A 45,823-nucleotide genomic window follows, 5' to 3' on the forward strand; every position below is an offset into this window, starting at 1 on the left:
CCGCGGGTAGCGGGGTAGGCAGGATGTAGAAGTCGACTTTGGTCATGTTGGGTCCATTTGCGGCGCTTGTGACTCAGCCTTGCGGCCACTGCTACAGAAATCCCTGTAGCAGCGGCCGCCAGGCCGGGTCCGGGGCATCACGCGCCAGCGCGGTCCAGCAGGTACTGGGTCAGCAGGGGCACTGGGCGGCCACTGGCGCCCTTGTCCTTGCCGCCGCTGACCCACGCGGTGCCGGCGATGTCCAGGTGCGCCCAGGCATAGCTCTTGGCGAAGCGCGACAGGAAGCAGCCAGCGGTGATGGCGCCGCCTTTAGGGCCGCCGATGTTGGCGATGTCGGCGAACGGCGAGTCCAGTTGCTCCTGGTATTCGTCGAACAGCGGCAACTGCCAGGCGCGGTCGTCGGCCTGCTGGCCAGCTTCCAGCAGCTGCGCCACCAGTTCTTCGTTGTTGCCCATCAGGCCCGAGGTATGGGCGCCCAGGGCGACCATGCAGGCGCCGGTCAGGGTGGCGATGTCGATCACCGAGGCCGGCTTGAAGCGCTCGGCGTAGGTCAGGGTGTCACACAGCACCAGGCGGCCTTCGGCGTCGGTGTTGAGGATTTCGACGGTCTGGCCGCTCATGGTGCTGACGATGTCGCCAGGGCGGGTGGCACCGCCGCTCGGCATGTTCTCGGCGCAGGCCAGCAGGCACACCAGGTTGATCGGCAGCTTGAGCTCCAGCACGGCGCGCAGGGTGCCGAACACGCTGGCGGCGCCACACATGTCGTACTTCATCTCGTCCATGCCGGCGGCCGGCTTGATGCTGATGCCACCGGTGTCGAAGGTGATGCCCTTGCCGACCAGCACGTGCGGCTTCTCGGATTTCTTGCCGCCCTGGTAGTTGAGCACGATCAGGCGCGGTGGTTGCTCGCTGCCCTGGGCCACGGCCATGAAGGCGCCCATGCCCAATTCCTTGAGCTTCTTCTCGTCGTGGATCTCGACCTTGAGGTTCTTGTGTTCCTTGCCCAGCTCCTTCGCCTGTTCGGCCAGGTAGCTTGGGTGGCAGATGTTCGGCGGCAGGTTGCCCAGGTCGCGGGTGAAGCTCATGCCGGCGGCGATGGCGCTGGCGTGGGTCACGGCGCGCTCGACGTCGGCCTGGCTGGCCTTGTCGGTCACCAGGGTGATTTTCTTCAGGGCGCGGGGCTCGGCCTTCTTGCTCTTGAAGCGGTCGAACACGTATTCGCCGTCCAGCAGGGTCTCGGCCAGCAGGCGCGTCTTGCCGTAGGCGTCACGGCCTTTCACGCCCAGCTCGTCCAGTGCCAGCACGGCGTCGCTGCCGCCCAGGCCTTTCAGTGCGCCCAGCACGGCGGCGCCCAGCTTGCGCCAGGCACGGTCGCCCAACAGTTCGTCGGCGCCGGTGCCCACCAGCAGCACGCGCTCGGCCTTCAGGCCCGGCAGGCTGTGCAGCAGCAGGGTCTGGCCCGGCTTGCCGTTCAGGTCGCCACGCTTGAGCACGGCGGTCAGGGCGCCGCTGCTCAGCTCGTCGATTTTCTTGCCGACGGTACCCAGGGTGCGGCCTTCGCCGACGGCGACTACCAGGGTCGCGGTCTTCAGGCTTTCGGCGCTTGTGCTTTTTACAACCAGTTCCATTTCCGGGTCCCCTAATGATCTATTGGTGTGCACGGCAGCGTTGGTCGTGCGAATACAGCCCCCGGCACTGCCCTCGGCGGGCCGGGTCAAAGTCCCCAGTTTGAGCCCTGCCGGCGGAGCCTGACAACCCTTCGCGCAGGCTTTGCGTAACTGCGTGTGCACGCGAAGTGACAGGCAGCCCCAATCACAGGATAATGCGCCAACTTTTTTCCGGTTCGCGAATGCGAACCCACTCGTAGAAGTGTCAGCTATGTATCCCTTGTTCGGCCGTCTGAGCCTGACAACCCTGGAGTGTCCGGTTTGATCGTCTTCCGTTATCTGTCCCGCGAAGTCATGCTCACCCTCAGTGCCGTCAGCGCGGTGCTGCTGGTGATCATCATGAGCGGGCGCTTCGTCAAGTACCTGGCCCAGGCCGCTTCCGGCGCCCTCGACCCGGGCGTGCTGTTCCTCATCATGGGCTACCGCCTGCCAGGCTTCCTGCAGCTGATCCTGCCGCTGGGCCTGTTCCTGGGCATCCTGCTGTCGTACGGCAGGCTGTACCTGGAAAGCGAAATGACCGTGCTGGCCGCCACCGGCATGAGCCAGCAGCGCCTGCTGGCCATCACCATGGCGCCTGCCGCCCTGGTGGCCATCATCGTCGCCTGGCTGAGCCTGAGCCTGGCGCCCCTGGGTGCCCAGCAGTTCTCGCAGGTGCTGAACCAGCAGGACGCCATGACCGAGTTCGACACCCTCGAACCGGGCCGCTTCCAGGCCCTGCGCGACGAAAGTCGGGTGACCTACACCGAGAGCATGAGCGACGACCGCATCAACCTGGGCGGCGTGTTCATCTCGCAGAAGCGCCTGGGCCAGGACGCCAAGGACCGCGGCATCACCCTGCTGCTGGGCGAGAAGGGCCGCCAGGACCGCCGCCCCGACGGCAGCCGCTACCTGATCCTGACCAACGGTTTCCGCTACGACGGTATTCCCGGCCAGGCCGACTACCGCGCAATCAAATATGACACCTACGGCGTGATGCTGCCCAAGCCCGAGGTCAGTGAAGAAGTCACCGACCGCGACGCTATCCCCAGCTCCAAGCTGTTCTCCGGCGAGGTCAACGACGCCGCCGAACTGCAGTGGCGCCTGTCGCTGCCGCTGCTGGTGTTCATCGTGACCCTGATGGCCGTGCCGCTGTCGCGGGTCAACCCGCGCCAGGGCCGCTTCCTGAAACTGCTGCCGGCGATTCTTCTGTATATGGCGTATCTGACCATCCTGATCTCCGCGCGCGGGGCCATGGAAAAAGGCAAGATCCACTCCTCCCTGGGGCTGTGGTGGGTGCACGGGCTGTTCCTGGCCATTGGCCTGGGCCTGATGTACTGGGAGCCGCTGCGCCTGAAACTGGCCAGCCGTCGCGCGGCGACGGAGGTGGCCCATGGTTAAGCTCGACCGGTACATCGGCAGCAGTGTGCTGCTGGCTATCCTGGCGGTGCTGGGGGTTATCCTCGGCCTGGCCACCCTGTTCGCCTTCATCGACGAGATGGGCGACATCAGCCCTACCTACGGCCTCACCGACGTGGCCTGGTTCGTACTGCTGACCGCGCCGCGGCGGCTGTACGACATGCTGCCGATGGCGGCGCTGATCGGCTGCCTGATCGGCCTGGGTACCCTGGCCAGCAACAGCGAGCTGACCATCATGCGTGCCGCCGGCGTGTCGGTGTCGCGCATCGTCTGGGCGGTGATGAAGCCCATGCTGGTGCTGATGGTGTGCGGCCTGCTGGTGGGCGAATACGTGGCCCCGGTGACCGAGGCCAAGGCCCAGGCCGACCGTTCCCTGGCCCAGGGCATCGGCGACGCGCAAAGCGGCCGTCATGGCCTGTGGCACCGCGAAGGCGAGCAGTTCATCCACATCAACACCGTGCAGCCTGCCGGCCTGTTGTATGGCGTGACCCGCTACACCTTCGACAACGAGCGCCACATCAAGACCGCCAGCTTCGCCAAGAAGGCCCAGTACGCCGATGGCCACTGGAACCTCACCGACGTCGCCACCACGGTGTTCCACGATGACCGCACCGAGGTGATCAACAACGCCACCGAAGAGTGGGACGTGACCGTCACCCCACAACTGCTGAGCACCGTGGTGATGGCGCCCGAGTCGCTGTCCATCACCGGGCTGTGGAGCTACATCCACTACCTGTCGGACCAGGGCCTGCGCAACTCCACCTACTGGCTGGCGTTCTGGACCAAGATCCTGCAACCGCTGGTGACTGCCGCGCTGGTGCTGATGGCGATCTCGTTCATCTTCGGCCCGCTGCGTTCGGTAACCCTGGGCCAGCGTGTGTTCACCGGGGTGCTGGTAGGTTTCACCTTCCGCATCGTCCAGGACCTGCTGGGCCCGTCCAGCCTGGTGTTCGGCTTCCCGCCGCTGCTGGCGGTGGTCATCCCGTCGCTGGTGTGTGCGGTGGTGGGCTGGTGGTTGCTGCGCCGCGCTGGCTAAGCCTTGGCGCCATGAAAAAACCGACCCTTGGGTCGGTTTTTTTATGCCTGTCAGCGGGCCTTCTTGGGGATGTGCACCAGCTGCGTGCCTGAATACAGGTCATGCCAACCGCGTTTCTGCTTGTCCACCAGCGCCCACCAGAACCCCGCGCCGAAGCACAGCCACGAGCCGATGGCGACGACGAAGCGCAGCAGCGCCTGCCACAGGCTGATGGCGGTGCCGTCGGCGTTCTGCACGCGCACGCCCCACACCTGCATGCCCAGGGTCTGCCCGGCGTGCATCCAGAACTTGGCGAAGAAGGCGAACAGGGCGCAGAACAACAGGGTCGACAGGAGCGGGTCGCCATCCAGCGCACCGGCCTCTGACAGCGCCCGCAGGCGCGCCTCGCCGATGAACGCCATCATGACCAGCTTGTACACCAGCGTGGTCACCATCAGCAGGGCAATGCACAGCAGGAAGTCATACAGCACCGCGGCCATGCGCCGGCCAAAGGCGGCAGGGGCGAAGTCGCCTTGTGGGGTCAGTCGTCGGGTCATCCTTGGCTCTCCGTGGGGGTGCGAGCGAATCGCGGGCACAAAAAAGCCCCTGGCGTTCCCGGCAGGGGCTTTTTTCGCAACTGGACGAATCAGCCTTCGGCTTGAACTTCGTCAGCTTGCATGCCTTTCTGGCCTTGAACGGCGATGAAAGTCACTTTTTGGCCTTCTTTCAGGCTCTTGAAGCCGTTGCCCTGAATAGCGCGGAAGTGCACGAACAGATCCGGACCGCTTTCTGGAGTGATAAAACCAAAACCTTTCTCGTCGTTAAACCACTTGACGGTACCGCTCTGACGTTGGGACATTTTCTTATTTCCTTGGAACTTGAATTAATGACAGCTTCTTTCAGGTGAAAGAGATACTGGGCTGGTTGCAGGAAAGTAAGAGACGTCGAACGGGTTGTAGCAATACTCAGAGCTACTGCCCAGGTCACGAACCATAGCGACCCATGCAAACACAGTGAGGAAACTCTACGCTAACTTCAGCCAGAAAAACAAGCCCTGACCTACGCAGCTTTTCCACCTTTTTGACGACCGTTCGAGCCTTTTCCTACGGGGTTTTCCGACTGATTCATTCAGGTATTTTCGAATGGTCTAACGCCAGTTCGAAATCGAATAGAACACCATCCACGTGTCCGCAGAATGACAGCCCCGCGGGCTGCCATTCCAGCGGGCCTTAGCCGCGGTAGTAGCGCTGCGGCACGAACGGCATTTTGCTGACCTTCATCGCCACCTTCTTGCCGCGCACGATGGCCCACAGCGGGGTGTCCAGCGCGGCGTGCGCGGTGTCGACGTAACCCATGGCCACCGGGCCGCCCAGGGTAGGCCCGAAGCCACCGCTGCAGACCGTGCCGATGATGGCGCCGCTGTCATCGACGATCTCGGCGCCTTCGCGCACCGGGGTGCGTTCCTGGGGCAGCAGGCCAACGCGCTTGCGGGCCACGCCTTCCTGCTGCTGCGCAAATACCGTAGCAGCGCCAGGGAAGCCACCCGCACGCGCGCCGTCGGCGCGGCGGGCCTTGGAGATGGCCCACAACAGGCTGGCCTCGATGGGCGTGGTCTGCTCGTTCATGTCGTGGCCGTACAGGCACAGGCCGGCTTCCAGGCGCAGCGAATCGCGTGCGCCCAGGCCGATGGCGGCCACTTCCGGTTCGGCCAGCAGGCGGCGCGCCAGGGCCTCGGCACTGGCGGCCGGCACCGATATCTCGAAGCCGTCTTCACCGGTGTAGCCCGAACGGCTGACGTAGCAGTCCACGCCCAGCAGCTGCACCGGGGCAAATTGCATGAAGGTCATCTGCGCCACCTGCGGCGCCAGGCGGGCCAGCACGGTGACTGTGGCGGGGCCTTGCAGGGCCAGCAGGGCGCGTTCCTCGAACAGCGGCTGGATCTGGCAGCGGTCGCCGATGTGGGCGCGCAGGTGGGCCAGGTCCTGGTCCTTGCAGGCGGCGTTCACCACCAGAAACAGGGTGTCATCGCCCAGGTTGGCGACCATGAGGTCGTCGAGGATGCCGCCCTGCTGGTTGGTGAACATGGCGTAGCGCTGCATGCCCACGGGCAGGTCGACAATGTCCACCGGCACCAGGGTTTCCAGGGCCTTGGCGGCGTCGCTGCCCACCAGGCGGATCTGGCCCATGTGCGACACGTCGAACAGGCCGGCCTGTTCGCGGCTGTGCAGGTGTTCCTTCATCACGCCCAGCGGGTATTGCACCGGCATGTCATAGCCGGCGAAGGGCACCATGCGTGCACCCAGTTCCAGGTGCAGGGCGTGCAGCGGGGTATGTAGCAGTGCTTCGGACATCGTTGACTCCTGAATTCGAAGGGGTGCCTCAACACTCGATGATGTTGACGGCCAGGCCGCCACGGGCGGTCTCTTTGTATTTGCTTTTCATGTCGGCGCCGGTCTGGCGCATGGTGCGGATAACCTTGTCCAGCGACACGTAGTGCACGCCGTCGCCGCGCAACGCCATGCGCACGGCGTTGATGGCCTTCACCGAGCCCATGGCATTGCGCTCGATGCAGGGCACCTGCACCAGCCCGCCAATGGGGTCGCAGGTCAGGCCCAGGTTGTGTTCCATGCCGATCTCGGCGGCGTTTTCGACCTGCTGCACGGTGCCGCCCATCACTTCGCACAGGGCGCCCGCCGCCATGGAACAGGCAACGCCGACCTCACCCTGGCAGCCCACTTCGGCGCCGGAAATGGAGGCGTTTTCCTTGTACAGGATGCCGATGGCAGCGGCGGTGAGCAGGAAGCGCACCACGCCGTCCTCGGTGGCACCGGGCACGAAGCGCATGTAGTAATGCAGCACCGCCGGCACGATACCCGCCGCGCCGTTGGTGGGCGCAGTGACCACGCGGCCACCGAAGGCGTTTTCCTCGTTCACCGCCAGGGCGTACAGGTTGACCCAGTCCAGCACCGACAGCGCGTCACGCAGCGCCGCCTCGGGGTTCTTGCACAGCTGGCGGTACAGCGCCGCAGCCCGGCGCTTGACCTTCAGCCCGCCCGGCAGGATGCCCTCGTTGCGGCAACCCGCTTCCACGCAGTCCTGCATCACCTGCCAGATGTTCAGCAGGCCGGCGCGGGTCTCGGCTTCCGGGCGCCAGGCGCTTTCATTGGCCAGCATCAGCTGGCTGATGGTCATGCCCTGCGCCGCGCAATGGGCCAGCAGTTCCTTGCCGGTCTTGAACGGGAACGGCAGCACCGTGGTGTCTTCGACAATACGGTCGGCCCCCGCCGCGCCTTCGTCCACCACGAAGCCACCGCCCACCGAATAGTACTCGCGGCTGCGAATCTCCAGGCCATGTTCGTCCAGGGCACGGAAGATCATGCCGTTGGGGTGGAAGGGCAGGGGTTTGCGGATCATCGCCAGGTGCTGTTTTTCGACGAAGGCAATGCTGTGCTCGCCCAGCAGGTTGAGGCGGCCGCTGGCGCGGATGCCCTGCAGGCGGGCGTCCACGGTGGCGGTATCGACGGTATCGGGGTGCGAGCCTTCCAGGCCCAGCAGTACCGCCTTGTCACTGCCATGGCCCTTGCCGGTGGCGCCAAGCGAGCCGTACAGCTCGGCCTTGACGGTGGCGGTGGCCAGCAGCAGGTCGTCGCGGCGCAGGCCCTCGACGAAGCGCGCGGCGGCGCGCATGGGGCCCACCGTGTGGGAGCTGGAGGGGCCGATGCCGATCTTGAAGAGGTCGAAAACGCTTAGGGACATACAAGTTCTCCAGAGCCTTGCGGGCATTGTGGGAGCTGGCTTGCCAGCGAGCTTTTCGGCGCCGCAAAAATCTCGCTGGCAAGCCAGCTCCCACAATCGTCAATCCTTGCGATGGGGGCAGGGTGCCCCCAGGCAATTTCCTCAAACGTCCTGGTACGCCTCGATCGACGGGCAGGCGCACACCAGGTTGCGGTCGCCGAACACGTTGTCGACGCGACCTACCGGCGGCCAGTACTTGCTTTCCACCAGCGACGCCAACGGGTACACCGCCTGCTCGCGGCTGTAGGCGTGGGCCCACTCGCCCACCAGTTCGGCAGCGGTGTGCGGCGCGTTTTTCAGCGGGTTGTCGTCCTTGTCCAGGGCGCCGCTTTCCACTGCGCGAATCTCTTCGCGGATGCGGATCATGGCGTCGCAGAAACGGTCCAGTTCAGCCTTGGATTCGCTTTCGGTCGGCTCGATCATCAGCGTGCCGGCCACCGGGAACGACATGGTCGGGGCGTGGAAGCCGAAGTCGATCAGGCGCTTGGCCACGTCGTCGACGCTGATGCCGCTGCTGTCCTTCAACGGGCGCAGGTCCAGGATGCACTCGTGGGCCACCAGGCCATTGCTGCCGGTGTACAACACAGGATAGTGCTCTTCCAGGCGGCGCGAGATGTAGTTGGCGTTGAGGATGGCCAGCTGCGAGGCGCGCTTGAGGCCTTCGCCGCCCATCATGCGGATGTACATCCAGGTGATCGGCAGAATCGAGGCGCTGCCGAACGGTGCGGCGCAGACGGCGCCTTCCTTGCGGGCCATGGTGCCGTGGCCGGGCATGAACGGTGCCAGGTGCGACTTGACGCCGATCGGGCCAACGCCCGGGCCGCCACCGCCATGGGGAATGCAGAAGGTCTTGTGCAGGTTGAGGTGCGAAACGTCGCCGCCGAACTTGCCCGGGGCGCACAGGCCGACCATGGCGTTCATGTTGGCGCCGTCGATGTACACCTGGCCGCCGTTGTCGTGGACGATGGCGCAGATCTCGCGGATGCCTTCCTCGAACACGCCATGGGTGGACGGGTAGGTGATCATGATTGCGGCCAGGCGCTCGCGGTGCTCGATGGCCTTGGCGCGCAGGTCTTCGATGTCGACGTTGCCGCGCTCGTCGCAGGCGGTCACTACCACGCGCATGCCGGCCATGTGGGCGGTGGCGGGGTTGGTGCCGTGGGCCGACGAAGGAATCAGGCAGATATCGCGGCGCTCGTCGCCACGGCTGTGGTGGTAGGCGCGAATGGCCAGCAGGCCGGCGTATTCACCCTGGGAGCCGGCGTTGGGCTGCAGCGAAACGGCGTCGTAGCCGGTGGCCTTGCACAGCATGCTTTCCAGCTCGTCGGTCAGCAGTTGGTAGCCTTTGCTCTGCTCGGCCGGGGCGAAGGGGTGCAGGCTGCCGAATTCCGGCCAGGTGATGGGGATCATCTCGCTGGCAGCGTTGAGCTTCATGGTGCACGAGCCCAGCGGGATCATGGTGCGGTCCAGCGCCAGGTCCTTGTCGGCCAGCTTGCGCAGGTAGCGCATCAGCTCGGTTTCGGAGTGGTAGCGGTTGAACACTTCGTGGGCGAGGATCGGCGACTGGCGCAGCAAGCCGGCCGGCAGGGCTTCGGCAACGCTGGCAGCCAGGGCGTCGAACGCTGGTTGCTGGCCTGGGAACAGGGCCCAGATGGCTTCGACGTCGGCCTGGCGAGTGGTCTCGTCCAGCGACAGGCCCAGGCGTTGGGCGTCGATTTCACGCAGGTTCAGGCCGGCGGCGCGGGCGTTGGCGTGCAGCTCGGCGGTGGCGCTGCCGGTGGCCAGGGTCAGGGTGTCGAGGAAGTGCTGCTGCTCGACCTTGACGCCCATGGCGGCCAGGCCCTGGGCCAGGATAGCGGTCAGGGTGTGGGTGCGGCGGGCAATCTGCACCAGGCCGGCCGGGCCGTGGTACACGGCGTACATGCTGGCGATGTTGGCCAGCAGCACCTGGGCGGTGCAGATGTTGCTGGTGGCCTTCTCGCGGCGGATGTGCTGCTCGCGGGTTTGCATGGCCAGGCGCAGGGCGGTCTTGCCGTGGCGGTCGATGGACACGCCCACCAGGCGGCCGGGCATGTCGCGCTTGAACGCGTCGCGGGTGGAGAAGTAGGCCGCGTGCGGGCCGCCGAAGCCCAGTGGCACGCCGAAGCGCTGGGCGCTGCCAATGGCCACGTCGGCGCCGAACTCGCCTGGCGGGGTCAGCAGGGTCAGGGCCAGCAGGTCGGCGGCCACGGCCACCAGGGCGTTGGCGGCGTGGAAGCGTTCCACCAGCGCGCGGTAGTCGAAGATGTCACCGTTGCTGGCCGGGTACTGCAGCAGCGCGCCGAAGTACTCGCTGACGTCATCGAGCCGGGCCTCGTCGGCCACTACCACTTCAATGCCCAGGGGCTCGGCACGGGTGCGCAGCACGTCCAGGGTTTGCGGGTGGCAGTGGGCAGAGGCGAAGAAGCGGTGGCTGCCCTTGTTCTTGCTCAGGCGCTTGCAGAAGGTCATGGCTTCGGCGGCGGCGGTGGCTTCGTCCAGCAGCGAGGCGTTGGCGATGGGCAGGCCGGTGAGGTCGCTGATCAGGGTCTGGAAGTTCAGCAGTGCTTCCAGGCGGCCTTGGGAAATTTCCGGCTGGTACGGGGTGTAGGCGGTGTACCAGGCCGGGTTTTCCAGCAGGTTGCGCAGGATCGGCGCCGGGGTGTGGCAGTTGTAGTAGCCCTGGCCAATGTAGGTCTTGAACAGCTGGTTCTGCGCGGCGATGGCCTTGATGGCGGCCAGTGCCTCGGCTTCACCCTGGCCGGCCGGCAGGTCGAGCACGGCGGTGCCCTTGATGCTGTCGGGGATGACACTGGCGGTCAACGCGTCGAGGTTGTCGTAGCCCAGGGTGGCCAGCATGGCCTGCTCGTCGGCGGCGCGTGGGCCGATGTGACGGGCGATGAATTCGTTGGTGGTGTTCAGCGCTGTGGTCATCGTCGAGTCCTCAGGCCTGGGCGGCGATCAGGTTGTCGTAGGCCTGCTGGTCCAGCAGCTCGGCGACCTGGCCGGCGTCAGCCGGGATGAAGCGGAAGAACCAGCCGGCGCCCAGTGCGTCTTCGTTGACCAGCTCGGGGCTGGCGTCGAGTTCGTTGTTCACTTCGACGACTTCGCCGTCCAGCGGCATGTTGATGCTGCTGGCGGCCTTCACCGATTCCAGCACCGAGACTTCGGCATCCTTGGCGTAGGTGGTCAGTTCCGGCAATTGCACGAATACCACGTCACCCAAGGCGTTCTGGGCAAAGGGGGTAATGCCGACCGTAACGCTGCCGTCCGCTTCAACGCGCAGCCATTCGTGTTCGACAGTAAAACGCAATTCGCTCATGGAAACTCCTCGGGGCCAGATGACGGCTGGCCTACGCAATGGATGTGTCCGGGGCAGGGCACCGGACGGGGTCTGCCGGTTACATAGCAAGTTCGTTGCCAACCTTGGTTTTGGCCTTTGAAATCAGGGTTTTAGCGAATTCTGGTGGCAATCGGCAGGTTGCGTCTGTAGCGAAATCGCTACGGGGCTTTCCGAGAAAAAAAGCGTAGGAGGATCAGGCCCTTGGGAATGGGCCTCGGAAACCAGGTGGAATGATATCGCTACGGTGTAGCGATATCATTCCGGAGTTTATTTGCCGCCGATTCCGTACTTGCGCAGGCGATGGGCAATGGCTGTGTGCGAGGTCTGCAACCGCGTGGCCAACTGGCGGGTTGAGGGGAAATTGGCGTACAGCTTCTCCAGCAGGGCCTTTTCGAAGTCGCCCACGGCCTGCTCCAGGCTGGCCACTTCGCCGTCGCTGGTGTGCCGCGCCACTGCGGTACCGGCGATGTCCAGGTCGCCGATGTCCACCAGCGAGCCTTCGCAGATGGCCGCCGCGCGGAAGATCACGTTCTGCAACTGGCGCACGTTGCCCGGCCAGCGGTTGCCCAGCAGCGCCGGGTAGGTGGCCGGCGCCAGGCGGCAGATGGGGCGCTGGATCTGTGTGCAGGCCTGCTGCATGAACGAGCGCGCCAACAGCAGGATGTCCTGGCCGCGTTCGCGCAGGGGCGGCACGTCGAGGTTGAGCACGTTGAGGCGGTAGAACAGGTCTTCGCGAAACGCGCCCTCGCTGACCATCTTCTCCAGGTCGCGGTGGGTGGCGCTGAGGATGCGCACATTGACCTTCACTTCCTTGTCGCCCCCCACGCGGCGGAAGCTGCCGTCGTTGAGAAAACGCAGCAGCTTGGCCTGCAGGTATGGCGACATCTCGCCAATTTCGTCGAGAAATACGGTGCCCTGGTGCGCCAGTTCCATCAAACCCGGCTTGCCGCCACGCTGGGCGCCGGTGAAGGCGCCCGGGGCGTAGCCGAACAGTTCGCTTTCGGCGAGGTTCTCCGGTAATGCCGCGCAGTTCAGTGCCAGGAAGGGAGCGCTATGGCGCGCGCTGATGGCGTGGCAGGCGCGGGCCACCAATTCCTTGCCGGTGCCGGTCTCGCCCTGTATCAGCAACGGCGCGTCCAGCGCCGCCACGCGCTGGGCGCGCGCCTTGAGGGTGCGGATGGGCGGCGAATCGCCCAGCAACGAGTCAAAACCTTCGGCGTGGTCGTGGTGCAGCGCCGCCAACCGCTCGCCGATGCGGTTGGGCGGGTAAAGGGTCAGCAGGGCGCCGGCGTCGGTAATCGGCGTGGCGTCCAGCAGTAGGGTCTCGCCGTTGACGCTGACTTCGCGCAGCGGCAGGCGGAAGCCCTGGTCCAGCAGCGTGTCGAGCAGGTTGGGGTCGCGGAACAGCTCGGTCACCGACTCGCCGGCAGGCTCGCGGCCATACAGGCTGATCAGCGCCGGGTTGGCCAGCAGCACGTTGCCGGCACTGTCCAGGGCCAGCACCGGGTCGGTCATGGCCGCCAGCAGCGCGTCCAGCTGCAGGTGCCGGCGCTGGCCGGGAAGAATATCCACCACGCTGACATTCTGCACGCCGCGCACGCTCAGCAGCGCCTCGCGCAATTCGTCGAGCACCTTGGGGCTCAGCGTCGGCGCATCGATGTAGACGTTGGGCGGCACCATCTCCACGGCATCGAGGTTGAGATTGCGCGCCCCCAAAAGGGCCAGCACTTCCTGGGTGATACCAACTCGATCGATGAAACTGACGTGAATGCGCATGGGCGGGCAAGGGGTCTGGACAGCAGGGAGGGCGAGTATGCCTTTTCTCGACCGCATCGCGCACCCCCGTAGCAGCTGCCGAAGGCTGCGTCCTGGCGTATTCGATGGGGCGCCTGGGACGCGGCCTGTGGCCGCTGCTACAGGTTGGGGAATTCTCGAACTTCGAGTACGTGGCTGAAGGTTTGCGATCTGCCTTCCCAGCAATACCGGAAATGAGGGCCTTGCGTGGCAAGGGATAGGGCCGGTGGGCGCAAGGCCGCCACGCATTCATGTTGCGGGGAACGCACGCTGCGATAAAGCACGCCCCATGCCTGTTCATCCCTTTGCTTGCGGACGAAAGCCTGGGTCGTGGGGTAGCTTGACGCATCCGGGGCATGAAAGTCCTTGCGGTCTCTCACATCGACCAGAGGTTTGGTGACCTTGTTGATGTAAGTCCGCATGGTCACTTCGATGCTTTCTTGCGCGGTGGCGCGCCAGAACGCTTCCTGGTGATGACGAGTCTCGGCGATTGCCGCTTCAATCGCATTGGCACAGTAGTAAACGCCGAAACTTCCATCGGTGTAGCGGCTCGCCCGGCCGATGTGGGTGAAGGCAGCCATGACAGGCGTGGACCCTGGCCCGCAGATTCGGTCTTGCGGGGAGACACGCTGGATCTGGCCCGCTTCATCACACAAGCGATCGTTGGTCAGGCCCTCGATGAGGAACGCTGTTTCCAGGTCTGCAGGGTCAAGGGTGTCTTCGAAGACACTGATGGGCGGAAAGGCGCTGTTGACGATACGGAAGGCTTGATTCCAGTCGGGCCAGACAGGTGTCGTCATCAGCCGCGCACTGCGTCGAGGTAGCGCCGTACATCAGCCAGGTCCACCACGCGGCCACCGAGCATATAGTCCAATGCGGAGCGACCGTTGAACGGCGCTGCCGAATTCGCCAGCCGGGGCCATTCATGGCTGCGTTCCGGCTGGTTGCTGAACAGAATGCGCAGGGCTTTGTGAATGCCCATCAGGTAGGAAATACGCTCCAGGGTGTCATGCGGCAGCCGCACGGTTGGGCGTTTTTTCCAGTTGAAGTAGGTGGTGTTGCCGATGCTACCCAGCAGCACGCGCTGCTGGTCGGCCGTGCATTGCCAGTGCTCCATCAGGTTGAAGAAGAACGTAAGCGCCACTCGACCCATTTCAGCGTTGTCGCTGGCGGGGTGTTTCAAGGGGGCCGAGGAGTCCATGGCCTTCTCCGAATATGACTGGTGAAATAATCATACTCCCGATGCGAATGAATTAAATTAGATAATTCATATCCGGATGAAGGCAAGGTCCGACATTCCTGCCAAGCGCTTCCCACTCACGCGTGGGGGTCAAGATGCTCGGGCGACACTGCATCCCCCGACTGCGCGCCAATCTTGCTGCGAATATCTTCGAACACCGCGTCGTAATGGCTGTGCATCGACAGCGACAGCACGCTGGAGGTGGGCAGGCCGTTCTTGCGGGCGATGTGGTCGGCGGCGCTGGCGAAGTTGTACCAGTCGTCCTTGCCCAGTTCGAACTGGTCCTTGAAGGTCTTGTCGTTGATGTGGCCTTCAACGTCGAACTGTACGTATTTGCCGCGGCTGGCCTCGTGCAGCACCTGGTAATGGAGGTTGATGTCGTAGCTGAAGTCGCTGGGCTGCAGCGCGGTGCGCTGGATGTGCAGGTGACCGGGTTCGAACTGGGCCATGGCGGGGCTCCTTCACGGAAAAAGTAGAGGATAGACCCTGCGGCCCATCCTCAGGTTCGACTACTGGTAGCTGATGCCCGGGGTGGCGGTGCTGATGCGTGTGCCGGCGCTGCCCTGGACAATGGCGTCGATGTCGGCCAGTGAGCCGATCACTGCCACCTTGCCGGTGTTGCGCGCGAACTCGCAGGCCGCCTGCACCTTGGGCCCCATGGAACCGGCGGCAAAGCCGAGTTGTTCGATGGCGTCGGGGTGGGCCTGGGCGATGCCTTTCTGGGTGGGCTTGCCCCAGTCGATGAACGCAGCTTGCACGTCGGTGGCGATCACCAGCAGGTCGGCGTCCAGCTGTTCGGCCAGCAGCGCCGAGCACAGGTCCTTGTCGATCACTGCTTCCACGCCTTGCAGCTTGCGGCCTTCGCCATACAGGGTGGGGATGCCGCCGCCACCGGCGCAGATGACGATGCTGCCCTTCTCCAGCAACCATTTTATCGGGCGGATCTCGAAGATGCGCTTGGGTTTGGGGCTGGCCACCACGCGGCGGAACTTGTCGCCATCGGCGGCGATACTCCAGCCTTTTTCGGCGGCCAGGCGCTCGGCCTCTTCCCTGGAATACACCGGGCCAATGGGCTTGGTGGGGTTCTGGAAGGCCGGGTCGTCGCGGTCCACTTCCACCTGGGTAAGCAGCGTGGCGAATGGCACTTCGAAGCCCAGCAGGTTGCCCAGTTCCTGTTCGATCATGTAGCCGATCATGCCTTCGGTCTCGGCGCCCAGCACGTCCAGCGGGTAGGGCGTGACAGAGGTGTAGGCGGCCGCCTGCAGCGACAGCAGGCCTACCTGCGGGCCATTGCCGTGGGCCACCACCAGTTCGTTGCCGGGGGCTATTTTGGCGATCTGTTCGGTGGCAATGCGGATATTGGCGCGCTGGTTGTCGGCGGTCATGGGTTCACCACGGCGCAGAAGGGCGTTACCGCCCAGTGCAACGACGATACGCATGGAAAATTCCTCTCGTCAGCAAATGATCCCTCGTAGCAGCTGCCGAAGGCTGCGTCCGCAGGCACCTCGGTCGTGCGTTCGGACGCAGCCTGGCGGCAGCTGCTACGCGGGTGTCTACAGGTCCGCCAGAGTGGCCACCAGGATCGCCTTGATGGTGTGCATGCGGTTTTCCGCCTGCTCGAAGGCGATGCACGCCGGCGACTCGAACACGTCGTCGGTTACCTCGATGCCGTTGGCCAGGTGCGGGTACTGCTCGGCAATCTGCTTGCCCACCTTGGTCTCGGAGTTGTGGAACGCCGGCAGGCAGTGCATGAATTTGGCCCGCGGGTTGCCGGTGGCTTTCATCAGCTCGGCGTTCACCTGGTAGGGCAGCAGCTGCTTGATGCGCTCGCCCCAGGCATCCACCGGTTCACCCATGGACACCCAGACGTCGGTGTGCACGAAGTCCACGCCTTTCACTGCCGCTTTCGGGTCTTCGGTGAGGGTGATGCGTGCGCCGCTCTCCTCGGCGTACTGCTTGCAGCGCGCCACCAGGTCGTCATGGGGCCACAGCGCCTTGGGCGCGGCGATGCGTACGTCCATGCCCAGCTTCGCCCCGATCAGCAGCAGCGAGTTGCCCATGTTGTTGCGCGCATCGCCCAGGTAGGCGTAGCTGATGTCATGCAGCGGCTTGTCGCTGTGCTCGCGCATGGTCAGCACGTCGGCGATCATCTGCGTGGGGTGGTATTCGTCGGTCAGGCCGTTGAACACCGGCACGCCGGCGTACTTCGCCAGTTCCTCGACAATCTCCTGCTTGAAGCCGCGGTACTCGATGGCGTTGTACATGCGCCCCAGCACGCGGGCGGTGTCTTTCATGCTCTCCTTGTGGCCGATTTGCGACGAATTGGGGTCGATGTAGGTGACATTGGCGCCCTGGTCGTAGGCGGCCACCTCGAAGGCGCAGCGGGTGCGGGTCGAGGTTTTCTCGAAGATCAGCGCAATGTTCTTGCCCTTGAGGTGCTGCTGTTCGGTACCGGTGTACTTGGCGCGCTTGAGGTCACGGGACAGGTCCAGCAGGTAACGCAGCTCGCGGGTGGTGTGGTGTTCCAGGCTGAGCAGGCTGCGGTTGCGAATGTTGAAAGCCATGATGGATCTCCTTTGGCACAGGGTCGATCAGTAGTCGATTGGGTCGCGGATAATCGGGCAGGTCATGCAGTGGCCGCCGCCACGGCCGCGGCCCAGCTCGCCGGCGCTGATGGTGATGACCTCGATGCCGGCCTTGCGCAGCAGCGTGTTGGTGTAGGTGTTGCGGTCGTAGCCGATGACCACGCCAGGCTCCACGGCCACCACGTTGTTGCCGTCGTCCCATTGTTCGCGCTCGGCGGCGAAACTGTTGCCGCCGGTTTCCACCACGCGCAGGGCCTTGAGCTTGAGCGCCTCGGCCACGGCGTCGAGGAAGGATTTTTCCTCGCGGTGAATATCGATGCCGCCCGGCTTGCTGTCGTCGGGGCGCAGGGTGAAGGCGACGATCTGTTTCACCACTTCCGGGAAGATGGTCACAAGGTCGCGGTCGCAGAAGCTGAACACGGTGTCCAGGTGCATGGCGGCGCGGGACTTGGGCAGGCCGGCGACGATCACCCGCTCCACGGCCTTGTGCTTGAACAGGTTCTGCGCCAGCTGGCCGATGGCCTGGCGCGACGTACGCTCGCCCATGCCGATCAACACCACGCCGTTGCCGATGGGCATCACGTCGCCGCCCTCCAGGGTGGCGCTGCCGTGGTCCTCGTCGGGGTTGCCGTACCACACCTGGAAGTCGGCATCGGTGAACTCGGGGTGGAACTTGTAGATGGCACTGGTCAACAGGGTTTCCTGGCGGCGCGCCGGCCAGTACATGGGGTTCAGCGTCACGCCGCCGTAGATCCAGCAGGTGGTGTCACGGGTGAACTGGGTGTTGGGCAGGGGCGGCAGGATGAAGCTGGAATGGCCGAGGAAATCGCGGAACATCTGGATGGTCTTGCCACCGAAGCTGTCGGGCAGGTCGTCGGCCGACACACCGCCAATCAGGAATTCGGCGATCTTGCGCGGCTCCAGGCTGCGCAGCCAACTGCGCACCTCATCCACCAGGCCGACGCCGACCTGGTTGGGTACCACCTTGCGCGACAGTATCCAGTCCAGGGCTTCGGGTTGCCCGACAATATCGGTCAGCAGGTTATGCATTTCCAGCACGTCGATGCCACGCTCGCGCATCTTGGTCACGAAATCGAAGTGGTCGCGCTTGGCCTGGTTCACCCAGAGCACGTCGTCAAACAGCAGTTCATCGCAGTTGTTGGGGGTGAGGCGCTGGTGGGCAAGGCCTGGGGAGCAGACCATTACCTTGCGCAGCTTGCCTGCTTCGGAATGCACGCCGTATTTGATTTTTTCCGTGGACATTGCGGTGTTCCTCCAGATTCACAAACAAGGGTTAAAGCGTTAAAAACCCGTCATACAGCCCATAGGCCGCGAACAGGGCACCGACGATCACCAGGGCGAATATCAATTTCTCCACGTTGGTAAAAACGGGTTGGCCGAGCTCGCGCTTGGCCTTGGCGAACAGAATCGCGCCGGGGGCATACAGCAGCGCCGACAGCAGCAGGTATTTGACCCCGCCGGCGTACAGCAGCCAGATGGCGTAGATCAGTGCGATGGCACCGATGAACAGGTCTTTCCTGCGCTCCGCCAGGGCCTGTTGGTAGGTTTCGCCGCGCACTGCCAGCAGCAGGGCGTAGGCCGCCGACCACAGGTAGGGCACCAGGATCATCGAGGTGGCGAGGTAGATCAGCGACAGGTAGGTACTGGCCGAGAACAGGGTGATCACCAGGAATATCTGCACCATGGCGTTGGTCAGCCACAGCGCGTTGACCGGCACCTGGTTGGCGTTTTCCTTGCGCAGGAAGGCCGGCATGGTGTGGTCCTTGGCGGCGGCGAACATGATCTCGGCGCACAGCAGCACCCAGGACAACAGCGCGCCCAGCAGCGAAATGATCAGGCCGACGCTGATCAGCACCGCGCCCCAATGCCCCACCACATGCTCCAGCACTGCGGCCATGGACGGGTTCTGCAGCTTGGCGAGTTCAGGCTGGGTCATGATGCCCAGGCTCAGCACGTTCACCAGCACCAGGAACAGCAGCACGGTGATGAAGCCGATGACCGTGGCCTTGCCCACGTCCGAGCGTTTTTCGGCGCGGGCCGAGAAAATGCTCGCGCCCTCGATGCCGATGAACACCCAGACGGTCACCAGCATCATGTTGCGCACCTGGTTCATCACGCTGCCTAGGTCGGGGTTCATGCGCCCCCAGATGTCTGCGGTGAAGATGTCCAGCTTGAAGGCGAACAGCGCAATCAGCACGAACAGCAGCAGGGGCACCACCTTGGCGACGGTGGTCACCAGGTTGATGAATGCGGCTTCCTTGATGCCGCGCAGCACCAGGAAATGCACGGCCCACAGCAGGATGGAGGCGCAGATGATGGCGACCGGGGTGTTGCCCTCGCCGAACACCGGAAAGAAATAGCCCAGGGTGCTGAACAGCAGCACGAAGTAGCCGACGTTGCCCAGCCAGGCGCTGATCCAGTAGCCCCATGCCGACGAAAAGCCCATGTAGTCGCCGAAGCCGGCCTTGGCGTAGGCATACACGCCGCCGTCCAGGTCAGGCTTGCGATTGGCCAGGGTCTGGAACACGAAAGCCAGGGTCAACATGCCCACGGCGGTGATCGCCCAGCCAATCAATACAGCCCCCACGTCGGCACTAGCGGCCATGTTTTGCGGCAGTGAGAATATCCCGCCACCAATCATCGAACCCACGACCAGCGCTACCAACGCGCCTAGCCTTAGTTTGTCGTTAGCTGCTGACATTGCTTGACTCCAGTCCAGGAGAAGAGGCGATAGGGTAAGTCCGGTCCTAACCTTCGAGCATGATCCAGGTCATCTAATGGCTATATTCCATGTTGCTATGGAAGTTCGTTTTTATTGCGGAAAGATGAATCTCGGTCGCACTGAAGCCTTGTGCTGCGGGGCTTCCATGCGAAGGTGCGCCGTGCAGAGGCGCTGCCGAGAGATTTCAAATTAGTCCCGTTTTTCGAATTCGCAACTTTTTAGTGCGAAATTTTCCCATTCGTGTGCTCTGTAAAAAAACGTACGAGGTTTTAATTAGCTGCCTATCTTTCTATAGTTCCCGTGGCGATTAAGGTCATATTCTTTTAGTCTTAAAAAGATCGGCGAAGCGCCAGGTTATATATTTAACTGCGCGAGGACGGCCCAACTAGCCAGAGGGGAGAGCGGCATGGCGGAACCAGCACAGAAGTTGCGATTGGGCGCGTTGATTGCGTTAGTGGTGGGGTCGATGATCGGCGGCGGCATCTTCTCGCTGCCGCAGAACATGGCCGAGCGTGCGGAGGTGGGCGCGGTGCTGATCGGCTGGGGCATCACGGCCGTGGGCATGCTGATGCTGGCCTTCGTGTTCCAGAACCTCGCCAACCGCAAGCCGGCGCTGGACTCGGGGGTGTACGCCTATGCCAAGGCTGGCTTTGGCGACTACATGGGCTTCTCGTCGGCCTGGGGTTACTGGATCAGCGCCTGGTTGGGCAACGTCGGGTATTTCGTGCTGCTGTTCAGCACGCTGGGCTACTACTTTCCAGCGTTCGGCCAGGGCAACACGCCATTGGCCATTGGCTGTGCGTCGCTGTTGCTGTGGGCGGTGCATTTCCTGGTGATGCGGGGCATCAAGGAGGCGGCATTCATCAACCAGGTCACCACCGTGGCCAAAGTGGTGCCGCTGGTGATGTTCATCGTCATTGCCGCCGTGGCGTTCAAGGCCGATATCTTCACCCAGGATATCTGGGGCGCCGGCAACCCCAGCCTCGGCAGCGTGATGCAGCAAGTGCGGCACATGATGCTGGTGACCGTGTTCGTGTTCATCGGCATCGAGGGCGCCAGCGTGTATTCGGGGCGTGCCGAGCGCCGCGCAGACGTGGGCAAGGCCACGGTGCTGGGGTTCCTGGGCGTGCTGGCGCTGCTGGTGCTGGTGAATGTGCTGAGCCTGGGGGTCATGACCCAAAGTGAGCTGGCCGGCCTGCAGAACCCGTCGCTGGCGGCAGTGCTGGAGCATATTGTCGGGCGCTGGGGGGCGCTGCTGATCAGCCTGGGGCTGGCGGTGTCGCTGCTGGGCGCGCTGCTGTCCTGGGCGTTGTTGTGCGCGGAAATCCTCTACGCCACCGCGCGTGACGACACCATGCCGCGCTTCCTGAAAAGGGAAAACGCCAACGGCGTGCCGGTGAACGCGCTGTGGATGACCAATGTGATGATCCAGCTGTTCCTGCTGATCACCCTGGTGTCGGCGGGTACCTACACCAGCCTGATCTACCTGGCGTCATCGATGATTCTGGTGCCGTACCTGTGGTCGGCGGCTTATGCCGTGCTGCTGGCGGGGCGGGGCGAGACGTACGAAGGGCGGGCGGCGCTGCGCCAGCGTGACCTGCTGATAGCGGCAGTGGCGCTGCTTTATGCGGTCTGGCTGCTGTACGCGGGTGGGCTGAAGTACCTGCTGCTGTCGGCGCTGCTGTACGCGCCGGGGGTGATTCTGTTCGCCAAGGCGAAGCGCGAGCAGGGGCAGCCGTTGTTCACGGGGTGGGAGAAGCTGATATTCGCGGCGGTGCTGGTGGGGGCCGGGTTGGCGGCGTATGGGTTGTATAGCGGGGTGTTGGCGTTGTGAGCAATGGCCTTTGTGGGAGCTGGCTTGCCAGCGATTTTTTCGCCCCCGTAAAGCTCGCTGGCAAGCCAGCTCCCACAAAGACTGCGCTGAAGTTCAGCTGAAGCTCGCAGGGCTGGCGCCCAGCTGCCCGGCGGGGCAGGCCCATTGCATGGGCGCGCCGGCGATGGCCAGCGGTGGCGTCAGGCGCTGGGCCGGGCCCCAGGGGGTGTGTTCGATCTGGCTGGCCAGGTCGGCGCCGGTTTCGGCCGCCAGGGGCAGGTCGGTGGTGACCTGGCCGTGGTCTATCAGCGCCTTGGCGGTGCGCGCCAATGACAACCGCGCCGCATTGCCGCGGCCGCTGGCCAGGCGTTCGCGCAGGCCACTGATGGCGGCGGCTGCAGCGAGGTAGCCGGTGGCCATGTCCAGCGCCTGCACCGGCAGCGGCACCGGCTTGTCAGCCTGGCGCCATTGCTGGCCGGCGGCAGCGATGCCGGTGCTCATCTGCACTAGGCTGTCGAAGCCGCGCCGGTTGCGCCATGGGCCGCTCCAGCCGTAGGCATTCAGGCTGATGTCGATCAGGCCCGGGTTCAACTCGCGCAAGCGCTCAGGGGTAAAGCCCAGGCGCTCCAGGGCATCGGCACGGTAGCCATGCACGAAGATGTCGGTTTGCGCCAGCAGGCGTTCGAAGCTGATGCGGTCAAGGCTGTCGCGCAGGTCCAGGCGCGCGCAGCGTTTGCCCAGGGTGACTTCGGGTGCCAGCGACGGCTCTTCCCAGCCCGGCGGGTCGATGCGCAGCACGTCGGCGCCCATCGCGGCGAGAAAGCGCGTGGCCACCGGCCCCGCAAGAATGCGCGTGAGGTCCAGCACCTTGACCCCGGCCAGCGGTTGCGCGCGGCTGCCGCGCCACGGCTGGATAGCCTGCGCGGCGCCCGATTCAACGTGCACCAGCGGCTCGCCGGCCACGGCCTGGCCCTGTGCGTGGTCGGCCCATTGCCCCAATTGCAGCATCTGCGCCGCGCAGCCGTTGGCCTCGACCATGGCGCGCTCCAGCGCCTCGGCCTGCCACTGGCTGACCGCCGCGGCCACGCTGTCGCGGTCCGCGCACGGCCCCAGCACCTGCAAGGCTGCCGCGCGATGATGCGGGGCGTTGGTGTGCAGGCGAATCCAGCCATCGCGGGTGGCGTAGTCGCCGGCTATCGGGTCCCACGCAGGCGCTGGCGCCCAGCCCATGGGGCGCAGGCTGCTGGCGAACCAGAACGAGGCCAGGCGGCGGTCGACGCTGATGCTGTCCACGGCATGCCCTTGCAGGCGCAGGAGGTCGGCTGCGGCCAGGCCTGCGGCGGCGATGCTGGCGCTGGCGAAGTCGCTGACGGCGAAGGTGGAGGGCAGGGCGCCCATGCCGGGGAAGCTGACGGCAGGCAATTGCTCCAGTGGCAGGTGCAGCGCCTGGGCAAAACTGGCGAGTAATTCAGACATCACGAACGGCCCTCCAAGGTAAAGGACCGTGTGGCGACAGTCCCTGTGCATTGCAGCAACAATACACAGGGTTTGACCGTCAAACGCGAAATTGATCCATCAATTTCATCTGCTGGGTGGCCAGCGCGTTCAGTTGGCTGCTCACCTGGGCCGATTCGGTGGCCTGGCCGGTCAGGGTTTCGGTCACCGTGCGAATGGCCGAGACATTGCGGTTCACTTCTTCGGCCACCGCGCTCTGCTCCTCGGCGGCGCTGGCGATCTGCAGGTTCATGTCGCTGATCACCGTCACCGCCTGGCTGATCTTGCCCAGCGCCTGTACGGCCTGGTGAATCTGCCCGGCGTTTTCCTGGGCCTTGGCGTGGCTGGAGTGCATGGTCTGCACCACGCCACGGGTGCCGCTTTGAATGCGCTCGATCACGTGGCGAATCTCTTCCACCGAGTCCTGGGTGCGCTTGGCCAGGTTGCGCACCTCGTCGGCCACCACGGCGAAGCCACGGCCACTTTCACCGGCGCGGGCAGCCTCGATGGCGGCGTTCAAGGCCAGCAGGTTGGTCTGCTCGGCGATGCTGCGGATGACTTCCAGCACGCTGCCGATCTGCTCGCTGTTCACCGCCAGGGTCTCGACTTCGCTTACCGCCTTGCTGACTTCCTCGGCCAGCAGGTTGATGTCGCGGGTGCTGCGCTCGATGATCGACATGCCGTCCTTGGCCGACTGGTCGGCGCCACGAGCGGCGCTGGCGGCGTTGGACGCGCTGTTGGCGACATCGTGGGCAGTGGCGCTCATTTCGTTGGAAGCGGTGGCTACCTGGTCGATCTCGCGGAACTGCACCTGCATGCCGTCACTGGTGCGGCGGGCGATTTCCGAAGACTGGTCGGCGGTGCTGCGGGCGTCGGTGACGCTTTGCTTGATCTGCGCGATGGTGGGTTGCAGCTTGTCGAGGAAGCGGTTGAACCAGCTCACCAGCTCGCCCAGTTCATCCTTCTTGGTGTATTTCAAGCGCTGGGTCAGGTCACCGTCGCCGCTGGCGATGTCCTTGAGCATGGCCGCCACGCTGTTGATCGGGCGGGTCACGCCGCTGGCGGTCAGCCAGATCAGCACCAGGCCGGCCAGGGTGGCGGCGATGCCCACCAGGATCGCAGTGATGGTGCCGCGGGTCTGGGCAGCGTCGAGCACGCCCTGCAGTTTCACCGAGTCGGCCAGCAATACCTTCTCTGGCAGGTCGATGATCACGCCCCACGGCGTGCCGTCGGTGATCGGCGCTGCGGGGTACACGGCGCGGATGGTGTCGCCCTGTTTCAGCACCTTGGCCTGGTTGCTGGCGATCAGGCGCATGATCTCGCTGCCGTCACTGCCCAGCACCTGGTCGATTTTCTTGCCCAGCAGGCTGGCGTCGCCGCTGTTGGCTGCCAGGGCGCCGGCGGTGGAGGCGATCATGATGCGCCCGGCGCCATTGAACAGGTCGCCCTGGGCTTTTTCCGCCGAGGTCTGCAGCGAGTCCAGCGCCAGGTCCACGCCTACCACACCCACTACCTTGCCCTGGTCCAGCAGCGGCACGGCGATGCTGGTCATCAGCATCAGCTTGTTGCCCACGGTGTCGGTGTAGGGTTGCAGCAGGCACGGCTTGCCGCTGTCACGGGCGCAGGTGTACCAAATGTTGTACGGGGTGCCGGTGAGGTTCAGCTCGGTCTTGTTCATGTCACCTTCGGAGGTGACGGTGTTCAGCGCGGTGCCGTTGGCACGGCTCCAGTAAGGGGCGAAGCGCCCGCTTTCGTTGGAGGTGCGCTTGTCATCGTTGACGAACTCGGTGTCGTGGCCGTCCAGTGCCTGGCGCTCGAACGAGGTCCACACGCCCAGCACTTTCGGGTTGCGCTCGAACACCGCTTTCAGCGCCTGGTTGAGCTCTTCACGCAGGGCCGCCGGCGGCAGCCCGCGCTTCACGGCCAGGGCGCGCAGGCCCATGATCTGGTCGGCGGCGGCATTGGCCACCAGCAGGTTGTCGCCGAAGGTCTTCTGCATTTGCGCGGCTTTTTCTGCGGCCTTGGTCTGTAATAAATTCTGGACGCTTTCGGTCAGCATCTTGCGGCTGGAAGCACTGACCAGCGCATCGTTCTGGTTGGTCTGGTACAGGTTTATCCCGACGATCAAGCCCGCCACGCCCAATAGGCAAAGGCCAGCCAGCAGTACTATTTTCAAGCGTATCGAAAGGTTGTCGAACATGGGCGCGCACTCACAAGTTGACCAGCCGGGACAGCGGGGGTCGAGCACGACCCCGCCCGCCGAAGCACTTCAGCGATACCGGGAGATCGGCGTATACGCGCCTAACTTTAAATATTTTTGACAGAAGGCTCGGGGCGCGACCAAATCCACAGGTTCACCACCAGCATGCAGCCGATGGCGGCGAACACCGGCCAGGCGAGCTTGAGCGTCAGCAGCATGATCACCGAGCAGGCGAGCATGCTCAGGGTGGCGCTGACCTTGGCCCGGCGGGCGACGATCTTGCCGTTGCGCCAGTTGCTGAGGATGGGCCCGAACAGGCGATGGTTTTCCAGCCAGGCGCTCAGGCGCGGCGAGCTGCGGGTGGCGGCCCAGGCGGCCAGCAGGATGAATTCGGTGGTGGGCAGGCCGGGAATGACGATGGCCACCAGGCCAATGCCCAGGCTGACATAGGCGAGCAGGCCAAACAGGATGCGCGCGGTTTTGGAGGGCAGTGGGCGGGTCATGGGATCAGCGTGTAAAAGGTGTTCGCCGGCCGGTGGCATGCCACCGGCCGGTGTCGACTCAAGCGTGAGCGGAATACGTGTGCTGCAAGAGTATTTGCAGGCGCGCAAAGGCGTCAACCGCGGCCCGATCGGCGTCGGCTTCTTCACTGGGGGTGAAGGGCAGGGCGTCGAAGATCGCGTTGAAGGCTTTCCAGCCGCGCATGCGGCCGCCTTCGGGCTCGGCCAGGTGGCGGGCACCGAAGGTTTCGCTCAAGCCCATGGCCTCGGCACGCTTGATCAGAATGGCGGCGCCCAGCTTGGAGCCTTCCGACACGCGGATCCAGGTGAGGGCAGTGGCGCGGTTGGGGTTTTCCAGGGCGCCGGGCACGGCGGCCGGCACGCTCAGGCCCAGGTCGGCAAGGTCGGCCAGGGCGGCGTCGGCGCGGCAGCGCGAGGCCAGGTCGGGGAACAGTTGGTTCAGCTCCGGGTCGGTGTACAGGCCCTTGAGCTCGGACTGGAACAGGTACTGCATCTGCAGGAAACGGCCGTAGCTTTCACGGCTTTCGAACGGCGCGTGGGCACCCACGGCGTGTTCCAGTTCGTCGTGCAGCACGGCGCTGGCCTGGCGCAGGCGCAGCGAGCGCAGGGCCGGCTGCTCGGCCGCTGGGGCGGCGTTGGTTTCGATGGCACTCATATGCAGGATCCTGAAAAAAGGGAATGGCTGCCTTACTAGACGAATCAGCCGGGCAAACTCAGTAAAAAAAGTGCTGCGGTACCGTTGCCCAGGGCAACGGTACCGCGATTGACATCAGATGTCCCACACCAGGTTGACCGAGAAGTTGCGGCCAGGCTGGGTCAGGCGGTCGAGGTTGGCCGGTTGGGTAACCGCGGCCTCGCCGACGCTGTCGTAGCCGCGCACGTCATCCCACAGCCAGTATTTCTTGTCGGTCAGGTTGTACAGGCCGGCGCTGACGGTGACGTCCTTGGTGACCTTGTAGTAGCCGGTCAGGTCCAGGATGCCGAAGCCAGGGGTCTTGAACTGGGTGCTGGTGCCGTCCGGGGTGTGGAAGCTGCTGCTGTCCACGCGGTCCTTCTTCTTGACCACGGTCCAGCTCAGCAGGCCGCCGTAGTTGTCCTGGTCGTAGCCCAGGCCGAACACGCCGGTCAGCGGGTTGACGCTGTTCAGCGGCTCGCCGGTGTCGTCGTTGCGGCCGTAGGCGTAAGACACCGAGCCCTGGGTGTACAGGCCGCTGGCCAGGCCGAAGGTGTCCAGGTTCAGGCGGCCCTTGGCCTCGGCACCCTTGATGGTGGCCTTCTTGATGTTGACGCTCTGGAAGGTGGTCTCGGTGTAGCCCGGGGTCAGCGAGTTCTCGTCGATGAAGTCGTGGTACTTGTTGTAGAACACCGCCAGGTCGAAGGTGCCGTGCTCGAACTGGCCGCGCAGGCCGGTCTCGAAGCTCTTGCTGCTTTCAGGCTTCAGGTTCGGGTTGGGCGCCACGGTGTAGCCCTGGGAGGTGTTGGTGAAGCGGCCGTACAGCGCCTTGGCGGTTGGCGTGCGGAAGCCTTCGGCGTACTGGCCGTACCAGGTGTAGTTGTCGTTGAAGGCATAGGTCACGCCCAGGCGCGGGGTAGCCTTGTGCCAGGTCTTCTCTTCGGCGCTGACGTCGTCGCCGCTCTGGGCTGCAGTGTTGAGGAACTCCTGGGTGATGTGCGGCTTCATCTGCGTGTAGTCATAACGCAGGCCTGGCAGGAAGGTCCACTGGTCCCACTTGATCTCGTCCTGGGCAAACAGGCTGTAGGTGTTGACGGTCGGGTCCGGGAAGTCGCTGGCTGGCGTCAGGGTGTCGGAGGTGTTGGTGCTCACCGCGCCGATGGCGCTGCAGTAGGTGGCTACCGACATGCAGATGCCCTGGCCGGTCCGCAGGCCGGTGACCTTCTGCTGCTTGAGCGTGGTGCCGTAGGTCAGGTGGTGGTCGGTGTCGGCGATGGCGAAGGACTTGTCCAGCTGCGCATCGAAGATCCAGGTGCGTTCCTTGTACTGGGTGTCGCGGGTGCGGTACACCACGCGCGACGGGGCGTAGATTTCCTCGGTGCTCTCGTCGGTCTTGGCGATCTGGTAGTTCAGGCTCATTTTCACGTGGTCAGCCAGGTAGCTGTCCAGGCCAAAGCTGTTCTCGATGCCGAAGCGCTCGCGCGAGGTGGTGGTGTTGCCGCTGCGCGCCTTGTACATGCCAAAGCCGGCGCCGTTGACGAACGGGCCGCCCACGGCGCTTTTCTGGTTGGTGTCGCGGTCATCCTTGTACTTTTCGTAGGTCAGGCCCAGGCGTGCGTCGTCGCCGTAGTTCCAGCCCAGCTTGGCCAGCACGTTGGTGGTCTTGGCGTCCTCGGGGTTGGCCTCGGTGCGGCTCAGGCCGGTGCCGCCGTGGCTGCCGTAGGACTGGGTCTCGTGGCCGTCTCGCTGGCTCAGGTGCAGCAGGGCATCGAAGTCGCCTTCGCGGCCGGCGATGGTGCCGGACTTCAGCCAGCTGCGGTCGGCCGAGCTGTAGCCGGTTTTCAGGCGGGCGCCGAAGTCCTGGCCGGGCTTGATGATGTCGTCCGGGTCCAGGGTGTAGTAACTGACGGCGCCGCCGATGGCGCTGCTGCCGTACAGGGACGAGGCCGGGCCGCGCAGGATCTCCACGCGCTTGACGATTTCCGGGTCGACGTAGTTGCGGTTGGTCTGCGCGTAGGGGCCGTTGAAGAAGCTGGCCGGCACTTCCACGCCGTCGACCTGGGTGAGCACGCGGTCACCGTCGATGCCGCGGATGTTGTAGCCGCTGATGCCTGCGCGCTGGCCGGCGCCGCCCACCGACACGCCTGGCTCGTAGCGCACCAGTTCCTTGATGGTGTTGACGTTGTTGCGGTCCAGGGTCTGGCGGTCCTGCACGGTCACGGTGGCAGGCACGCTGTTGACGTCCCGGGCGTTGCGGGTGGCGCTGACGGTAACCTGCTGCAGGGCGATGGCGCCGTTGTTGCGGGCCTCCAGCACCACATTGTTGGGGCCCAGCTTGTGCACGCTCAGGTTGGTGCCCACCAGCAGGCGCTCCAGCGCCTGTTCAGGCTTGAGCGAGCCGCGCACGCCTGGCGATTGCACGTCCTTGGCCAGGTCTGCCGACAGCCCCACCTGCCAGCCGGTCACCTGGGTGAAGGCGTTGATGGCCGACACCAGCGACTGCTGGCCGATGGCGAAGCTGTAGTTGCCCATGGCCTGGCTGCCGCCGGCCGGTTCCGCGGCCACTGCCGGGGCCACCTGGGTGGCGGCGAGCAGAATGGCCATGGTCAGCACGGACAGCGTGCGTGGGCCGGGTTTGGCGGTGCTGAAACGATTGAAACCTGAGGACATCGAAGGGCGCTCCCTGTCGCGCGGCGTTATAGTTATGAACTGACTTAAAATGCGAATCAGTTGCATTGGCTATAACGAGACGAAGCAGGGTGCGTGATCGCGTAAAAATAAATTGGATCGCGCGTGGGAGCTGGCTTGCCAGCGAGCTTTTGGGCCTCAACAACTCGCTGGCAAGCCAGCTCCCACAAGGGTGGTCAGTTCAGGATCACCAACGCCGGGTACTCGCTCACCGACGCCGAGGTGATGTGCGCCAGCGAGCGCACCACGTCCAGCGGGTTCTCCAGGCGGTAGTTGCCGGTGACCTCGACCTTGGCCAGGCGCTCGTTGGTGTTGACGATCCACCCCGGGTAATACCGGCGCAGCTCGTCCAGCACCTGGCTCAACGGGCAGTTCTCGAACACCAGGCGGCCCTGCACCCAGGCAAGGTCTTTTTGCGCGTCCAGGTGCTGGCGCTGGCCAAAGCCCTTGGGCCCCACGCGGATGCTGTCGCCAGCGCTCAGGCGCACGTGGGCATCATCCTCGCTCAGCAGGTCGATGTTGCCGCGCTGCACCTGCACCTGGGCCACGCCGTCCAGCAGGCGCACGGCAAAGTCGGTGTCGCGCATGCTCGCGCGTACCGGGCCTGCCTGCAGTTCCAGCGGCTGCTGGCGGTTGCCGGCGACCTGGAAGAACGCCTCGCCCTGGTACAGGCGCGCCTGGCGGCGGTTCTGGTCGATGTCCGAGGAGAACGCCGTATTGGTGTTGAGCAGCACCCTGGAGCCATCGTCCAGTTGCAGGCGCTGGCGCTCGCCCACCACGGTGAGGTGGTCGGCCTCCAGGCGCAACGGCACGTTGGTGAAGCTGAACACCCCCACCAGGATGACCGCCGCCGCAGCCATGGGCTTGAAGAACGGGCGCAGCCGGGTGCGCCACGAGCGCGCGGCGACCGTCTGCAACTGCTGGGCGGCCTGATTCACCGCCGTGCCATTCCACACGGCGCTGGCACGGGCGAACGCCTGGGCGTTGGCGGGCGTGGCGGCCAGCCATTGCTCGAAGGCCAGGCGCTCGTCGGCGCTGGCGCATTCCAGGCGAATCAGCCAGTCCAGTGCCTGGTCCATGGCGCTGTCGTCGGCGGCGGGGTGTTCGGTCACGCGGGTTCCTCGGGCGGCGAGTACATGGCGGCGGTAAGGGGCAAAGCTTACCAAAGAGTCGGGGCCTGTGCGGTGAACGTCGTTTCACTTCAGAGGCGTCCTACAGCGCGTCTGTCAGACGTCCATTCGTTGCGCCACACCGACGCAGATGGCCATGATCAGTTTCAGTTCCTTCTGCACCGTGCTGGCGGACACGTCCAGTTCGCCGGCGATCTCCAGGTAGCTGCAGCCATGCAGCCGGCTGAGGATGAAAATGCGTTGTTGGCGGGCCGTCAACTGGCTCAGGCTGGTATTGAGGCGCATCAGCAGTTGCTCGGCATGGGCGGCTTCCTCCGGCGAGCTCTGGGTGGCCGCCACGTTGTGCACCACGTCGCTGGGCACGTCTTCGAGCATCGTGCGTTCCTGCACTCGGCGCGCGCGCAGGTGGTCCAGCGCCAGGTTGCGCGCGGTCTGGAAGACAAAGGGTTCAAGGTGCTCGATGGCGCGCTCGCTCAGGGCGCGCGTCACCCGCAGGTAGGTTTCCTGCAGCAGGTCTTCTGCGGTGCTGGGGTTGTCGACCATGCGTTGCAGCGTGCGCAGCAGGCTAAGGCGCTGGGCAAGGAAGACGGAATTAAAGTGTGACTGACTCACAGCGGTACCGGACCAGAAGGATGTTAATGATAATGCTTATCATCTATGCCTTTGGTCAAGTATTTCCGTGTAACAAACTCCGTAGCCGCTGCCTGGCGGCAGCGGCTACGGGTTGCAACCTACTGCGCGTTCCACAGCGCCAGGCAGTTATCCAGCATGCGGTTGCTGAAGCCCCACTCATTGTCATACCAGGCCATCACTTTCAGCATCTTGCCGGCCACCTTGGTGTGATTGGCGTCGAAAATCGATGAAAGCGGGTTGTGGTTAAAGTCGCACGACACCAGCGGCAGGGTGTTGTAGCCCAGGATTTTCGAATGCTGGGCTGCTTCTTTCATCAACGCATTGACCTCGTCCGCGGTAGTCTCGCGGGACAGGGTCAGGGTCAGGTCCACCAGCGACACGTTGATCACCGGCACGCGCACGGCCATGCCGGTCAGCTTGCCGGCCAGTTCCGGCAGCACCAGGCCCACGGCCTCGGCGGCGCCGGTCTTGCTGGGGATCATGGACTGGGTGGCCGAACGCGCCCGGAACGGGTCGCTGTGGTACATGTCGGTCAGCACCTGGTCGTTGGTGTAGGCGTGGATGGTGGTCATCAGGCCCTGTTCGATGCCCAGCTCGCGGTGCAGCACCTGGGCCACGGGCGCCAGGCAGTTGGTGGTGCACGAGGCGTTGGAGATGATCTGGTGCGAGGCGCGCAGCACGTCATGGTTCACGCCGTACACCACGGTGGCGTCCACGCCCTTGGCCGGTGCCGAGATGATCACCTTGCGGGCGCCGGCGCTGATGTGTGCCGCGGCCTTGGCGCGGTCGGTGAACAGGCCGGTGCATTCGAATACCACGTCCACGCGTTCGGCTTTCCACGGCAGGTCGGCCGGGTTGCGGATGGCGCTGACGGCAATACGGTCACCATTGACGGTGATGCTTTCCTGGTCCGATTCCACGGTGGCATCGAAGGCGCCGTGCACGCTGTCGAATTTCAGCAGGTGGGCGTTCATCGCGCTGTCACCCAGGTCGTTGATGGCGACGACTTGCAGGTCCTGGCGGTAGCCTTGGGTATACAGTGCGCGGAGAACGTTGCGGCCGATGCGGCCAAAACCGTTGATGGCAATTCGAAGAGTCATGTCGGTACCTGCGTTCAGATTGTGTGGGGCGCCCTATAGATGTGAAGCGGGGGAGCCGCAAAACGTTCACAGAATCTGTTTTGTTATTGGAATTACAAGATTATTCGCAAAAAAATAGAAAACAAGCCTTTTTGATGGCAATATTTTGTCTTATCTACAACGAGTGACCGGCGCGGCTGTTCCTGTTGATCAAAAGCAAGCCTATGCAACGAGCCTAGGCGGCGAATGGGATAATGGGAAGGAGTGCAGCGGTTGCCCCCATAGCCTGGAGTTCTTCACATGCATCCCCGTGTTCTAGAGGTTACCCAACGGCTGATTGACCGCAGCCGCGCGACGCGCGAGCGTTACCTGCACCTGATCCGCGGGGCTGCCAGTGATGGCCCGATGCGTGCCAAGCTGCAATGTGCCAACTTTGCCCACGGCGTGGCCGGGTGCGGCACCGAGGACAAGAACGCGCTGCGGATGATGAACTCCGCCAACGTCGCCATCGTGTCGTCCTATAACGACATGCTTTCGGCGCACCAGCCCTACGAAACCTACCCCGAGCAGCTCAAGCAGGCCCTGCGCGAGATCGGTTCGGTAGGCCAGTTCGCCGGTGGCGTGCCGGCCATGTGCGACGGCGTCACCCAGGGTGAACCGGGCATGGAGCTGGGCATTGCCAGCCGCGAAGTGATCGCCATGTCCACCGCCGTGGCGCTGTCGCACAACATGTTCGATGCGGCGCTGATGCTGGGCATCTGCGACAAGATCGTACCGGGCCTGATGATGGGCGCGCTGCGCTTCGGCCACCTGCCGATGATCTTCGTGCCGGGCGGGCCGATGCCGTCGGGTATCTCCAACAAGGAAAAAGCCGACGTGCGGCAGCGCTATGCCGAGGGCAAGGCCAGCCGTGAAGAGCTGCTGGAATCGGAGATGAAGTCCTACCACAGCCCTGGCACCTGCACCTTCTACGGCACCGCCAACACCAACCAGCTGCTGATGGAAGTGATGGGCCTGCACTTGCCGGGCGCCTCCTTCGTCAACCCGAACACGCCGTTGCGTGACGCGCTGACCGTGGAAGCGGCGCACCAGGTCACCCGCATGACCAAGGCCAGCGGCGCCAGCTTCATGCCCATTGGCGAGATCGTCGACGAAAAGTCGCTGGTCAACTCCATCGTTGCCCTGCACGCCACCGGCGGCTCCACCAACCACACCCTGCACATGCCGGCCATCGCCATGGCGGCAGGCATCATTCTGACCTGGCAGGACATGGCCGACCTCTCCGAGGTGGTGCCGACCCTGTCCCACGTGTACCCGAACGGCAAGGCCGACATCAACCACTTCCAGGCTGCCGGCGGCATGTCGTTCCTGGTGCGTGAGCTGCTGGCCGCAGGCCTGCTGCACGAAGACGTCAACACCGTGGCCGGCCATGGCCTGAGCCGCTACACCCAGGAGCCGTTCCTCGACAACGGCAAGCTGGTATGGCGCGAAGGCCCGGCCAACAGCCTGGACGAAAACATCCTGCGCCCGGTGGCGCGTGCCTTCTCCCCCGAAGGCGGCCTGCGGGTGATGGAAGGCAACCTGGGCCGTGGCGTGATGAAAGTTTCCGCCGTGGCCCCGGAGCACCAGATTGTCGAAGCCCCGGCGCGGGTGTTCGAAGACCAGCAAGACCTGGCCGACGCTTTCAAGGCCGGCGAGCTGGAGCGTGATTTTGTCGCAGTGATGCGCTTCCAGGGCCCGCGTTCCAACGGCATGCCGGAATTGCACAAAATGACCCCGTTCCTCGGCGTTCTGCAGGATCGCGGCTTCAAAGTGGCGCTGGTCACCGACGGACGCATGTCCGGTGCCTCGGGCAAAATCCCGGCGGCCATCCATGTCTGCCCGGAAGCCTTCGATGGCGGCGCGCTGGCCAAGGTGCGCGACGGTGATATCATCCGCGTCGATGGCGTCAAGGGCACCCTGGAGGTGCTGGTAGACGCTGCCGAATTTGCCGAACGCACGCCCGCCGCGGGCCAACTGGCCAACGCCGTGGGCTGTGGTCGTGAGTTGTTCGGTTTCATGCGGCTGGCCTTCAGCTCGGCGGAGCAGGGCGCCAGCGCCTTCACGTCCGGCCTGGAGATTCTCAAATGAAGCTCGCCCTTGTTGGCGATATTGGCGGTACCAACGCACGTTTTGCGTTGTGGGAAGACAACAACCTGCACTCGGTGCGGGTTTTCCCTACCGCGGACTACACCAGCCCCGAACAGGCCATTGGTGTGTACCTCAAGGACCTGGGCCACGCGCGCGGTGCCATCGGCGCCGTGTGCCTGGCCGTGGCCGGGCCGGTCAGCGGTGACGAATTCCGCTTCACCAACAGCCACTGGCGCCTGAGCCGCAAGGCTTTCTGCGAGACGCTGGCGGTTGAACACCTGCTGCTGATCAACGACTTCACCGCCATGGCCCTGGGCATGACGCGCCTGGAAGACGGCGAGTTCAAGACCGTCTGCCCCGGCAGCCCGGACCCCGAGCGCGCTGCCGTGGTCATCGGCCCTGGCACCGGCCTGGGCGTGGGCACCCTGCTGAACCTGGGGGGCGAGCGCTACATGGCGCTGCCGGGCGAGGGCGGCCACGTCGACCTGCCGGTGGGCAACGCGCGCGAGGCGCAATTGCGCCAGCACATCCAGAATGAGATCGGCCATGTCAGCGCCGAGACCATCCTCAGTGGTGGCGGCCTGCTGCGCCTGTACCAGGCCGTGTGCGCCGTGGATGGCCACGAAGCCAGCCTGGCCACGCCTGCGGCCATCACCTCGGCGGCCCTGGCCGGCGAGCCGGTGGCACTGGCGGTGATCGAGCAGTTCTGCCGCTTCCTGGGCCGCGTGGCGGGCAACAATGTGCTCACCGTCGGCGGTCGTGGCGGCGTGTACATCGTGGGCGGGGTGATCCCGCGTTTCCTCGAATTGTTCCTGGCCAGTGGCTTCGCCGACAGCTTCGCCGACAAGGGTTGCATGAGCGAATACTTCCAGGGCATTCCCGTCTGGGTTGTGACCGCCGAGTTCTCGGGGCTGATTGGTGCGGGTGTGGCCTTGCAGCAAGCACGGGGGTAGGCGTTTAATCTGCGTTTATTGATCGGGCGTCTCGACCCGACGCTGGACACAAGGACGCAGCACGTGACCACTGCCGGCAAAACGATCCTCCTGGTCGACGACGACCAGGAAATCCGCGAACTGTTGGACACCTACCTCACCCGTGCCGGCTTCACCGTGCGCACCACGGGTGACGGCCAGCAATTTCGCCAGGCCTTGAACGAGGCTCCGGCGGACCTTGCCATTCTTGACGTGATGCTGCCCGACGAAGACGGCTTCAGCCTGTGCCGTTGGGTGCGCCAGCACCCCCGCCAGGCGCAGATGCCGATCATCATGCTCACCGCCAGCTCCGACGAGGCCGACCGCGTCATCGGCCTGGAACTGGGCGCCGACGACTACCTGGGCAAGCCCTTCAGCCCGCGTGAACTGCAGGCGCGCATCAAGGCCCTGCTGCGTCGCGCACAGTTCGGCCAGGAGCGCGGCGGCGAGGTGGTGGCGTTCGACGACTGGCGCCTGGACATGATCAGCCACCGGCTGTTCCACACCGACGGCGAGGAGGTGTTCCTCTCGGGCGCCGATTTCGCCCTGCTCAAGCTGTTCCTCGACAACCCCCAGCAAATCCTCGACCGCGACACCATCGGCAACGCCACCCGTGGCCGCGACCTGATGCCCCTCGACCGTATCGTCGACATGGCCGTGAGCCGCCTGCGCCAGCGCCTGCGCGACACCGACAAACCGCCCCGGCTGATTCGCACCGTGCGCGGCAGTGGCTACCTGCTGGCGGCCAACGTTGTCACGGCTTAAGCGCCTGGTGCCGCGCTCGCTGCTGGGGCGCATGCTGCTGCTGACCCTGCTGGTGGTGCTGCTGGCGCAGGCGCTGTCGAGCCTGATCTGGGTCTCGCAGCTGCGCGCCACCCAGCTTGAAGGCCTGGTCACCAGCGCCCGCAGCCTGGCCCATTCGATGTCGGCCAGCGTCAGCTACTTCCGCTCGCTGCCGCTGGCCTACCGGCCGATGGTGCTGGACCAGCTGCGCAGCATGGGCGGCACGCGCTTCGTGGTGTCGCTCAACGACCGCCCGCTGGACATGCGCGTGCTGCCGGCTACCCAGCGCAAGACTGCGGTCATCGATGCCGTCGACGAGGTGCTGCACGAAAGCCTGGGCTCGCAGATGGACATTTCCGTGCAGTTCGTCAGCCCCCAGGACCTGCGCATCTTCAACAGCGGCCTGGCCCTGGACGAGCTGCCGCGCTCGTGGGCGCACTACTCGCTGACCCTGGAACCGGTGAACCCGCCGGTGCTGGTCACGCAGATCCGCCTGGGCGAGGGCGAGTGGCTGTACATCGCCTCGCTGCTGCCCGAGCCCTACACCAGCCTTGAGGAAGAAGGCCTGCCGGCCCAGCAATGGTGGTTCATACTGCTCACCAGCTCGTTCCTGCTGCTGTTCATCGGCCTGCTGGTGCACTGGCAGAGCCGCCCGCTCAAGCGCCTGGCCCGCGCTGCGCGAGAGCTGTCCCTGGGCGCGGAGCCCGAGGAACCGGAAGTAGAGGGCGGCGGCAGCGAAGTCATCGAAGTGAGCCGCGCCTTCACCGCCATGCGCGGGCGCATCAGCCGCTACCTCACCGAACGCAGCCAGCTGTTCAGCGCCATTTCCCACGACCTGCGCACGCCCATCACGCGCCTGCGCCTGCGCGTGGAACTGCTGGAAGACGACCCCCTGGCCGCCAAGTTCACCCGCGACCTGGACGAACTGGAGCTGCTGGTAAAAGGCGCCCTGCAGTGCGTGAAAGACACCGACATCCACGAGAACATCGAACCGGTGGACCTCAACCACGTGCTCGATTGCCTGATCGAGCCCTTCGTCGCCCCCGAAGGCAACGGCCGCGTGACCCTGCACGGCGGCGCGTGGAAGGCCTACCCGGGCAAGCCGCTGGCGCTGAAGCGCTGCATGGGCAACCTGATCGACAACGCCTTGAAGTATGGCGAACGGGCGCATTTGTCGATCCAGGACAACGCCAAGGCGTTCATCCTGCACGTGGACGACGAAGGGCCGGGGGTGCCGGCGCAGCGGTTGGAGAAAGTGTTCGAACCGCATTTTCGCCTGTCGGGCAACCAGCATGGCTATGGGCTGGGGCTGGGGATTGCGCGCAATATTGCGCACAGCCACGGCGGTGAAGTCAGCCTGCAGAACCTGCCCGAGCGCGGGTTGCGCGTAACCCTCTACCTGCCCCGCACCTAACCTGTAGCCGTGTAGCGCCCGTGAGATCGAGCGCCGCCCGCGCGGCGCTTCGCGGCCACGGGCCGCTCCTACAGGTTGTTTCGGGCCAATTTTGCCTGGAGGATTGCCTGGGCCTGCCTTGATGGCACCACTGCGGATCTACAGTGAACCAACAGGGCGGACCCGGGAGATATCACTGGTACAACTGGCCCGAAACAAACCGTAGGAGCGGCCCGCGGCCGCGAAGCGCCGCGCGGGCGGCGCTCGATCGCAAGAACGCCAAAAAACTAACGACTTGCACCTCTAAATCCCACTCGAATCCCCTTCGTCACCCTTCAGTGACATTTCATTCCCTGCCTCCCAGCCGCCCATTGTTTAAACTCCCTCCACCCACAATAAAAAAACCAAGGCACTCCCATGGACAGGCTGCACCTGGACTTCAACAGCTGGCTCAACACCCCCGCCCATCACCACTGGCTGGCCGCCGAAGGCCTGCGTTTGCTGGATTTTGCCCGCGCTTCGCGGCTGCCCGAAGGCTTCGGCCACCTGGATGAACGCGGCTGGCTGCCCGATGCGCCGGCGCAGACGCTGATCACCGCGCGCATGACCCACAGCTTCGCCCTGGGCGCCCTGCAAGGCCTGCCCGGCTGCGCGCCGTTGGTGGACCATGGCCTGGCCGCGTTGAACGGTTGCCTGCGCGACGCCGACCAGGGCGGCTGGTACGCCGTGGCCCACGCCGCCGACGGCGATATGGGCAAGGCCGCCTACCTGCACGCGTTCGTGGCGCTGGCCGCCAGCAGCGCGGTGGCGGCGGGCCGGCCGGGCGCCCAGGCGTTGCTGGACGAAGCGGTCGAGGTGATCCACACGCGCTTCTGGAACGAGGAGGAGGGCGCCATGCGCGAGTCCTTCGACCGCATCTGGAGCCGCGAGGAGGCCTACCGCGGCGCCAACAGCAACATGCACAGCGTCGAGGCGTTTCTGGCCCTGGCCGACGCCACCCACGACCCACGCTGGCTGGAGCGCGCCCTGCGCATCGCCGAGCGGGTGATCCACCAGCATGCGGCGCACAACCACTACCGGGTGATCGAGCATTTCCACCCCGGCTGGGTCGCCGACTTGGAATACAACCACGCCCGCCCCGATGACCCCTTCCGCCCCTATGGCAGCACCCCGGGCCACGCCTTCGAGTGGGCACGCCTGCTGCTGCACCTGGAAGCCGCGCTGCTGGACGCCGTGCGCCCGGCACCGACCTGGCTGCTGGCCGATGCCCGCGGGCTGTTCGAGCAGGCCTGCCGCACCGCCTGGAGCGTCGACGGCGCGCCGGGGCTGGTCTACACCCTGGACTGGCAGGACCAGCCCGTAGTGCGCCAGCGCATGCACTGGGTCACCTGCGAGGCCATCGCCGCCTCGGCCGCGCTGCTGCGCCGCACCGGCGAGCACGGTTACGAGCAGTGGTACCGGGACTTCTGGGAATTTGCCGCCGAGCACCTGCTGGACCGCGAGCATGGCAGCTGGCACCACGAACTGGACGAGCACAACCGCCCCGGTGCCAAGGTCTGGGCCGGCAAGCCCGACCTGTACCACGCCTTGCAGGCCGTGCTGTTGCCGCGCCTGCCGCTGGCGCCCAGCCTGGCCTGCGGCCTGGCGAAACTGGGCGGCCAGCACATTGTCACCGGCTGGTGACAATTGTGCATCGCTTCGTTACCTGGCGTACTAACCACCCTGTTTACACTCCATCGCAGCGCAAGCATCAGACTTGCAATGCATAACAACAAAAAAAGGGAATCCGATGAACGCGATCAATCGCCTCGCCGCTGTCATTTCGCTTGCCACCCTGTTTCCCCTCGCCGCCCACGCTGCCGATTCCAAAGGCAACGTCGAAGTGGTGCACTGGTGGACCTCGGGCGGTGAAGCCAAGGCTGTGGGTGTCCTGAAACAACTGGTCGAGAAAGACGGCTACACCTGGCAAGACAGCGCTGTCGCCGGTGGCGGTGGTGCCGCCGCCATGACCGTGCTGAAAACCCGTGCCGTGTCGGGCAACCCGCCATCTGCCGCGCAGATCAAGGGCCCGGACATTCAGGAATGGGCTTCGCTGGGCCTGCTGACCAACGTCGACGACGTGGCCAAGGCCAACCACTGGGACACGCTGCTGTCCAAGACCGTCTCCAACACCATGAAATACGAAGGCCACTACGTAGCCGTGCCGGTGAACATTCACCGCGTCAACTGGCTGTGGGTGAACCCGGAAGCCTTCAAGAAGGCCGGCATCGCCAAGGCCCCCACTACCCTGGAAGAACTCTACGCCGCCGGCGACAAGCTGAAGGCCGCAGGCATCATCCCGATCGCCCACGGTGGCCAGCCGTGGCAGGACAGCACCGTATTCGAAGACATGGTGCTGAGCATCATGGGCGCCGACGGCTTCAAGAAAGCCTTCATCGACCAGGACGAGGCCACCCTCACTGGCGCGCAGATGACCAAGGTGTTCACCGAGCTGAAGAAACTCAAAGGCTACATGGACCCGGACGGCGCAGGCCAGGACTGGAACCTGGAAGCGGCCAAGGTCATCAGCGGCAAGGCCGGCATGCAGATCATGGGCGACTGGGCGAAGAGCGAGTGGAGCGCGGCAGGCAAGAAAGCCGGCACCGACTACGAGTGCGTGCCGTTCCCGGGCACCCAGGGCAGCTACACCTACAACATCGACTCGCTGGCCATGTTCAAGCTGGCCAAGAAGAACGATACCCCCGGCAACAACGCTGCGCGTGACGACCTGGCCAAGGTCGCCCTGGAGCCGGAATTCCAGTACGTGTTCAACCAGAACAAAGGCTCGATCCCGGTGCGCAATGACCTGGACATGACCAAGTTCGACAGCTGTGGCCAGGCCTCGGCCAAAGACTTCGCCGAAGCCGACAAGGCCGGCAAGCTGGAACCGAGCATGGCGCACAACATGGCCACCTCGCTGGCGGTACAAGGCGCGATCTTCGACGTTGTCACCAACTTCATGAGTGACAAGAACGCCGATCCGGCCAAGGCTGCCAAGCAACTGTATGCGGGCATCTCGTCGGCCAAGTAACACCGACGGATAACGCGTCCGATACCTGCGCCGGGGTTCCCTCTCCCAATCCCCCGGCGCAGGCATTCGGTGCCGATTGACCTTTACCCTGGATGTTCCCGATGAGCTCTGTGGCTGTGTTCAGCAAGGCCTCGCCGTTCGACGCGCTGCAACGCTGGTTACCCAAAGTGGTGCTGGCGCCTAGCATGCTGCTCGTGCTGGTCGGTTTTTATGGCTATATCTTCTGGACGTTTTTGCTGTCCTTCACCAATTCCACCTTCATGCCGACGTACAGCTTCGTCGGCCTGCAGCAATACGCGCGCCTGCTCGACAACGACCGTTGGTGGGTAGCGAGCAAGAACCTCGCCGTGTTCGGCGGCATGTTCATTGCCATCAGCCTGGTGCTGGGGGTGTTCCTGGCCGTGCTGCTGGACCAGCGCATTCGCCGCGAAGGCTTCCTGCGCACCATCTACCTGTACCCCATGGCCCTGTCGATGATCGTCACCGGCACCGCCTGGAAATGGCTGCTTAACCCAGGCCTTGGCCTGGACAAGATGCTGCGCGACTGGGGCTGGGAAGGCTTCCGCCTGGACTGGCTGATTGACCAGGACCGCGTGGTGTACTGCCTGGTGATCGCCGCGGTATGGCAGGCCTCGGGCTTTGTGATGGCGCTGTTCCTGGCGGGCCTGCGCGGGGTCGACCAGTCGATCATCCGTGCCGCCCAGGTGGACGGCGCCAGCCTGCCCACCATCTACCTGAAGATCGTGTTGCCCAGCCTGCGGCCGGTGTTCTTCAGCGCCTTCATGATCCTGGCGCACATCGCCATCAAGAGCTTCGACCTGGTGGCGGCAATGACCGCCGGCGGCCCGGGCTACAGCTCGGACCTGCCCGCCATGTTCATGTATTCGTTCACCTTCAGCCGTGGCCAGATGGGTATCGGTTCGGCCAGCGCCATGCTGATGCTGGGCGCGATCCTGGCGATCCTGGTGCCGTACCTGTATTCGGAATTGAGGACCAAGCGCCATGACTAATGCCTATGGCAAATCCTCGCTCAGCTTCAGCCGCGTGGCCATCTACGCAACCCTGCTGTTGGCTGCGGCGGTGTACCTGGTGCCGCTGGTGGTGATGCTGCTGACCAGCCTCAAGACCCCTGACGACATTCGTACCGGCAACCTGCTGAGCCTGCCTGAAGTGGTCACCGGCATTGGCTGGATCAAGGCCTGGGACATCGTCGGCGGGTTCTTCTGGAACTCGGTGAAGATCACCGTGCCGGCCGTGCTGATTTCCACCTTCATCGGCGCCATGAACGGCTACGTGCTGTCCATGTGGAAATTCCGCGGTTCGCAACTGTTCTTCGGGCTGCTGCTGTTCGGCTGCTTCCTGCCGTTCCAGACGGTGCTGCTGCCGGCCTCGTTCACCCTGGGCAAGCTGGGCCTGGCCAACACCACCACCGGTTTGGTGATTGTTCACGTTGTGTATGGGCTGGCATTTACTACGCTGTTCTTCCGTAACTACTTTGTCAGTGTGCCGGATGCCCTGGTAAAGGCTGCGCGGCTGGACGGGGCGGGGTTCTTCACCATCTTCAACAAGATCCTGCTGCCCATGTCGGTGCCGATCATCATGGTCTGCCTGATCTGGCAGTTCACCCAGATCTGGAACGACTTCCTGTTTGGCGTGGTATTCGCCAGTGGCGACTCGCAGCCGATCACCGTGGCGCTGAACAACCTGGTGAACACCAGCACCGGTGCCAAGGAATATAACGTAGACATGGCCGCGGCAATGATCGCCGGCCTTCCGACACTGCTGGTGTACATCATGGCCGGCAAGTATTTCCTGCGTGGGCTCACTGCCGGCGCGGTCAAGGGGTAGAAACATGGCAACGCTAGAACTGCGCAATGTAATCAAGACGTATGGCGCCGGCCTGCCGGACACCTTGAAAGATATCCAGCTGAAGATTGATTCGGGTGAATTCCTGATTCTGGTCGGCCCTTCGGGTTGTGGTAAATCCACGCTGATGAACTGCATCGCCGGCCTGGAAAACATCACCGGTGGCGCGATCCTGGTGGACGACGCCGACATCAGCGGCATGAGCCCCAAGGACCGTGACATCGCCATGGTGTTCCAGTCCTACGCGCTGTACCCGACCATGACTGTGCGCGAGAACATCGCTTTCGGCCTGAAGATTCGCAAGATGTCGGCCGCCGCCATCGACGAGGAAGTGGCGCGCGTATCCAAGCTGCTGCAGATCGAGCACCTGCTGACCCGCAAGCCCGGCCAGCTCTCGGGCGGCCAGCAACAGCGCGTGGCCATGGGCCGGGCGCTGGCACGCCGGCCGAAGATCTACCTGTTCGACGAACCGCTGTCCAACCTCGACGCCAAGCTGCGCGTGGAGATGCGCACCGAAATCAAGCTGATGCACCAGCGCCTGAAAACCACCACGGTGTACGTGACCCACGACCAGATCGAGGCCATGACCCTGGGTGACAAGGTGGCGGTGATGAAGGACGGCATCATCCAGCAGTTCGGCACGCCGAAAGAGATCTACAACGACCCGGCCAACCTGTTCGTGGCCAGCTTCATTGGCTCGCCGCCGATGAACTTCATCCCCCTGCGCCTGCAGCGCAAGGATGGCCGCCTGCAAGCGCTGCTGGACAGCGGCCAGGCGCGCTGCGAACTGCCGCTGGGCACCAGCGACGCCGGGCTTGAGGACCGCGAAGTGATTTTGGGCATGCGCCCCGAGCAGATCGTGCTGGCCGGCGCCGAGGCCAATGGCCTGCCGACCATTCGTGCCGAGGTGCAGATCACCGAGCCGACCGGGCCCGATACCCTGGTTTTCGTCACCCTCAACGGCACCAAGGTGTGCTGCCGCCTGGCCCCGGACGTGGCGCCACAGGTGGGTGAAACACTGAATCTGCAATTCGATCCGGCCAAGGTGTTGTTGTTCGACGCCAAGACCGGCGAGCGCCTGGGGGCGGTGGGGCGTGCACAGGCACCCGTGGCGGGCGACAACGTCGCCCAGTTCAAGGGCCGCTGAATTCGAGCCGGGCGGCCTGTCGCCCGGTAACACCGATTTACACCGCGTTTAATCAACAGCCAATAACAATAAGACGAGGAAGCAAGGGATGAAAAAGCGCATGAATACCAAGTTGGCACGCAATCGTTTGTTGCAGGTGTCGGTGCTCAGTGCACTGGGGCTGGCCGGCAGCGCCCATGCGTACGACGCCTTCGACCCTGAATCGCCATGGATGCTCGGCGACTGGGGTGGCGAACGTACGGAGCTGCTGAAAAAGGGTTATGACTTCACGCTGGAGTACGTGGGGGAGGCGGCTACCAACGTGAAGGGTGGTTACGACAATGACCGCACCGCACGTTACAGCGACCAGTTCGCCCTGGGCGTGGACATGGACCTGAACAAGATCCTGGGCTGGAAGGATGCCGAGTTCAAGCTGACGGTCACCGAGCGTAGCGGCCGCAACATCTCCAACGACCGCATCGGCGACCCGCGCGCCGGCACCCTCAGCTCGTCCCAGGAAGTGTGGGGCCGCGGCCAGACCTGGCGCCTGACCCAGATGTGGTACAAGCAGAAATTCTTCGACGGTGCGTTGGACGTCAAGGTCGGCCGCTTCGGCCCGGGCGAAGACTTCAACAGCTTCCCGTGCGACTTCCAGAACTTGACCTTCTGCGGCTCGCAAGTGGGTAACTGGGTGGGTGGCATCTGGTACAACTGGCCGGTCAGCCAGTGGGCCGGGCGCATCAAGTACAACATCACCCCCGAGTTCTACGCGCAGGTGGGTGCGTTCAACCAGAACCCGTCCAACCTGGACCGCAACAACGGCTTCAAGCTCAATGGCAGTGGTACCAAGGGCACCCTGTTGCCGGTTGAAGTGGTGTGGAGCCCGCAGGTCAATGGCCTGCCAGGCGAATACCGCCTGGGTTACTACTACAGCAGCGCCAACGCCGACGACGTCTACGAAGGCGCCGATGGCCAGCCGCAGCCAGTGTCGGGCACCTACAAGGAGCATAACGGCAAGCACGGCTGGTGGATCGTGGCGCAACAGCAACTCACTACCCACAACGGCGATGCCAGCCGTGGCTTGAACGTGTTCGCCAACTTCACGGTGCACGACAAGGCCACCAACTACATCGACAACTACCAGCAGATCGGCCTGGTCTACAAAGGTCCGTTCGACTCGCGTCCAAAGGATGACATCGGCGTAGGTATCGGCCGTATCCACGTGAACGACGATGCGCAGGACCGCGCCAAGCTGGTCAACCAGTTGAGCGGTATCGACGACTACGACAACCCAGGCTACCTGCCGGTGCAGGACACCGAGTACGACGCCGAGATCTACTACGGCTTCCACGTCACCAACTGGCTGACCGTGCGCCCCAACCTGCAATACATCAAGCACCCAGGTGGTGTTGACCAGGTGGATGACGCCATCGTGGCCGGCCTGAAAGTGCAGTCCAAGTTCTAAACCGTTGTAGGTGGCGGCTGCCTGAAGGCAGCCGCCACCGCTTGCCCCTTGTAGCAGCGGCCGCAGGCCGCGTCGCGAGCACCCCGTTACCTCGGGACGCGGCCTGGTGGCCGCTGCTACGTCTGCTCTGTGAGTGCATGCGGCAAAAAGCTCGGCGAAAATTCGGTTTATATCGGTAAGATAGCGCTACCTCTAACAATATCAGCCGTACCCAGGTGAGCTTTCACGCCCGTGTCCAGGATTTCTACTGCCATGCACGACCACCCGCTCCAGCGCTTCTTCAAATCGCAGCGGCCTCGGCCTACCTTTGAGTGGGAGCGTTTTCAGCAACGTGACGTGCTGGTCATCGACCACCCCAAGTGCCAGGCCGTGTTCAGCCGCCAGGGTGCGCAACTCCTGCATTTCCGCCCACAGGGCCAGAAACCCTGGCTGTGGTGCTCGGCGCACTGGCCACAGGCCGGCGCCATTCGTGGTGGTGTGCCGGTGTGCTGGCCGTGGTACGGCCGCCACCCCAGCGAAGGCATGTGGCCGGCCCATGGCTGGGGCCGCCTGGTGGATTGGAAACTGCACGCCAGCAGCGAAGACGAAGAGGGCGTGACCCTGCACTGGCGCCTGCTGCTGTGCGACTGGCAGGTGGACCTGCACGCACGCCTGGGCGACCAGATGGAGCTGCGCCTGAGTACCGAGCACCAGGACAGCGAGCCCTGCCAGCTGAGCCATGCACTGCTGGCCTACTGGCGCATCGGTGACGTGAACGAGGTGACCCTGGCTGGGCTGGAAGGCGTGCAGAGCTACGACAAGCTCAGCCGCAAGACCACCACCCAGAAGGGCGACCTGCAAGTGACCGGCGCCTGCCAGCGAGTGTTCAGCGGCGCCAACCAGGTGCAGCTGCAGGACCGCGCCTGGGCGCGCAAGTTGGCCATTCACACTGCCGACAGCGACGACACGGTGGTGTGGCACCCCGGTTCACGGCCGCTGATGGGCGTGGCCGGCAATGAAAGCCAGGGTTTCCTGTGCGTGGAAGCCACCAGCGGCAGCCAGGACAACCTGAGCCTGGCGCCGGGCGAGAAAGCCCACCTGAGCCTGCAGGCGCGCCTGCTCAACTGACGTAGCAGCTGTCTTGTGGGAGCTGGGGTGGCCCCGCCGGGGGTTTGGGGGCACAACGACCCGGGGGCCCCCCCCCCCCCCCCCCG

The 45,823-nt window shown here is 64.4% G+C and carries 37 protein-coding genes and 2 pseudogenes (1 of these 39 cut by a window edge); 14 read left to right on the top strand and 25 right to left on the bottom strand.

Translation table 11 applies throughout. From position 1 onward, the window contains the following. Together AC0SZ7_RS22650 and AC0SZ7_RS22655 are read right to left on the bottom strand one after the other, a co-directional pair. Positions 1-46, bottom strand: a pseudogene (locus AC0SZ7_RS22650) (DNA polymerase III subunit chi) (it extends 382 nt beyond the left edge of the window). Positions 47-137: 91 nt separating this feature from the next. After that, complete coding sequence (locus tag AC0SZ7_RS22655; protein WP_475506456.1) at positions 138-1,628, bottom strand: leucyl aminopeptidase; 1,491 nt, start codon at positions 1,626-1,628, stop codon at positions 138-140. A 300-nt stretch (positions 1,629-1,928) separates the two neighbouring features. On the opposite strand from AC0SZ7_RS22655, the gene lptF reads away from it, so the two are divergent. Next, positions 1,929-3,044: an LPS export ABC transporter permease LptF gene (gene lptF, locus AC0SZ7_RS22660; protein ID WP_475506457.1), complete on the top strand. Its 1,116-nt coding sequence runs from the start codon at positions 1,929-1,931 to the stop codon at positions 3,042-3,044. Further along, positions 3,037-4,098: an LPS export ABC transporter permease LptG gene (gene lptG, locus AC0SZ7_RS22665; protein ID WP_475506458.1), complete on the top strand. Its 1,062-nt coding sequence runs from the start codon at positions 3,037-3,039 to the stop codon at positions 4,096-4,098. The genes lptF and lptG overlap by 8 nt, the downstream gene beginning before the upstream one ends. Positions 4,099-4,148: 50 nt before the next feature. Here the strand turns inward: lptG and AC0SZ7_RS22670 are convergent, their stop codons facing one another. From AC0SZ7_RS22670 to arcD (AC0SZ7_RS22735), 14 genes are all read right to left on the bottom strand, one after another. Beyond that, a complete protein-coding gene (locus tag AC0SZ7_RS22670; RefSeq protein WP_475506459.1) occupies positions 4,149-4,634 on the bottom strand; it encodes an RDD family protein in 486 nt (161 codons plus the stop codon). A gap of 89 nt (positions 4,635-4,723) precedes the next feature. Then, on the bottom strand, positions 4,724-4,936 hold the full coding sequence (locus tag AC0SZ7_RS22675) for a cold-shock protein (protein WP_007931076.1): 213 nt from the start codon (positions 4,934-4,936) through the stop codon (positions 4,724-4,726). Positions 4,937-5,306: 370 nt separating this feature from the next. After that, complete coding sequence (gene gcvT, locus AC0SZ7_RS22680) at positions 5,307-6,428, bottom strand: glycine cleavage system aminomethyltransferase GcvT (RefSeq protein WP_475506460.1); 1,122 nt, start codon at positions 6,426-6,428, stop codon at positions 5,307-5,309. Between the two features lie 28 nt (positions 6,429-6,456). After that, a complete protein-coding gene (locus AC0SZ7_RS22685; protein ID WP_475506461.1) occupies positions 6,457-7,833 on the bottom strand; it encodes an L-serine ammonia-lyase in 1,377 nt (458 codons plus the stop codon). 141 nt (positions 7,834-7,974) lie between these two features. After that, entirely contained in the window at positions 7,975-10,824 is a 2,850-nt protein-coding gene (gene gcvP / locus AC0SZ7_RS22690; protein ID WP_475506462.1) for an aminomethyl-transferring glycine dehydrogenase, read from the bottom strand. 10 nt (positions 10,825-10,834) lie between these two features. Next, positions 10,835-11,212, bottom strand: coding sequence for a glycine cleavage system protein GcvH (gene gcvH / locus AC0SZ7_RS22695; RefSeq protein ID WP_475506463.1), 378 nt, complete (start codon positions 11,210-11,212; stop codon positions 10,835-10,837). A 288-nt stretch (positions 11,213-11,500) separates the two neighbouring features. Next, the gene (locus tag AC0SZ7_RS22700; protein WP_475506464.1) at positions 11,501-13,009 is read right to left on the bottom strand and encodes a sigma-54-dependent transcriptional regulator; all 1,509 of its coding nucleotides are present in this window, start codon (positions 13,007-13,009) and stop codon (positions 11,501-11,503) included. 137 nt (positions 13,010-13,146) lie between these two features. Continuing rightward, positions 13,147-13,827: an RES family NAD+ phosphorylase gene (locus AC0SZ7_RS22705; RefSeq protein ID WP_475506465.1), complete on the bottom strand. Its 681-nt coding sequence runs from the start codon at positions 13,825-13,827 to the stop codon at positions 13,147-13,149. Beyond that, positions 13,827-14,228, bottom strand: coding sequence for an MbcA/ParS/Xre antitoxin family protein (locus AC0SZ7_RS22710; RefSeq protein WP_475506466.1), 402 nt, complete (start codon positions 14,226-14,228; stop codon positions 13,827-13,829). The genes AC0SZ7_RS22705 and AC0SZ7_RS22710 overlap by 1 nt, the downstream gene beginning before the upstream one ends. 116 nt (positions 14,229-14,344) lie before the next feature. Beyond that, a complete protein-coding gene (locus AC0SZ7_RS22715) occupies positions 14,345-14,716 on the bottom strand; it encodes a DUF5064 family protein (RefSeq protein ID WP_475506467.1) in 372 nt (123 codons plus the stop codon). A 60-nt stretch (positions 14,717-14,776) separates the two neighbouring features. Beyond that, on the bottom strand, positions 14,777-15,706 hold the full coding sequence (gene arcC, locus AC0SZ7_RS22720) for a carbamate kinase (protein ID WP_475506468.1): 930 nt from the start codon (positions 15,704-15,706) through the stop codon (positions 14,777-14,779). 114 nt (positions 15,707-15,820) lie between these two features. Continuing rightward, on the bottom strand, positions 15,821-16,831 hold the full coding sequence (locus AC0SZ7_RS22725; protein WP_475506469.1) for an ornithine carbamoyltransferase: 1,011 nt from the start codon (positions 16,829-16,831) through the stop codon (positions 15,821-15,823). A gap of 27 nt (positions 16,832-16,858) precedes the next feature. Further along, entirely contained in the window at positions 16,859-18,115 is a 1,257-nt protein-coding gene (gene arcA, locus AC0SZ7_RS22730; RefSeq protein ID WP_475506470.1) for an arginine deiminase, read from the bottom strand. A gap of 31 nt (positions 18,116-18,146) precedes the next feature. After that, the gene (arcD, locus tag AC0SZ7_RS22735) at positions 18,147-19,574 is read right to left on the bottom strand and encodes an arginine-ornithine antiporter (protein ID WP_475506471.1); all 1,428 of its coding nucleotides are present in this window, start codon (positions 19,572-19,574) and stop codon (positions 18,147-18,149) included. A 427-nt stretch (positions 19,575-20,001) separates the two neighbouring features. Between arcD (AC0SZ7_RS22735) and arcD (AC0SZ7_RS22740) the strand changes: the two genes are divergently transcribed. Then, the gene (gene arcD, locus AC0SZ7_RS22740; RefSeq protein WP_475506472.1) at positions 20,002-21,429 is read left to right on the top strand and encodes an arginine-ornithine antiporter; all 1,428 of its coding nucleotides are present in this window, start codon (positions 20,002-20,004) and stop codon (positions 21,427-21,429) included. 93 nt (positions 21,430-21,522) lie between these two features. Here arcD (AC0SZ7_RS22740) and AC0SZ7_RS22745 read toward each other — a convergent pair whose 3' ends face one another. The 9 genes and pseudogenes from AC0SZ7_RS22745 to gap all read right to left on the bottom strand — a co-directional run bounded on the left by AC0SZ7_RS22745 (position 21,523) and on the right by gap (position 31,847). Next, positions 21,523-22,884, bottom strand: a complete 1,362-nt coding sequence (locus AC0SZ7_RS22745; RefSeq protein WP_475506473.1) for a CoA transferase — start codon at positions 22,882-22,884, stop codon at positions 21,523-21,525. A 79-nt stretch (positions 22,885-22,963) separates the two neighbouring features. Next, complete coding sequence (locus AC0SZ7_RS22750) at positions 22,964-23,719, bottom strand: methyl-accepting chemotaxis protein (RefSeq protein ID WP_475506525.1); 756 nt, start codon at positions 23,717-23,719, stop codon at positions 22,964-22,966. Between the two features lie 102 nt (positions 23,720-23,821). Next, positions 23,822-25,102, bottom strand: a pseudogene (locus AC0SZ7_RS22755) (methyl-accepting chemotaxis protein); the annotation flags it as partial. A 107-nt stretch (positions 25,103-25,209) separates the two neighbouring features. Then, a complete protein-coding gene (locus AC0SZ7_RS22760; RefSeq protein ID WP_475506474.1) occupies positions 25,210-25,605 on the bottom strand; it encodes a YbaN family protein in 396 nt (131 codons plus the stop codon). 58 nt (positions 25,606-25,663) lie between these two features. After that, positions 25,664-26,278: a biliverdin-producing heme oxygenase gene (locus AC0SZ7_RS22765; RefSeq protein ID WP_475506475.1), complete on the bottom strand. Its 615-nt coding sequence runs from the start codon at positions 26,276-26,278 to the stop codon at positions 25,664-25,666. A 114-nt stretch (positions 26,279-26,392) separates the two neighbouring features. After that, on the bottom strand, positions 26,393-28,966 hold the full coding sequence (locus AC0SZ7_RS22770; protein WP_475506476.1) for a TonB-dependent receptor: 2,574 nt from the start codon (positions 28,964-28,966) through the stop codon (positions 26,393-26,395). A gap of 194 nt (positions 28,967-29,160) precedes the next feature. Then, positions 29,161-30,063: a FecR family protein gene (locus AC0SZ7_RS22775; RefSeq protein WP_475506526.1), complete on the bottom strand. Its 903-nt coding sequence runs from the start codon at positions 30,061-30,063 to the stop codon at positions 29,161-29,163. A gap of 147 nt (positions 30,064-30,210) precedes the next feature. Further along, positions 30,211-30,726, bottom strand: coding sequence for an RNA polymerase sigma factor (locus tag AC0SZ7_RS22780; RefSeq protein ID WP_475506477.1), 516 nt, complete (start codon positions 30,724-30,726; stop codon positions 30,211-30,213). 119 nt (positions 30,727-30,845) lie between these two features. Further along, positions 30,846-31,847 (bottom strand): type I glyceraldehyde-3-phosphate dehydrogenase, encoded by a 1,002-nt coding sequence (gene gap, locus AC0SZ7_RS22785; RefSeq protein WP_475506478.1) that lies wholly within the window; start codon positions 31,845-31,847, stop codon positions 30,846-30,848. Positions 31,848-32,126: 279 nt separating this feature from the next. Here gap and edd point away from each other — a divergent pair, with 279 nt between their 5' ends. The 11 genes from edd (at position 32,127) to AC0SZ7_RS22840 (ending at position 45,737) form a co-directional block, all read left to right on the top strand. Next, entirely contained in the window at positions 32,127-33,956 is a 1,830-nt protein-coding gene (gene edd / locus AC0SZ7_RS22790; RefSeq protein WP_475506479.1) for a phosphogluconate dehydratase, read from the top strand. After that, a complete protein-coding gene (locus AC0SZ7_RS22795) occupies positions 33,953-34,909 on the top strand; it encodes a glucokinase (protein ID WP_475506480.1) in 957 nt (318 codons plus the stop codon). The genes edd and AC0SZ7_RS22795 overlap by 4 nt, the downstream gene beginning before the upstream one ends. Positions 34,910-34,972: 63 nt before the next feature. Then, complete coding sequence (locus AC0SZ7_RS22800; RefSeq protein ID WP_416422665.1) at positions 34,973-35,692, top strand: response regulator; 720 nt, start codon at positions 34,973-34,975, stop codon at positions 35,690-35,692. Positions 35,693-35,723: 31 nt separating this feature from the next. Beyond that, a complete protein-coding gene (locus AC0SZ7_RS22805) occupies positions 35,724-37,124 on the top strand; it encodes a sensor histidine kinase (RefSeq protein ID WP_475506527.1) in 1,401 nt (466 codons plus the stop codon). A 396-nt stretch (positions 37,125-37,520) separates the two neighbouring features. After that, a complete protein-coding gene (locus AC0SZ7_RS22810; protein ID WP_475506481.1) occupies positions 37,521-38,786 on the top strand; it encodes a D-mannose isomerase in 1,266 nt (421 codons plus the stop codon). A 106-nt stretch (positions 38,787-38,892) separates the two neighbouring features. After that, positions 38,893-40,173, top strand: coding sequence for an ABC transporter substrate-binding protein (locus tag AC0SZ7_RS22815; RefSeq protein WP_475506482.1), 1,281 nt, complete (start codon positions 38,893-38,895; stop codon positions 40,171-40,173). A 101-nt stretch (positions 40,174-40,274) separates the two neighbouring features. Then, the gene (locus tag AC0SZ7_RS22820; RefSeq protein ID WP_475506483.1) at positions 40,275-41,183 is read left to right on the top strand and encodes a carbohydrate ABC transporter permease; all 909 of its coding nucleotides are present in this window, start codon (positions 40,275-40,277) and stop codon (positions 41,181-41,183) included. After that, a complete protein-coding gene (locus tag AC0SZ7_RS22825; protein WP_475506484.1) occupies positions 41,176-42,021 on the top strand; it encodes a carbohydrate ABC transporter permease in 846 nt (281 codons plus the stop codon). Before AC0SZ7_RS22820 ends, AC0SZ7_RS22825 begins: the two co-directional genes overlap by 8 nt. Positions 42,022-42,025: 4 nt before the next feature. Continuing rightward, positions 42,026-43,186: an ABC transporter ATP-binding protein gene (locus AC0SZ7_RS22830; RefSeq protein WP_475506485.1), complete on the top strand. Its 1,161-nt coding sequence runs from the start codon at positions 42,026-42,028 to the stop codon at positions 43,184-43,186. A gap of 100 nt (positions 43,187-43,286) precedes the next feature. Beyond that, a complete protein-coding gene (locus AC0SZ7_RS22835) occupies positions 43,287-44,630 on the top strand; it encodes a carbohydrate porin (RefSeq protein ID WP_475506486.1) in 1,344 nt (447 codons plus the stop codon). 252 nt (positions 44,631-44,882) lie between these two features. Further along, positions 44,883-45,737: a D-hexose-6-phosphate mutarotase gene (locus AC0SZ7_RS22840; protein WP_475506487.1), complete on the top strand. Its 855-nt coding sequence runs from the start codon at positions 44,883-44,885 to the stop codon at positions 45,735-45,737. Positions 45,738-45,823: the final 86 nt, after the last annotated feature.

The sequence above is a fragment of the Pseudomonas sp. JC1203 genome (assembly GCF_056175065.1).

What these genes read in the sequence shown, in the direction of transcription:
- AC0SZ7_RS22655 (WP_475506456.1), bottom strand. Translation starts at nt 1,628, where the DNA reads ATGGAACTGGTTGTAAAAAGCACAAGCGCCGAAAGCCTGAAGACCGCG.
- lptG (WP_475506458.1), top strand. Translation starts at nt 3,037, where the DNA reads ATGGTTAAGCTCGACCGGTACATCGGCAGCAGTGTGCTGCTGGCTATC.
- AC0SZ7_RS22670 (WP_475506459.1), bottom strand. Translation starts at nt 4,634, where the DNA reads ATGACCCGACGACTGACCCCACAAGGCGACTTCGCCCCTGCCGCCTTT.
- AC0SZ7_RS22675 (WP_007931076.1), bottom strand. Translation starts at nt 4,936, where the DNA reads ATGTCCCAACGTCAGAGCGGTACCGTCAAGTGGTTTAACGACGAGAAA.
- gcvT (WP_475506460.1), bottom strand. Translation starts at nt 6,428, where the DNA reads ATGTCCGAAGCACTGCTACATACCCCGCTGCACGCCCTGCACCTGGAA.
- AC0SZ7_RS22685 (WP_475506461.1), bottom strand. Translation starts at nt 7,833, where the DNA reads ATGTCCCTAAGCGTTTTCGACCTCTTCAAGATCGGCATCGGCCCCTCC.
- gcvP (WP_475506462.1), bottom strand. Translation starts at nt 10,824, where the DNA reads ATGACCACAGCGCTGAACACCACCAACGAATTCATCGCCCGTCACATC.
- gcvH (WP_475506463.1), bottom strand. Translation starts at nt 11,212, where the DNA reads ATGAGCGAATTGCGTTTTACTGTCGAACACGAATGGCTGCGCGTTGAA.
- AC0SZ7_RS22700 (WP_475506464.1), bottom strand. Translation starts at nt 13,009, where the DNA reads ATGCGCATTCACGTCAGTTTCATCGATCGAGTTGGTATCACCCAGGAA.
- AC0SZ7_RS22705 (WP_475506465.1), bottom strand. Translation starts at nt 13,827, where the DNA reads ATGACGACACCTGTCTGGCCCGACTGGAATCAAGCCTTCCGTATCGTC.
- AC0SZ7_RS22710 (WP_475506466.1), bottom strand. Translation starts at nt 14,228, where the DNA reads ATGGACTCCTCGGCCCCCTTGAAACACCCCGCCAGCGACAACGCTGAA.
- AC0SZ7_RS22715 (WP_475506467.1), bottom strand. Translation starts at nt 14,716, where the DNA reads ATGGCCCAGTTCGAACCCGGTCACCTGCACATCCAGCGCACCGCGCTG.
- arcC (WP_475506468.1), bottom strand. Translation starts at nt 15,706, where the DNA reads ATGCGTATCGTCGTTGCACTGGGCGGTAACGCCCTTCTGCGCCGTGGT.
- AC0SZ7_RS22725 (WP_475506469.1), bottom strand. Translation starts at nt 16,831, where the DNA reads ATGGCTTTCAACATTCGCAACCGCAGCCTGCTCAGCCTGGAACACCAC.
- arcA (WP_475506470.1), bottom strand. Translation starts at nt 18,115, where the DNA reads ATGTCCACGGAAAAAATCAAATACGGCGTGCATTCCGAAGCAGGCAAG.
- arcD (WP_475506471.1), bottom strand. Translation starts at nt 19,574, where the DNA reads ATGTCAGCAGCTAACGACAAACTAAGGCTAGGCGCGTTGGTAGCGCTG.
- arcD (WP_475506472.1), top strand. Translation starts at nt 20,002, where the DNA reads ATGGCGGAACCAGCACAGAAGTTGCGATTGGGCGCGTTGATTGCGTTA.
- AC0SZ7_RS22745 (WP_475506473.1), bottom strand. Translation starts at nt 22,884, where the DNA reads ATGTCTGAATTACTCGCCAGTTTTGCCCAGGCGCTGCACCTGCCACTG.
- AC0SZ7_RS22750 (WP_475506525.1), bottom strand. Translation starts at nt 23,719, where the DNA reads ATGCAGGTGCAGTTCCGCGAGATCGACCAGGTAGCCACCGCTTCCAAC.
- AC0SZ7_RS22760 (WP_475506474.1), bottom strand. Translation starts at nt 25,605, where the DNA reads ATGACCCGCCCACTGCCCTCCAAAACCGCGCGCATCCTGTTTGGCCTG.
- AC0SZ7_RS22765 (WP_475506475.1), bottom strand. Translation starts at nt 26,278, where the DNA reads ATGAGTGCCATCGAAACCAACGCCGCCCCAGCGGCCGAGCAGCCGGCC.
- AC0SZ7_RS22770 (WP_475506476.1), bottom strand. Translation starts at nt 28,966, where the DNA reads ATGTCCTCAGGTTTCAATCGTTTCAGCACCGCCAAACCCGGCCCACGC.
- AC0SZ7_RS22775 (WP_475506526.1), bottom strand. Translation starts at nt 30,063, where the DNA reads ATGGACCAGGCACTGGACTGGCTGATTCGCCTGGAATGCGCCAGCGCC.
- gap (WP_475506478.1), bottom strand. Translation starts at nt 31,847, where the DNA reads ATGACTCTTCGAATTGCCATCAACGGTTTTGGCCGCATCGGCCGCAAC.
- edd (WP_475506479.1), top strand. Translation starts at nt 32,127, where the DNA reads ATGCATCCCCGTGTTCTAGAGGTTACCCAACGGCTGATTGACCGCAGC.
- AC0SZ7_RS22795 (WP_475506480.1), top strand. Translation starts at nt 33,953, where the DNA reads ATGAAGCTCGCCCTTGTTGGCGATATTGGCGGTACCAACGCACGTTTT.
- AC0SZ7_RS22805 (WP_475506527.1), top strand. Translation starts at nt 35,724, where the DNA reads ATGCTGCTGCTGACCCTGCTGGTGGTGCTGCTGGCGCAGGCGCTGTCG.
- AC0SZ7_RS22810 (WP_475506481.1), top strand. Translation starts at nt 37,521, where the DNA reads ATGGACAGGCTGCACCTGGACTTCAACAGCTGGCTCAACACCCCCGCC.
- AC0SZ7_RS22815 (WP_475506482.1), top strand. Translation starts at nt 38,893, where the DNA reads ATGAACGCGATCAATCGCCTCGCCGCTGTCATTTCGCTTGCCACCCTG.
- AC0SZ7_RS22820 (WP_475506483.1), top strand. Translation starts at nt 40,275, where the DNA reads ATGAGCTCTGTGGCTGTGTTCAGCAAGGCCTCGCCGTTCGACGCGCTG.
- AC0SZ7_RS22825 (WP_475506484.1), top strand. Translation starts at nt 41,176, where the DNA reads ATGACTAATGCCTATGGCAAATCCTCGCTCAGCTTCAGCCGCGTGGCC.
- AC0SZ7_RS22830 (WP_475506485.1), top strand. Translation starts at nt 42,026, where the DNA reads ATGGCAACGCTAGAACTGCGCAATGTAATCAAGACGTATGGCGCCGGC.
- AC0SZ7_RS22835 (WP_475506486.1), top strand. Translation starts at nt 43,287, where the DNA reads ATGAATACCAAGTTGGCACGCAATCGTTTGTTGCAGGTGTCGGTGCTC.
- AC0SZ7_RS22840 (WP_475506487.1), top strand. Translation starts at nt 44,883, where the DNA reads ATGCACGACCACCCGCTCCAGCGCTTCTTCAAATCGCAGCGGCCTCGG.